At 44.1% G+C, this 56,978-nt stretch carries 54 protein-coding genes; 5 read left to right on the top strand and 49 right to left on the bottom strand.

Annotated features, from left to right (window positions below; genetic code table 11):
- Positions 1–183: 183 nt before the first annotated feature.
- Both GPK58_RS07005 and arfA read right to left on the bottom strand, forming a co-directional pair.
- Complete coding sequence (locus GPK58_RS07005) at positions 184–1,173, bottom strand: aldo/keto reductase (protein ID WP_059086650.1); 990 nt, start codon at positions 1,171–1,173, stop codon at positions 184–186.
- Positions 1,174–1,243: 70 nt separating this feature from the next.
- On the bottom strand, positions 1,244–2,749 hold the full coding sequence (arfA, locus tag GPK58_RS07010) for an arabinosylfuranosidase ArfA (RefSeq protein ID WP_173722208.1): 1,506 nt from the start codon (positions 2,747–2,749) through the stop codon (positions 1,244–1,246).
- 335 nt (positions 2,750–3,084) lie between these two features.
- Between arfA and GPK58_RS07015 the strand changes: the two genes are divergently transcribed.
- On the top strand, positions 3,085–3,861 hold the full coding sequence (locus tag GPK58_RS07015) for a helix-turn-helix domain-containing protein (protein ID WP_215638410.1): 777 nt from the start codon (positions 3,085–3,087) through the stop codon (positions 3,859–3,861).
- A 54-nt stretch (positions 3,862–3,915) separates the two neighbouring features.
- Here GPK58_RS07015 and GPK58_RS07020 read toward each other — a convergent pair whose 3' ends face one another.
- From GPK58_RS07020 to GPK58_RS13080, 18 genes are all read right to left on the bottom strand, one after another.
- Entirely contained in the window at positions 3,916–5,613 is a 1,698-nt protein-coding gene (locus tag GPK58_RS07020; RefSeq protein ID WP_021652226.1) for an acyl-CoA dehydratase activase, read from the bottom strand.
- Entirely contained in the window at positions 5,610–6,890 is a 1,281-nt protein-coding gene (locus GPK58_RS07025; protein WP_110103610.1) for a 2-hydroxyacyl-CoA dehydratase subunit D, read from the bottom strand. The genes GPK58_RS07020 and GPK58_RS07025 overlap by 4 nt, the downstream gene beginning before the upstream one ends.
- Before the next feature lie 316 nt (positions 6,891–7,206).
- Complete coding sequence (locus GPK58_RS07030; RefSeq protein ID WP_015526328.1) at positions 7,207–7,386, bottom strand: DUF6472 family protein; 180 nt, start codon at positions 7,384–7,386, stop codon at positions 7,207–7,209.
- A 51-nt stretch (positions 7,387–7,437) separates the two neighbouring features.
- Complete coding sequence (locus tag GPK58_RS13410) at positions 7,438–7,668, bottom strand: type II toxin-antitoxin system HicB family antitoxin (RefSeq protein ID WP_215638411.1); 231 nt, start codon at positions 7,666–7,668, stop codon at positions 7,438–7,440.
- Positions 7,669–7,882: 214 nt separating this feature from the next.
- A complete protein-coding gene (locus GPK58_RS07040) occupies positions 7,883–8,149 on the bottom strand; it encodes a DUF6092 family protein (protein ID WP_215638412.1) in 267 nt (88 codons plus the stop codon).
- Complete coding sequence (locus GPK58_RS07045) at positions 8,142–8,681, bottom strand: nitroreductase family protein (RefSeq protein WP_215638413.1); 540 nt, start codon at positions 8,679–8,681, stop codon at positions 8,142–8,144. Before GPK58_RS07045 ends, GPK58_RS07040 begins: the two co-directional genes overlap by 8 nt.
- A 52-nt stretch (positions 8,682–8,733) precedes the next feature.
- Entirely contained in the window at positions 8,734–9,387 is a 654-nt protein-coding gene (locus tag GPK58_RS07050; RefSeq protein WP_215638414.1) for an aspartate/glutamate racemase family protein, read from the bottom strand.
- A 33-nt stretch (positions 9,388–9,420) separates the two neighbouring features.
- A complete protein-coding gene (locus GPK58_RS07055; RefSeq protein WP_215638415.1) occupies positions 9,421–10,365 on the bottom strand; it encodes an aminopeptidase in 945 nt (314 codons plus the stop codon).
- A gap of 126 nt (positions 10,366–10,491) precedes the next feature.
- Positions 10,492–11,166, bottom strand: coding sequence for an AroM family protein (locus GPK58_RS07060; RefSeq protein WP_072520936.1), 675 nt, complete (start codon positions 11,164–11,166; stop codon positions 10,492–10,494).
- Between the two features lie 12 nt (positions 11,167–11,178).
- Positions 11,179–12,117 (bottom strand): DUF1177 domain-containing protein, encoded by a 939-nt coding sequence (locus tag GPK58_RS07065; RefSeq protein ID WP_072520935.1) that lies wholly within the window; start codon positions 12,115–12,117, stop codon positions 11,179–11,181.
- Positions 12,118–12,134: 17 nt separating this feature from the next.
- On the bottom strand, positions 12,135–13,217 hold the full coding sequence (locus GPK58_RS07070) for a DUF917 domain-containing protein (RefSeq protein ID WP_215638416.1): 1,083 nt from the start codon (positions 13,215–13,217) through the stop codon (positions 12,135–12,137).
- Between the two features lie 21 nt (positions 13,218–13,238).
- Positions 13,239–14,915, bottom strand: coding sequence for an OPT/YSL family transporter (locus GPK58_RS07075; RefSeq protein ID WP_215638417.1), 1,677 nt, complete (start codon positions 14,913–14,915; stop codon positions 13,239–13,241).
- 198 nt (positions 14,916–15,113) lie between these two features.
- Positions 15,114–16,325 carry a PucR family transcriptional regulator gene (locus GPK58_RS07080; RefSeq protein ID WP_215638418.1) on the bottom strand — a complete coding sequence of 404 codons (1,212 nt, stop codon included), beginning with the start codon at positions 16,323–16,325 and terminating at the stop codon, positions 15,114–15,116.
- 9 nt (positions 16,326–16,334) lie between these two features.
- On the bottom strand, positions 16,335–17,267 hold the full coding sequence (locus GPK58_RS07085; RefSeq protein WP_215638419.1) for an AEC family transporter: 933 nt from the start codon (positions 17,265–17,267) through the stop codon (positions 16,335–16,337).
- Between the two features lie 56 nt (positions 17,268–17,323).
- Positions 17,324–17,470, bottom strand: a complete 147-nt coding sequence (locus GPK58_RS07090) for a hypothetical protein (protein ID WP_215638420.1) — start codon at positions 17,468–17,470, stop codon at positions 17,324–17,326.
- A gap of 41 nt (positions 17,471–17,511) precedes the next feature.
- On the bottom strand, positions 17,512–17,970 hold the full coding sequence (locus tag GPK58_RS07095) for a ferritin-like domain-containing protein (protein WP_118168385.1): 459 nt from the start codon (positions 17,968–17,970) through the stop codon (positions 17,512–17,514).
- A gap of 64 nt (positions 17,971–18,034) precedes the next feature.
- Positions 18,035–20,410 (bottom strand): glycoside hydrolase family 31 protein, encoded by a 2,376-nt coding sequence (locus GPK58_RS07100; RefSeq protein WP_215638421.1) that lies wholly within the window; start codon positions 20,408–20,410, stop codon positions 18,035–18,037.
- A gap of 36 nt (positions 20,411–20,446) precedes the next feature.
- The gene (locus GPK58_RS13080; RefSeq protein WP_243004392.1) at positions 20,447–20,587 is read right to left on the bottom strand and encodes a hypothetical protein; all 141 of its coding nucleotides are present in this window, start codon (positions 20,585–20,587) and stop codon (positions 20,447–20,449) included.
- A 529-nt stretch (positions 20,588–21,116) separates the two neighbouring features.
- Here GPK58_RS13080 and GPK58_RS07110 point away from each other — a divergent pair.
- Positions 21,117–22,142, top strand: coding sequence for a LacI family DNA-binding transcriptional regulator (locus tag GPK58_RS07110; RefSeq protein WP_215638422.1), 1,026 nt, complete (start codon positions 21,117–21,119; stop codon positions 22,140–22,142).
- A gap of 198 nt (positions 22,143–22,340) precedes the next feature.
- Here the strand turns inward: GPK58_RS07110 and GPK58_RS07115 are convergent, their stop codons facing one another.
- Together GPK58_RS07115 and GPK58_RS07120 are read right to left on the bottom strand one after the other, a co-directional pair.
- Complete coding sequence (locus GPK58_RS07115; RefSeq protein ID WP_215638423.1) at positions 22,341–22,613, bottom strand: hypothetical protein; 273 nt, start codon at positions 22,611–22,613, stop codon at positions 22,341–22,343.
- 145 nt (positions 22,614–22,758) lie between these two features.
- Positions 22,759–23,247, bottom strand: coding sequence for a DUF1648 domain-containing protein (locus GPK58_RS07120; protein WP_173740140.1), 489 nt, complete (start codon positions 23,245–23,247; stop codon positions 22,759–22,761).
- 213 nt (positions 23,248–23,460) lie between these two features.
- On the opposite strand from GPK58_RS07120, the gene GPK58_RS07125 reads away from it, so the two are divergent.
- A complete protein-coding gene (locus GPK58_RS07125) occupies positions 23,461–24,843 on the top strand; it encodes an NCS2 family permease (protein WP_118752664.1) in 1,383 nt (460 codons plus the stop codon).
- A 63-nt stretch (positions 24,844–24,906) separates the two neighbouring features.
- Here the strand turns inward: GPK58_RS07125 and GPK58_RS07130 are convergent, their stop codons facing one another.
- From GPK58_RS07130 to GPK58_RS07185, 12 genes are all read right to left on the bottom strand, one after another.
- Complete coding sequence (locus GPK58_RS07130) at positions 24,907–25,761, bottom strand: YitT family protein (RefSeq protein WP_178809001.1); 855 nt, start codon at positions 25,759–25,761, stop codon at positions 24,907–24,909.
- Positions 25,758–26,111 (bottom strand): arsenate reductase family protein, encoded by a 354-nt coding sequence (locus tag GPK58_RS07135; protein WP_114002855.1) that lies wholly within the window; start codon positions 26,109–26,111, stop codon positions 25,758–25,760. Before GPK58_RS07135 ends, GPK58_RS07130 begins: the two co-directional genes overlap by 4 nt.
- A 108-nt stretch (positions 26,112–26,219) precedes the next feature.
- A complete protein-coding gene (locus GPK58_RS07140) occupies positions 26,220–26,990 on the bottom strand; it encodes a zf-HC2 domain-containing protein (protein WP_215638424.1) in 771 nt (256 codons plus the stop codon).
- On the bottom strand, positions 26,987–27,472 hold the full coding sequence (locus GPK58_RS07145; RefSeq protein ID WP_215638425.1) for an RNA polymerase sigma factor: 486 nt from the start codon (positions 27,470–27,472) through the stop codon (positions 26,987–26,989). Before GPK58_RS07145 ends, GPK58_RS07140 begins: the two co-directional genes overlap by 4 nt.
- A 197-nt stretch (positions 27,473–27,669) precedes the next feature.
- On the bottom strand, positions 27,670–29,340 hold the full coding sequence (locus tag GPK58_RS07150) for a sensor domain-containing diguanylate cyclase (RefSeq protein ID WP_215638426.1): 1,671 nt from the start codon (positions 29,338–29,340) through the stop codon (positions 27,670–27,672).
- 181 nt (positions 29,341–29,521) lie between these two features.
- On the bottom strand, positions 29,522–30,949 hold the full coding sequence (locus GPK58_RS07155; protein ID WP_059086639.1) for a glycoside hydrolase family 1 protein: 1,428 nt from the start codon (positions 30,947–30,949) through the stop codon (positions 29,522–29,524).
- 70 nt (positions 30,950–31,019) lie between these two features.
- Complete coding sequence (locus GPK58_RS07160) at positions 31,020–32,906, bottom strand: beta-glucoside-specific PTS transporter subunit IIABC (protein WP_215638427.1); 1,887 nt, start codon at positions 32,904–32,906, stop codon at positions 31,020–31,022.
- A gap of 123 nt (positions 32,907–33,029) precedes the next feature.
- Positions 33,030–33,881, bottom strand: coding sequence for a BglG family transcription antiterminator LicT (gene licT, locus GPK58_RS07165; RefSeq protein ID WP_015526343.1), 852 nt, complete (start codon positions 33,879–33,881; stop codon positions 33,030–33,032).
- 290 nt (positions 33,882–34,171) lie between these two features.
- Complete coding sequence (locus GPK58_RS07170) at positions 34,172–35,341, bottom strand: YkvI family membrane protein (RefSeq protein WP_092072300.1); 1,170 nt, start codon at positions 35,339–35,341, stop codon at positions 34,172–34,174.
- 18 nt (positions 35,342–35,359) lie between these two features.
- Positions 35,360–36,778 carry an FAD-binding oxidoreductase gene (locus GPK58_RS07175; RefSeq protein WP_015526345.1) on the bottom strand — a complete coding sequence of 473 codons (1,419 nt, stop codon included), beginning with the start codon at positions 36,776–36,778 and terminating at the stop codon, positions 35,360–35,362.
- A 3-nt stretch (positions 36,779–36,781) separates the two neighbouring features.
- Positions 36,782–37,972: an electron transfer flavoprotein subunit alpha gene (locus GPK58_RS07180; RefSeq protein ID WP_092072303.1), complete on the bottom strand. Its 1,191-nt coding sequence runs from the start codon at positions 37,970–37,972 to the stop codon at positions 36,782–36,784.
- Between the two features lie 13 nt (positions 37,973–37,985).
- Positions 37,986–38,774 (bottom strand): electron transfer flavoprotein subunit beta/FixA family protein, encoded by a 789-nt coding sequence (locus tag GPK58_RS07185; protein ID WP_021650628.1) that lies wholly within the window; start codon positions 38,772–38,774, stop codon positions 37,986–37,988.
- A gap of 225 nt (positions 38,775–38,999) precedes the next feature.
- On the opposite strand from GPK58_RS07185, the gene GPK58_RS07190 reads away from it, so the two are divergent.
- A complete protein-coding gene (locus GPK58_RS07190; protein WP_015526348.1) occupies positions 39,000–39,542 on the top strand; it encodes an SMI1/KNR4 family protein in 543 nt (180 codons plus the stop codon).
- An 828-nt stretch (positions 39,543–40,370) separates the two neighbouring features.
- Here GPK58_RS07190 and GPK58_RS07195 read toward each other — a convergent pair.
- The 15 genes from GPK58_RS07195 to GPK58_RS07265 form a co-directional block, all read right to left on the bottom strand.
- Entirely contained in the window at positions 40,371–40,976 is a 606-nt protein-coding gene (locus GPK58_RS07195) for a helix-turn-helix domain-containing protein (protein WP_227574254.1), read from the bottom strand.
- A gap of 142 nt (positions 40,977–41,118) precedes the next feature.
- Complete coding sequence (locus tag GPK58_RS07200; RefSeq protein WP_021650335.1) at positions 41,119–41,730, bottom strand: class I SAM-dependent methyltransferase; 612 nt, start codon at positions 41,728–41,730, stop codon at positions 41,119–41,121.
- Positions 41,731–41,786: 56 nt separating this feature from the next.
- On the bottom strand, positions 41,787–42,008 hold the full coding sequence (locus GPK58_RS07205) for a hypothetical protein (protein ID WP_044960621.1): 222 nt from the start codon (positions 42,006–42,008) through the stop codon (positions 41,787–41,789).
- A 52-nt stretch (positions 42,009–42,060) separates the two neighbouring features.
- Positions 42,061–42,738 carry a hypothetical protein gene (locus GPK58_RS07210; protein ID WP_015526358.1) on the bottom strand — a complete coding sequence of 226 codons (678 nt, stop codon included), beginning with the start codon at positions 42,736–42,738 and terminating at the stop codon, positions 42,061–42,063.
- Positions 42,739–43,060: 322 nt separating this feature from the next.
- On the bottom strand, positions 43,061–44,254 hold the full coding sequence (gene tuf, locus GPK58_RS07215; protein ID WP_215638428.1) for an elongation factor Tu: 1,194 nt from the start codon (positions 44,252–44,254) through the stop codon (positions 43,061–43,063).
- 125 nt (positions 44,255–44,379) lie between these two features.
- Entirely contained in the window at positions 44,380–46,503 is a 2,124-nt protein-coding gene (fusA, locus tag GPK58_RS07220) for an elongation factor G (RefSeq protein WP_255363785.1), read from the bottom strand.
- Positions 46,504–46,521: 18 nt separating this feature from the next.
- The gene (gene rpsG / locus GPK58_RS07225) at positions 46,522–46,992 is read right to left on the bottom strand and encodes a 30S ribosomal protein S7 (protein ID WP_059086633.1); all 471 of its coding nucleotides are present in this window, start codon (positions 46,990–46,992) and stop codon (positions 46,522–46,524) included.
- Positions 46,993–47,221: 229 nt separating this feature from the next.
- The gene (gene rpsL, locus GPK58_RS07230; RefSeq protein WP_015526360.1) at positions 47,222–47,641 is read right to left on the bottom strand and encodes a 30S ribosomal protein S12; all 420 of its coding nucleotides are present in this window, start codon (positions 47,639–47,641) and stop codon (positions 47,222–47,224) included.
- Between the two features lie 203 nt (positions 47,642–47,844).
- Positions 47,845–50,367 carry a YfhO family protein gene (locus GPK58_RS07235; RefSeq protein WP_215638429.1) on the bottom strand — a complete coding sequence of 841 codons (2,523 nt, stop codon included), beginning with the start codon at positions 50,365–50,367 and terminating at the stop codon, positions 47,845–47,847.
- A gap of 550 nt (positions 50,368–50,917) precedes the next feature.
- On the bottom strand, positions 50,918–51,322 hold the full coding sequence (locus tag GPK58_RS07240; protein ID WP_022426578.1) for an ACT domain-containing protein: 405 nt from the start codon (positions 51,320–51,322) through the stop codon (positions 50,918–50,920).
- A gap of 183 nt (positions 51,323–51,505) precedes the next feature.
- Positions 51,506–51,763, bottom strand: a complete 258-nt coding sequence (gene spoIIID / locus GPK58_RS07245; protein WP_021653046.1) for a sporulation transcriptional regulator SpoIIID — start codon at positions 51,761–51,763, stop codon at positions 51,506–51,508.
- A gap of 89 nt (positions 51,764–51,852) precedes the next feature.
- Positions 51,853–52,527: a TMEM165/GDT1 family protein gene (locus GPK58_RS07250; protein ID WP_118752649.1), complete on the bottom strand. Its 675-nt coding sequence runs from the start codon at positions 52,525–52,527 to the stop codon at positions 51,853–51,855.
- A 274-nt stretch (positions 52,528–52,801) separates the two neighbouring features.
- Positions 52,802–53,743 carry a TPM domain-containing protein gene (locus GPK58_RS07255; RefSeq protein WP_215638430.1) on the bottom strand — a complete coding sequence of 314 codons (942 nt, stop codon included), beginning with the start codon at positions 53,741–53,743 and terminating at the stop codon, positions 52,802–52,804.
- Between the two features lie 56 nt (positions 53,744–53,799).
- The gene (locus GPK58_RS07260) at positions 53,800–54,366 is read right to left on the bottom strand and encodes a LemA family protein (protein WP_215638431.1); all 567 of its coding nucleotides are present in this window, start codon (positions 54,364–54,366) and stop codon (positions 53,800–53,802) included.
- A gap of 115 nt (positions 54,367–54,481) precedes the next feature.
- Positions 54,482–55,426, bottom strand: coding sequence for a ketopantoate reductase family protein (locus tag GPK58_RS07265; RefSeq protein WP_059086618.1), 945 nt, complete (start codon positions 55,424–55,426; stop codon positions 54,482–54,484).
- A 286-nt stretch (positions 55,427–55,712) separates the two neighbouring features.
- Between GPK58_RS07265 and GPK58_RS07270 the strand changes: the two genes are divergently transcribed.
- Entirely contained in the window at positions 55,713–56,801 is a 1,089-nt protein-coding gene (locus GPK58_RS07270) for a pyridoxal phosphate-dependent aminotransferase (RefSeq protein ID WP_215638432.1), read from the top strand.
- The last annotated feature ends 177 nt before the right edge of the window (positions 56,802–56,978 follow it).

Here is a 56,978-nt window from a genome sequence, read left to right on the forward strand (position 1 = left end):
ATCGCATAAATTCGCGCGGTATGTCTCGGGTTTTCTGTGACCTTCGCTCACAAAAAACACCTCGCGGAATATTACCAGTGAACAGTAACCCGGAGACTTTCCTGATTCAGTTAAACAATTATTTCGACATAAAAAACTCCCTGCTTCACTACTTTTCATAGTAAAACAGGAAGTATATAAATCTTATTTTGAGATCTCGTCGATCAGACGCAACTCCTCAGCTGTAAACGGTGCACAGTGGATCGCTTTCACATTATCAAGGATCTGCTGCGGCTTGGAAGCTCCGATCAGAACACTGGTAACTTCCTTATGCTGAAGCAGCCAGCCAAGCGCCATATCAGCCAGCTTCTCTCCACGCTGGGCTGCCAGATCGTTCAGTCTCCGGATCTGATCCAGACGCTCCGGCGTCAGCACACTTTCCTTAAGGAATCTTCCATCTTTGCGGATACGGCTGTCCTCCGGGATCCCGTTCAGGTAACGGTCTGTCAGCTGTCCCTGAGCAAGAGGGCTAAAGGTGATCAGACCTTTTTTCAAAATGCCGGTGGTTCTCTTGAGGCCGTTTTCTTCCACAGTTCTGTCAAAAATGGAATACCGGTTCTGGTTGATCACAAAGGGACATTTCAGATCCTTCAGAATCGCTGCCGCCTGGCTTAAGGTTTTTCCATCATAATTGGAAAGTCCCACATAAAGGGCCTTGCCCTGCTGAACCGCTGTTGCCAGCGCCCCCATAGTCTCCTCAAGCGGAGTCTCCGGGTCCATTCTGTGATGGTAAAAAATATCCACATATTCCAGACCCATGCGCTTCAGGCTCTGGTCAAGGCTCGCCAGAAGATACTTGCGGCTGCCCCAGTTTCCATAAGGGCCTTCCCACATATCATAGCCTGCCTTTGTTGTGATGATCAGCTCATCACGGTATGGCATCAGTTCTTCTTTCAGGATCTTGCCGAAATTCCGTTCCGCACTTCCATAGGCAGGTCCGTAATTATTGGCAAGGTCAAACTGTGTGATACCATTGTCAAAAGCTGTAAAGCACAGCTGCTTCATGTTTTCATAATCAGAAGTATCTCCGAAATTATGCCATAATCCAAGAGACACCTTCGGAAGCATCAGGCCGCTTTCACCGCAGCGGTTGTACTCCATAGTTTCGTAGCGTTCCTTTGCAGGTGTGTACATAAAAAAGGCCTCACATAATGTAGCATGATTTACATTTTCTGTAACTGCTTTTACTATACTTCACCGACCCTTATTTCGCAAGACGGATCATATTCCAGCTGTGTTTTGCAAAAACTGCTTCCAGTTTTCCGCCGTCCAGCTTTGAGCACTCTGCACTGGCTTTTACAGGAACTACATTCTCCGGCTGAGCCTCTGTATTGGTTGCCTGAAGATCGTCATTATTGAGTACAATATGCTCTACGATCTTATATCCCTCAAACTGTCTTAAGTCACAGGAAACTTCCATATCCTCATCCAGACTCTTATTCACTGCAAAGATCGTCAGCGTATCCTTTTCCTCATCCCAGACACACACAGAATCCAGATATGGCGCTTCGCCATAAGTTTTGCTCTCGTATACCGGTGTGAGAACCTGTGTATTAAGGACGGTTCCTCTTCCAAACACACTTGTCAGCATATACGGATAAAAGATCGTCTGACGCCATGCGCCTGTATCGGATGTCATGATCGGCGCAATAACATTTACCAGCTGTGCCATGCAGGCGATCTTTACACGATCTGCATGACGGAGAAGTGTGATCAGCATACTTCCCACAAGAAGTGCATCCTCAAAGTTATAAACATCCTCCAGCTGATGGGGCGCCTGTACCCATTTTTCCAGCTTTCTATCCTGTTCAATGCTGTGGTACCATACGTTCCATTCGTCGAAGGAAAGATTGATCTGTTTTTTTCCATGCTTCTTTACTTTTACAGCATCGCAGATGGAAACCACTCCTGAGATAAAATCATCCATGCCCTTGGAGCTTGCCAGAAAATCGGCAGTGTCTCCCGATGCATTTCCAAAATACTGATGCAGGGAAAGATAATCCACCTCATCGTAAGCCTCGTCAAGAACCGTATACTCCCAGGAGCCAAAGGAAGGCATTTCCAGCTTGGAGCTTCCGCATGCAACAGTCTCAACCTCCGGATCCATAAATTTCATCAGGCGGGCAGTCTCTGCTGCAACTCTTCCGTACTCTGCCGCAGTTTTATGTCCCATCTGCCACGCACCGTCCATCTCGTTTCCGAGACACCATAATTTGATATCATGCGGCTGTTCATAGCCGTGAGCCTTACGGAGATCACTGTAATAGGTACCTCCCTTAAAGTTACAGTATTCCAGAAGATTTTTCGCATCCTCCGGGCCTCTTGTTCCCAGGTTTACTGCCATCATCACATCACTGCCGGCTTTTTTTGACCAGTCCATAAACTCATTGAGTCCAAACTGGTTTGTCTCGATGACACCCCAGGCCAGATCCGTTCTGGACGGACGCTGAGCTTTCGGCCCGACGCTGTCCTCCCAATGGAATCCGGATACAAAATTTCCGCCCGGATAACGAACGATCGGTACCTGAAGCTCTTTTACCAGCTCCAGAGTATCCTTCCGGAAGCCCTGCTCATCAGAAAGGGGACTGCCTTCCTGATAAATGCCCTCATAAACCGCACGTCCGAGATGTTCTATAAAGGAACCATAGATCCTTTTGTCTGTTTTTCCGGTGAGGAAATATTTGTCCACGATGATCTGCGCTTTTTTCATTGTAAAAATCCTCCTGTAAATTATTATTTTCTGATGCTACCGCATTTAGCTCTGTTTCCGATTCCGCCGTATACCGGCTCTTACGCCTCTGTTCGCTCACACACTCTCAGCGGAAATCAACTGTTTCTATGTTTCATTTTACCATCCTGTTCTATCCATACCAGTGATTATCTTCCGAAATAGTTGACTTTTTTTCCGGTAAGATTTATCATAAAGACAGTCTTACCAGACGGACGTCCCTCTGTCACTTTACTTTATACTTCCAGACAGAAAGTTCTTTACAATGCCACAGTCGGATTGTCTGATCTACGTAATGAAAGGAGCGCAGCATTTTCATGGATTTCACCTTAAATTTCTGCGAATACAACCGTTCCAACTCCGATTACGACAGGATTTTCCGACCGGAGGGAAGCGGGGATTTTCTTTTTCTTTTATTTAAAACACCAATGAAGGTTTATCTGGGCGGTCAGCTTACTGTCACCCGGGATAATGCCTGCATCTTTTATATTCCGGGAAATCCCCAGCATTATCAGGCTGTGCGAAAATTTCGGAACAGTTATGTTCATTTTTCCTGCGGAGAAAACCTGGCAAAACGGTTCGGACTTCCCTGCAACGAAATTTTTTACCCCAGTGACTGCCAGGAGATCGATCACTGTATCCAGAAGCTGCAGCATGAATATCTGAACAGAGAAGTTTTTTCCCGGGACTACGAGTATGCCCTGCTCTGCCAGCTGATGATCACAGCCTCGCGGGAACTCCGCAGTACAGATACAAGCAAGTCTTCAGACTCGGAGCTCTGCAGCCTGTTCCAAAAAATCCGTCTGGAAATGCTTACAAATTACGAAAAGCCATGGACAACAGAAAAGCTCTGCGCCATGGCTAATCTCGAAAAAAGTCAGTTTTATTCCTGTTACCGGAATTTTTTTAACAGCACCCCTCATGCTGACCTGAATCTGCTCCGTCTGGAAAAAGCCAAAAATCTGCTCACCAACGAAGCTCTGCCTGTTCAACAGGTGGCTCTGCTGTGCGGATTTTCAAATCTCTCCCACTTCAGCCGGTACTTCCGAAAGAACTGTGGCTGTTCGCCCAGTGAGTGGGCACGCCGCCCCTGACCAAAAGGATATTCACACTCTGCATTCACTGCGCAGGCACCTTGTCTGATCTGATCACCGTGCCGCATTACACTTCTCATAAGCAAACAGTGCCGCACCAAGCGCACCACAAAGCTGTGCCTCATCACAGATATAAAGCTTCGCTCCCAGCTTCTCCTCCAATGCCTGGATGATACCTTTATTTCTGGCAACACCACCGGTCATCATGTATTCCCCCGGATTCTTTTTGCCAAGGCGGGCTGCAAGAGCTCCTACCTTGGAAGCAACAGATACATTCAGGCCATGGATGATATCTGCCACGTCCTTATTCTGGGCAACCAGGGAAACTACCTCGGACTCTGCAAATACAGTACACATGCTTGAGATCACTACGTTCTCTTTCCACTCTAGGCCACGGGTACTCATCTCCTCCAGGGAAAGTCCAAGAGTACGGGCCATCATTTCCAGGAATCGTCCGGTTCCTGCTGCACATTTATCGTTCATCAGGAAATTTTTTACCGCACCGTTCTCGTCAATGCTGATCGCCTTGATATCCTGACCGCCGATGTCGATAACTGTACGCACATTCGGATTCAGATAATGGGCTCCCTTTGCGTGACAGGTAATCTCTGTGATACTGTCATCACCACTGTCAATATAGGCACGTCCATATCCGGTAGTAACGATACGCACGATATCTTCTTTCCTGATCCCTGCTTTTTCCACGGCCATCTCCAGGCTCTTCTCTGCACTCATCATAGCGCCGCCGCCTGTGGGAATGATCATGGTCGATTTAATTTTTCCGTCTTTATCCAGGATCACAACATCCGTACTTGTGGAACCGCTGTCGATCCCTGCCACATAATAAACTCCTGATTCCATTTTTTTCCTTATCTCCTCGCTGATTCCTTTTGATGGGTCCATATCCTCAGAGCCTTCCAGGGTCTCCGCAAAAGCCTGCACTCTGGTAAGGAGCTGTCCTGCACTCTGGCTTGTAAAATCTGTCTCGATCTTCAGAAGCGGAACCTTGATATCACGCTTGATGCTTGCATACTCAAATCCGTAATAGTCGCAGAATTTAATAGTATGATAAATGATCCCCTTCAGGTTCGGATCCAGATACAGCCGGTTTCTTCGGGTGCTATTGTTCATACGAAAGCAGGGCATCTGTGAAAGAAGTGCATCCGCATAAGCCAGGAACATGGCATCGTCTTCCATTTTTTCCAGCTCCTCACGGATCACTGCAAGACGTCTTCCACCTGTACAGGTCAGGTTTTCCACATCCATGCGGATATTATCCCGGATCATTTTTTCCAGGATGCCGCTGACACGGACACCCAGAACACCGATATACGGCTGGTTATCCACAGGCTCATGGGAAAAAGCATTCAGAAATCCACTTCTGTCGAAGGTTTTCCCCGAAAATTTCTCATAAGCTTTCTTCAGACGGTGGATGCCCTGGGCAAGCTTCACCTTTTCACAGTCGTTATCCTCATGAGGCATGTCCAGCATGTACAGAAATTTACATTTACCGGTACTTTCCACAATGTCGTACACACGGCGCATGGAATCACAGCAGTTAACAAGAACAAGCTGCTCTACCTTTCCCTCCAGCACTGCCTGGATCACAGATTTTCCAAAGCCACAGAGATTAGCATGAGCGATCTGGTCCGAAAGCTCAAAATTCTCCGGCATTTCCTCAAGAACCGCACATTCCTCGCCAAAGCCCTTAAACAGCTCCAGCGGTGTATATTTACAGACGTAATGTATCATGACCGTTTTTCCTCCTTACCTTCTGACAGCATTTCCAGATATGCCTGAAGTCGTGTGGATACCTGGCCGTCACTGGAATTGGCCGGGTTACAGCCGTCACCGTCCAGGACCATGGTTGGAAGTCCTGCATTTTCCAGAGAATTTTTGATCAGGCTGGAAGCTCCGATGGTTCCCTTGCAGCCCCAATGCGCAAAAAGGATCCCGCCGTCTGCCTCTGTAAGGTTCGCCAGCTCCTGGGCACGCCGGATCCTCTGCTTCACACTTCCGTTGTAAATGCAGTTGACCATTTTTTCCGCAAGGGCCTCATAAGGATCCGAGGCCTGCATCCGCTGAAAACCGTCTGCAACAAAATCACAGGCACGGATATGCACGTTCTGGCTGTAATTAAATACATCCTTTACCGGCTCCTGCAAAAACGGCATCATATGCATCCACAAAATATGAAGACCTTCCCCCTTTGGTGCCTTCTTCACATCCTCAAGAAGCATTTTTGTGTATTTCAGGGATTCCTCTGAACCTGCCAGAAGATGGCACATAAAGATCGCATACAGCTCGTTTGTCAGGGAAGTCACCGGATCGTGATCTTTTCTGAGGGCAAGCTGGCTACTGTAATAGGAGGCCGCTTCATTGCTGTTGGCAACTGCACGCTGTACCGACTGCTCGGAGATTTTTTTCCCGCCTACATCCTCCAGGAATTTCTTCAGCTCACGGAGCTGATCTGCAACATAGCTGATGGAATCCTGATTTTTTTCATAGGGTACGTCAATATAAAAGCCCGGGATCTGATATTTCTGTTTCAGATAAGGAAACGTCATCATGTTTCCATCGCAGGCAAGGTTTGTGTAGATGGTACATTTGGGCTTCGGTACCAATCCTGTCATGGACGCTCCCAGAAAAACTCTGTGATAGGAGCACATGGTTTCCGGAAAGCCCTCTGATTCCGTCTGTGCCAGAAATGCCTGCTCACATCTGGTTCCAGCGATGAAGCAGGACATTGCCTCCACGGAATACGGAGTGATCCCTGCTGCTGTCAGAAGCTCTCCCGGTACAAAAATACTCACAAGCGCGGTATCGTCCGGTTTTGCAAGGGCTTTGATAATATTCTGCATGACTACACGGGCTACATACTGTCCCGAAGCCGGAAGCTTCCTGTCAGGAAAAAGCTGCAGACGTTTTTCCTGAAGCCGGTATCCAGTGAGAAGAAGTTTTCGTGCTTTTTCCGGATCCCTGATGGATCTCTCTCCCACCATATCCCCGAATTTCTTTATAATATCCAATCTGTCACATCCTCCGTCAAATCAAAAAATCTATTATAAGTCTGTCAGACGCTTACCCGAAATTTTGTCTCAAACAAAATCCTGTAGCATTATCATCGTCTGGATGGTATAAAGGTTCCACCTGTCAGACCAATATTTTTATTATAAAGATATTTTTTTCAAATGTAAACACGCCAATTTTTACAAATTTGAAGCCTTTTGCACATATCAAAACATCAAAATGCAGATTTTCCACAAAACTCGCATTCCTTTTCGTGGAAAACCTGCATTTGTCTTATCACATTATCTTCTGCTCTGTTTTTTCCGTTACTCTGTATCACATCTGATGACGTACCACCTTATATTCATCTCCGGAACGATAATAGGGACATTCCTTGTAATCACTGCTCACAAAACGATAATATTCATCCTCATCCAGATTGACATCACAATAATATTCGTCACACTCTTCATCATATGTATAGTTTGCACAGTATTCGCAGCTGGTTCCCTTCATGCTTATTTCTCCTCTCTTATTAATATCTGTAGGTTCCGGCATCCGGATACCTTACTCAATTGCTGCAGTTATCCAGACACATTTCGCGTTCTCGATCATTGCCGGAATATCTTGCCATCGTTGGCAACGGGTGATACATCCGGGCAGATCTGGGACAGATACAGTATAACCCCTCTTACCCAGATCTTCTATAATCTGAACAGGATATTTTAACTTCCCTTTACTCTCTTTCGAGACCTTTTTAACGATACGGCAGAATTCACTTAATGTTACGGTCTGCATGATTGCTCGCACCTCTTATCAAGGTTACTTTATCCACTCGCTTAGCACCCTGTATTACTACAGCACACCGAGTTTAGCTACGCAGCTCACTGGCGATTACCGTGGCCGGACTTACACCGGCAAGTGTGGTCCAGCTTCGCTGGACACACGGCATAAAAAAGAGGCTATTACTCCATAGATTACTCAATTTTGCAACAGCCTCTTTTATGTTATTTTACAGACAGTCAACCAATATTTCAGATGCTTTTTCAAGCATGGCAGAAAAACGTTCCGGTTCTGTCAGGGCTTTTCCCTTATCAGCTTCAATACAGTTAAGAAGTTCACCATATGTTTTATTATCAGGGTCATTATTGCATATAATCTGACACAGTCTGGAAGCAGCTTCAGTAAGTCTGATTGAGCCGTAACTTGCCGGCTCTTCAGGAAGCGCTCTGGCGCTGGTGATCAGATATACCAGTAATTCGAATTCAGGATTATTCATCAATTCTCTCCTCTTCCTCAATATGATCAAAATAGCATATCTGTTCTACCGGAGGACGCTTTGGACAACGAGGTGTGCCCTCTGGATAACCTATGGAGATAAGCATCTCAATACGATATCTGTCTGGAAGCTCCAATATTTTACGAACCGCTGTATCATTGTATGATTTGATTGCACATGTTCCAAGCCCTAATTCAGTAGCTTTTAGCATGAGATTCTCAGCAGCCATTGATGCATCCATAAGGCATCCGTACACTTCAGAATTTTTACCACCTTTTCTTGATGCCTTCTCCATATCTGAGCAGACTACAAGAATAACTGGCGGTTTGCCAGAAAGCCCCGGACTAAAAAGATCTACTTTTTCTTTAAGCTGTGGATCTGTAATAAACAGAAATCTCCAAGCCTGCAGATTACTGGCCGAAGGTGCCTGTTGAGCCGCATCTGCCAAAGTAAACAGCAACGCTCTGTCTACAGGATCAGGACGGAAAGACCGTGTGCTGTGACGGCTCAGAATAGCTTCATTTAATAACATATCTTTGCTACCTTTCTGACAGCATATAGCTGATCGTTATGAACTTATATTATTATTTTTTTCTGAGATATTCGAAATAAGCGAACAATCCTTCTGCCATGACTGGGTCAATAACAGGAAGCCCTGTTTCTTTCTCCAGATCTTTGGCTATACCAATCGTTGCAAGACCAGTGCAGGCAAGTGCAATTACTTCTGCGCCTTGTTCTTTTAACTTCAAGCCAAGTTTCAGTACACTTTCTTTTCCTTCTGGTGTCATCAGATCCAGTGTGCTATGTACACCTTCAGGTCTGCCTAGTATCATCTGATCAGGAATCATTCTCCTATATGCCTGAGGTGCATAGTCTGTGATTCCAAGCACACCAATCTTGCTGCCATATTTAAGAGCCAGTGCTACAGTTGTCTCACCGCCGCCAGTAACAGGAATGTCCGGGAGAACCTTACGAATCTCCGCAACACCCGGATCATCCGCACAGCTTACGATAATCATATCAACATCCGTGAAGGATTGAGCTGTTTTGACAATTTTGGGGATAGCCAGTTCACCGAGTTCAGGACTGTGTATTCCTTCATACTGGTCCGGAATACATTTAGTTTCAACCTGAAGTTCAGGGAAATATGACATAATCTGTTTGCCATGTGCGGAAAGCACTTCTTCATCTTCTGTTGTAAGGACTCTAATCAGACCTACTTTAAATTTTTTATCCATTTTCAATTCCTCCTGCTTTTATATCGTAAAAAATCAGATAAGAAAAACACCATTTTCGATAACTTTAATATCATCCAGATATAATGTCGGACGCAGGATAATTCCGTCCATATGACATTCCGCTTTATTTACACCGCCAAATGACGTATTGGTTCCGAAAGCAATGTGTACGGTTCCATATACTTTTTCATCTTCAAGGATGATTCCATTCAGTATAGCTGCTTCATTAGTTCCGATTCCAAGTTCACAGAGTGTTCCGTTGGTCTCGTTTTTAAGAAGGATATCAAGATTTTCGCTCTTATCTCCTTTTACTGAACGAAGCTTTCCTCCTGAAATTGTCATATGTAAAGGACTTGCAAGTTTTCCAATACCGACCATAGATCCATCAATAATCATCTCACCATCGGAACCATCTTCTAGCGGAGCAATGTAAGCTTCACCAGAGGGAAGATTTCCACATTTTCCGGCCTCCTTGTATACTCCAGGACTTGGAACTCCATTTCTGCCATCAAGATTGATCGTAAGAACATTGCCTTCTTTTTCAATCCGTGCTTTTGAAGCCTTAGTGAGCATTTCTGTTACTTTTGCAGTTAATTCTTCTACTTTACTGTAGTCGGCAGTCATGGCACCCTGTGAAAACATCTCTTTGGTAATACCAGGCATTGTTGCTACTCTTGTACCTGCTTTCGCTGCTTCAATTCTAGCGTTCGTATGAGTGAGTGACTGGGCAGTCGGAGCAATTACAACATCAGCAGCTTTCATAGCTTCGGCAATTGCTTTAGGCGGTTCCTGTCCACTAACTTCCCTTTCTTTCATAACCATAAGGATTTTTTCGCATCCAAGATTTCCAGCTGCCTCATAGATTGCTTCGCCAATTTCTTTACGACTGTCATCTGTAATAACCAGAATTTCTTCGCCCGGTTTTACAGACAGACATGAAGTAAGAACTCCCTCTGCTATCTTAACTAAATTTTCCATTATCATTTCCCCTTTTCGTTATCTTTTTAATTTTTGTTATAAAGTAAAAAACGGACATTCCGCCGGACTTTGATGGACCTGCGAAATGTCCGGAAAATACTGAATATATATAATTTATATATCTATTCAGATGTCAGTTAATTCAGAGACAACTCTGGCCAGAAGTGTTCTTGGAAGAACAACTTTCTTACCGGTTTTTTCTGCAAACATTTTTTTCATTTCCTGTGTATAACCTATACAGTCAAGAACAATCAGATCCGCATCAAGATCTTTAATCTCTTCAGCTGCCTTTTCGAGTGCATCCCAGTCGCCATATGGTGAAGCCGCAATTGCTGTTACATGATCAACATAGTTTTTCCATTTTTCTTCACATTGTTCTGTCTGAAGTGGTGATGGAGTCATGCAGATTATGCTTGATTTCTTAGTCATCAGCGGAACAAGGCGATTGAGCAGCTCACATGGATAGATCATAGGAATATTCTTGGCTGAAAGTGTCTCCGGAAAACTTCCTGTACAGAACATCATGATAAGACTGCATCCCTCATCTTCCATGTGGTTAATAGCATCCTGAAGTCTTGGCAGGATATGACGCTCGGCAAATGTCACAGAACTCCCATCTGTCAATCTGGAGACAAGAACATAATCATCCTTGCCGGGAGCAAACTCAGCAATCTCTTCTTTTGTAAGTCCATCCAGACCACCTGCCTGGACAAGTTCCAGTGAATCATCAAAGATTCTTAGAATGTCTGCTGTTACATCTGTTCGCGGAGCCTGACCGATGGTAATTGCGCCTATTTTCATACCAAAACCTCCTTATTCGTTTCCGAGAGTCTGAAGATGTTTCATGCTTCCATATAATTTCTGGAGACGTGCATATTCATCAGCATCATAGAAACTACACTGTTTTCTTCCATATGCTTTGGCAACTTCTAACATAAATCTTGCAGCTTCCTCTACGTCTGTAGCATGAGTAGCGCCTGTAGCGCATCCAGGTACCATTGTCTCTGCTGTGATAGCTACACCAACAACAGGTGCATCTGTAGCTGTACATGGCTGAAGAATACTATTTAAGTGGTGCACATCATTTCCGTAAGGTGTGATATCCTGGGTAGCCAGTGGGAATACATATGGAAGACGTCCTGTAGTGATCTGCATCAGATCAAGAAGATCTTCAGAAGTTCTTAATACATATCCCTCTTTTACTGTTGGAGAAATTGCAAAACCTCTTGTATTGATAACGCGGTTTCCTTTTGTTGTATCAACAACAAGCAGAGCATCAAGGTCAGGAGATACTTCTTCTTTGTTTACCTGTGCCATTTCTACTGGTGAACCCATGAAAGGAACCGGATCATGCGGAGCTGTCGGAGCGTGTGGACAGATATGTGTGGAAATAAATACATCACCATCAAGATAGTCTCCTTTGTTTTGCATATCAAGCAGTTTTGCAGCGAGAGCAACAGCGCAGAGTGCGCCATCACCGTCGGATACAAAGCCAATACGTTCCGGACGTGCACCAATTCCGCCAAGTCTGCCAAGAAGTCCGATTGTAGGAGCATCTCCACCGTTTGTCTTGCCATTTTTACCAGGAATACGAACTTTAAGCATGTCTGTGCTTCCCTTAGGACCTACTAATTCATAGACTTCTACGTTGGCATCAGCTTTGATCCCGAGAAGATATTTTTTAACTTCTTCTCCTGTTACAAATGAACTGTCAAGTACATCATACGCAGCAATGATTTCTTTCATTAACATGTTATTATCCCTCCAAACTATTTATTCAGATAACTGATTAAGTCTTTTTTAATTACATCTTCGGTTGCTTTCAGTAATTCCGGCGCATACATGGTCGGTGAAAGTCTCAGATTCTTTTTATCTGTGGCAATTACATAAACCTCAAGTCCCTCTTCCATCATGGCAGTTGTAACAGGTTCTCCTGTTTTTGCATTGATGGTCATAATTAGATCTGGGAAAGTTGCAAGACGCTCGCCATCTTTTTCGGCAGTAGCATATTCATTCCAGAATGTCATTTCACAGCCGTCAACAGTAGCATAACCTACATCGAAGCCACCAGTTGTCTTGATAGAAAAATTCTGTACCGGTCCTCTTGCAAGAACACGGCCATTCAGGAAAGTACATACACTGTTGACTGCATCCTCAACGGAAGATTCCAGTCCTTTTAAGAACGCTTTTCCTGTATCGATTGCATAACTTACACCACCAAGGGCACAGTTTTCACGTGCATAAGACACTTTTACCGGATTTCGTGCTACTGCGACCAGTCCACCTGCTTCAATAGAGGCAAGACGCACCATCTTGGACGTATGATCGATCGTTCCTTCAAAGAAGCATTCGATATGGTTTCCAGTATCTGGATTACCGCCGACACAGGCCTGTACCGTTGTATAATCTGCAAGTCTGTGAAGATTCATGCTTCCCATTACACCTGTTGGATGAGCACGTCCGTTACAAGGGGCATCAACAACCGGAAGTCCTGTAACAGCAGCCTGAAGCCAGCCATTTACTGTTGCTTCTCCGCCCTGTTCGTTTGTAATAATTCCGCCAATATTAAAATCACAGTTTTTCTGAAGGATTTCAACAGTTTTTGCGATATCCTTCGGAGTCATGAACTGGGCTGGCGCATTTGGTGCACCTACCAGAGAAGCTGTCAATAGTACATCATTTTCATCCAGTTCATCGATTGTAATAAGTCTGAGATCGGTATAATCAACTGCAATCTCAGCGTATTTTCTGCCTTTTTTCGGATCGCCGCCGCCACCGCCGCCGAGGATGGTTCCTCCGGTGAGTGCAGCATCAAGGACATCTTTTGTAAGACGGATTCCTTTAGTTTTCATTTTATTAATCATCTCCCGTTATTATTTCTTTTTACCAAGTGATAATGTAGCCGTAAAGAAACTGTACAGAGCTGCTCCGGCAAGTGAACCGGCACCCATAATATTGAGGGTCTGCTCGTTTTCTTTGTCCTTTTTAACAAGAATGTAGCGAATAAGCAATGCGATCAGAATTGTCAGACCGTTAATAGTGGAACCAACAAGAAGACCAGTTGCAAAAAGAATACCAACCTGTCTGGATCCGCCAAGGAACTGGATGATTGCTCCCGGAATTGCCCAGATAAGCAGCCATTTAGCTACATCTCCGCCTGCGCCAGCTTCAATCGTTGCTGCAAAAGTAGCATCAACCGGTGCAAAGAGCCCCTGCGCAAAGTACTGTTTTGCCATAATTGCCACAAGTATAAAAGCTACCACAAAACCTATAATTTCACTGATATACTGCTGTTTTCTTCCTTCGAGCTCAAGTTCCTGATCTTTTCCGCATCCACGAAGGATGTAACCGCATTTAAGATCATATGCCATATCAGAGAAAGCAGGACCGGTTGCAGAAGTATAAGCAACAAGGATTCCAAGTGGAAGTGATGGGAATCCGATCAACATTCCAACAATCAGGAAAATAAGAGCTGTCGCAAATCCCGGAAACCATCCTGAGTACATTGCTGAAATGCCAACAATCAGTTCAGAAGCAATAGCTGCAAAAGCTGAGAAGATAATCCAAATAATCAGCTGAACAACACCCATTTCTGACCAGATGCCTGTAATTATTGCCAATAAAATTGCTACTACCAGATATGCAACATATCCACCACCAAGGGCTTTTTTCATATTTGCCATGCTGGAGGTAAACTTACCTGCTGCACTGTCTCCGTCACCTTTCTTGAAAAGCATACGGCCGCATTGGATAAGGGACACAAGACCTGCTCCGATCATAATACCATGAGGCATGTATTTGAACATGTTTGAAGCCATCAGATCAGCACCTTCACCGAAGATGTTTGTAATGATTGGAAAGCTACGGCCGAAGATATCAATAATAAATCCATTTGTCTTAATGATACCAATCACAATTGATCCTACGCCAAGAGCTGTCATCGCTACAAAATCGCCGAACCAGGAAACACCGAGAAGATCCGTAGGAATACCGATCATTTTACCACCAACACCGATGACCATACCTACAATGAGCAAAAAAGCTTTCTTTCCTTTTTCTACAACTGCAAGGATAGATTCTGCAGATGCAACTCCCGGAGGCCATGCTCCTTCTGCCGGAAACATTTCGCTGTCAAATGTCTTATAAAGAATTGTTGCATCAATGATGGTTGCAAGAAATACACCAACAAGCATAGGATACATAAGATCCATTCTGCCCATAATAACCGGAATACCAATCGGAAGCAGGAAGCAGTTTGCTGCTGAGAATGTTGCTCCCGAAATTGATGTCTGAATCATATTCTGGCAGTGAATACTCTGATATTTCTTTAAAAATGCGATAGGCAGACGTGAAATGATGATTGCAAATAACGCTCCTACGATAGATGTGTTTGGTGCGACACCCGTACGCACGATCAATTCAAGACCGATGATAGCACCAAGGACGCTCATCACAATATTCAGAATAAGAATATACGGTGAATACGCTTTTGGATGTTCTGATGCTTTGATATGCATCTGTGTGTAATCTTTCTTTGTGTTACTAGCCATGTTATCTCCTCCATTTCCTATAAAATATATGTGCTCGTATCCGGTTGACAGCAGGCCAGAGTACAAAATTAGCCGATGTAGGAACGCCTACATCGGCTTCACATATGTTGTTTTGTATTATATCACTTTAATTCGCTAAAAGCATTGGTGGTAACACACTTTTTTTAATTAAATATTGTGCATGGCGCACATTTGTTTTTAATGTATATACATTTTTAATTTTATAGCAAATTCTAATTTATCCATCATATCTGGATCCTCCAGACTGCAATGTAGTATTTCTTCTATCTTGCTGATTCTGTGTGCCATGGTATTTCGATGAAGAAACAGTGCCTCTGCTGCCAGTTTACGTGAACAATTATTATGAATAAATGCTTCAAGAGTATCAAGAAGTTTTGTGCCGTGTACACGGTCATAGGTTACCAGTGGACCTAGCTTCTTTTTGATAAATGCCAGTGCTTCCTTATCAGCAGACATGCGTAACATAATACGATCATATTGAAGATCAGATAAAAAAACCTGAGACCATTGCTGTTTTCTTATATTACGAACCAAAAATCCCTCTTTTATCTGCTGATAGGTATTGGGAAGCGCCAGATAATCTTCTACTATATCGCTGATGATCGCAGAGCACATACAGTTATTGATTTCGCATGTCTTTTGAATCATATCTTCTGTCATTTTCTTGATCATGGACTCATTCATTGAAGAAGTTGTGATCGCATAACATATTTCTTTACCGCATATAACTACATTTTTGATGTGATGATTATTAAGAACTCGGGATATACCCTTTATCTGGGATTCCTTCTTTATTTCCAAAAGAAAAGAATTCTCTGATGTTTCCAGAGAAAGGGCAATCACACGAAATGGTTCAGATGGCCACTGAAGAGAAGCGATTCTATATTCTACTTCCTCGGTCTGTGTAACTTTTCCATTAATAATATCAAAAAACAGTTTTCGATCCAGTTCAGATTTATTCTGACGTCCGATCTGATAACGGGTATCAAGTGCAACATTGCTTCTGGATTCCACGATTGCAGTCATTATTGGAAAGGTAAGTTCTGTAAAGCCCGCATTATTGTTGAGAAAGAACAGCGGAAGTTTTAATTCATCTGCCAGCTGAAGAGCTTCCTTGGGAAAATCATCAAAAAAACGTGTTTTTATTGCAAGAGCTGACGCATTCGCATCGTTCATATCTCTTATAATCTGAAGAAGAGCCTCTTTATCATTTCGTATCACATATCCAGTAGTTATCAAAATCAAATGTTCTCTGAGCCACGGTTTGATATTTGGCTGCTCCATCATATCAAATACTTCAACCTTACGTAAAATACCTTCTTTTCCTGCAACAAGCGAAGCGTCTCCATTATTCCAAATTTTAACTATATCTTTAACAAGTAAATCCATTTTTCTCTCCTATAATGATATCAGACAGAACAGCAACGGTATGATCAACATACAAAGCAGCGTTGTCGTTACCACAGCTGTAGAGGCATATTCTCCGTCCAGATTATATTGTTCTGCAATCATACTGGAAGTTGTCATTGCTGGTGCTGCACAGATCAGCATAAGGATCATACTTTCAATTTCTGAAAGAAAATGACGAGAAATGAAGTATATGATCAGTGGAAGTGCAAATGATTTTGTAAAAAACAGGACCAGTATGGACTTATATTCAAAAATATTGGTGAGTTTCATAAATCCAAGACTGCATCCAAGGTAAACCAGCCCCCAGCTGTAGCAGGTATTTCCAACAGAACCAATGGTACTCAAAATTATGTACGGAACAGAAATATGAAAACTAGTCAGACATAAACCCAGTAGGATTGAAAGGAAAATTGGATTCATAATGATCTTTTTCCAAGGCTTCTCTTTCAGTCCGATTCCATTTGTAAATAATATAAACCCCAGAGTCCAGACCAGGGTCGTATCAATAACGGAACATATAGGAATATATACATTGCCGCCTTGATCACCAAACAGTGTCATGATCAGAGGAATCACCAAAAAACCATAATTGCCACCTACAGAACATCCACAATGAACATTGGCTGTAGTTCCTTTAAGATGACAAATGTGGCTTCCAAGGATTCCTCCTGCAGCCATAACAAAATACATAAGAATCTGTGATAGAACCATTTTTCCATATTGAGTCATTGTCTGAAATGTGGTCTGATTTTCCAGGATCAGGCCAATCGTCAGTGCCGGTAGCGCAATCCTAAGTAAAAATCCGGAAATGGAGGACATTGCTTCTTTTTTTATTATACCTGTGCGTGAAGCACTAAAGCCTATGAGAACAAGTAAGAAGAAACCACCCATTTTAGGCAGAATCGCCATCATATAATTCATAAAATCCTCCTGTGACCCGTTAGTATCCTTTTAATAAGAATAACAAAATCAATTACTTATGTTATTATACGAGCCTGATTTTTCTTTTTCAACCCTATGTAGAGTAGGTTAGAGGGCTTTGCCCTCTTTCCCCTCATCAAACCGTGCATGAAGTTCTCCCTGCTGTTCACCTGATTATATAACAAAAAAAGGAAGAATTCCATCACTGAAATCCTCCCTCTTTTTTATATATCAGAGCAGTAACTCAGAACATTCCGTTCGCAGTCTTATATTTGTAAAGCATCTCCGCATGGTTCTGCTCTTCCACCTGGATATCAGCCAGAAGCTTCCGCACACCACTGTCTTCAAAAGCAAAAACCTCCGAGTTGTATTCTCCGGAAATCAGCTTTTCTGTTCCGATACAGTCTGTTGCAAGAAAAGCATCGTGTTCCTTATCCTCTGAGGACATCACCGATGTGTAAGCAGCCTTTGGCTGGTAATCACGGCCGTCACTGTCGTTGCAGTTTACCTGGGGAACTGTACCGGAAAGCACCTGGCTCAGGGAATCGTAATGCTCCTGCTCTTTTTTCTGAAGAGTCTGAAATAAGCTTTTAAGCTCCGGATCCCTGGCCTGCTGTGCGTATTTTCCGTATTTTTCAATGCAGCTTTTTTCCTGTGTCTGAAGATCCTGGATCACTGTGCGTTCTTTTTCCTTTAATATCATTATGATCATCCTTTCTTTTGATAATAATGATAGTATGGTTTGGAAACGCGATTTTATTCATATTTTACGCAGTCAGGATCTCCATCAGTGCTCCGTAAAGATCCTTGTCCAGTTCCATAGACTGAAGCTCCGACAGAAGAACCGGCAGCTTCTTTCCTGCTGTGATCAGCTGATATAATCTGTCCTTCAGCACAAAACCGATCTCTGCCTGGTTCAGGAAATCGAAGACACGCTCTTTTGTCCGATTATCTGCCACTTCGCCAGCGAGAATGATCTGCACCTCTGCCGCTGTGTCTGCTGCCACTTCCACACAGATCTTCTGAAGCTTCTCCTCATATTTTACAGCAGCCTCAGTCTCTGCTCCGTTAACCAGAACCTTCACAGTATCTGTTCCTGTTTTCGCAAAATTATAGAACTCCACGGTATAAGCTCTCTTTGCCGGGATCAGCTCTGTTTTTCCCTGTGCGGGATGAATGGTAAACACTCCCTGATCCTTTTCCTTATAATCCATTTCCGTAAATACACAGGCACCATTTTCGTAAGCACAGGTTTCGTTGTCGTCCTCATACAGTCTGAAGTTTCCGTCAGCACCCGGGAATACCCGGATATTCAGGCTTTCCGGATTCTTTTCCGCCTCTGTTCCACGGATCTCATCGGTCATCACCAGAATACCGCCTGCTTTTGCAAGAACCGGGATACTGTCCAGAGTACGGTACATATCCACCATTCGTCCACCCTCATAGCGCAGACCTGTATAAATATCATACCATACCCCATCCGGCAGCCATACTGCTGTCTTTGCTACATTAAGGCCTTTTACTCTCGGCGTTGTCACAGCCGCTACCATCAGCTGGTCTCCGAAAAAGTACTGATTTTTTACTGCATATGCCTCCGGTGCCTCCGGATATTCATAATACATGGGCTCCACCAGAGGAAGATCTTCCTGATAGCTTCTGTAGTTCATTGTATAAAGATACGGCATCATTCTGTGGCGCTCACGGAGAGCTTCTTCCATGACAACCTCTGTCTCCTTTTTGAAACGCCACGGCTCTTTTCCGTTGAAGTCACTGCATGAGCTGTGAAGACGCATGATCGGGGAAAAGATCCCGTACTGTGTCCAGCGGGCGGTCATCTCATCATCCTTATATCCAAGCATATGTCCGCCGATATCATGGCTCCACCATCCATAACCGATGTTGGAAGCTGTGGATGTAAAATACGGCTGGAAATCAAGGGAATCCCAGGTAATATGAGTATCTCCAGAAAAACCTATCGGATATCTATGGCTTCCGGGACCTGCATATCTGGAAAAGGTCATGGGACGTTTTCCGTTTCTGGCACTGTCCAGAAAATGGAAGTGATTGAAGATCCAAAGAGGATCAAGACCCTCGATCTTACAATTGCTTCCCTGCTGCCAGTCGATCCACCAGAAATCCACACCTTCTTCCTCTCTCGGATGATGAAGATATTTGAAATAGGCTTCTATAAATTTCGGACTTGCCGGATCGCATACTACCGGGTCCTCATTTTCATAATCCACACCCATGGCCTTTGCCATGTCCTCATACATTTCTTCCCAACCCTGTACGCCGTCTGCAGGATGTACATTTAATGTGGTACGCATTCCTCTTTTATGTAAACCATCCAGGAAACGCTTCGGATCCGGGAAGAGCTCTTTATTCCAGGTATATCCGGTCCAGCCGCTTCCGTATTTCGGATCAACATCGGTCACATGCCAGTCCATATCAATGACTGCAACCGTAAATGGGATATTTTTTTCCTGGAATTTATCCATCAGCTCATTGTAGCTTTCTTCAGAATATTTATAATATCTGCTCCACCAGTTTCCGAGAGCAAACCTTGGAAGCATCGGTGTTTTTCCGCAAAGTCTGTAAAAATCATGAAGCGCTTCTTTGTAGTCATGTCCGTATCCGAAGAAGTACAGATCCTTGATGCCCTTTCTTCTTGGCTCGATCCAGCCGTCCGGCAGAAGCACCTGCGATCTGCTGTCGTCCACCAGAGAATATCCGAACCTGGAAAGAATACCATGCTCCAGCTCTGTTGCTCCGTCCACCATATCCAGCGTTCTGACGGTTCCCTTCAGATCATGGATCTCTTCTCCGTAGTGGTACCAGATGCTGTAGTTTCCTTTTACCTGAATGCTTAAGCCCCAGCTGGTAAATTCCTTCTCATTATAAATAAGGTGGATTCTTTTCGTATGGACCTCGATCCCATCCTCTGTACGCACTACACGATAGTCCGCTTTTGGAAAATCCCTGAAAAACACCATCTGCGTGGGGCGGTCCTCAAATACGCCCTCCTCATCATACTCCAGACGGATAAGTCCCTCTGTGAGAAAAGTAATCCTGTATTTGTCCCCTGTGATCATATTTTCACTTAATGCCAGGGGATGTGTTTCTAATTTATATATGTCCTGCATTTATGTCCCTCCGTTTATTATATTATCTGTATGCCATCAGCCCTTTACAGCAGATGCTGCGATTCCGGCGATAAACTGTTTCTGGAAGAACAGATAGATCAGAAGTACCGGGATGATGGAAATGGCAGTTGCCGCAAACAGTGCACCATAATCTGTGGAATACTGTCCGTTAAACATCTTAAGACCAACGGCAAGAAGCTGTTTGTCTTTGTTTGTAATTACCAGGTATGGGCACAGGAAATCCTCCCATGTCCAAAGGAACTGGAAGATCGCAATACTGAAGATTCCGTTTTTTGACTACGTTTTCCGTTCCTTTTAGTTTAGCGATAAATCTATTGTTAATCTATCACGCACATAGAGATTCGTCAATATAATTTTATTATTTTGTCTATTTTTCTAGTATTTATATGGGATTTTTGTGCATTTTTCATATTTCAAGGCTGTGTTTTTTTATTTTCCCGCAATCATACATTGATTTTTTCACTATGTCGGACTATAATATATATAGTTTATAAACCGTTTTTTCGAACATTTATATTTCGTGTTTAAACCTTGTAGACCTGTAATAAGAGGATACATAAATTCTGGATTTTTCATTGTATTTTTATTTTTAACTGAGAAATGTGTCAGAATTTTTTATATAATATATATGTATGACAGCAGTTTCCCTCCCGGAAACTGCTATGGAAGAACAGAGGTGTGTAGTATGACATTAAAAGATATCGCAGATCTGGCCGGTGTCAGTATGATGACCGTCTCCAATGTGATCAACGGCAAAACCAGCCGCGTTTCCCAGAAAACCAGAGACAAGGTCAATGCGATCATAGAAGAATACGGATATGTTCCCAACCTGAATGCCCGGAGCTTATCCAATAAAAAATCCCATATCATCGGCATCATCATTTCCCTCGATGAAAAAGATGTGCTCCTGGGAACCAACTATTTTGAGAACCCTTATGTCAGCACCATGATCGGTGCTATCGAAAAAGAACTGCAGAAGAATGAATATTTCACCATGATCCGCTCTGTATCAAAAAATGCGGATATCATTTCCCTTCTGAAGAACTGGAATGTAGACGGAATCATCATTCTTTATCCTGCCGCCGGCGAATACATGGCAAAGCTGATGGATTCCGTCACCTGCCCTATCGCCACCTTTGACTGCGAGCTGAATCATCCCAATCTCATCAATATTACCTCCAATGATGAAAAAGGCATGTATCTTTCCACAAAATATATGATCAATCACGGTCATTCCGCCATTGCCTTTGTGGCCGATTACAAAAGCAGCCACGTTCTTGCCAACCGTTTCAATGGCTATAAACGGGCGCTGGAGGAGAACCATATTCCTTTTAACCCGAATTACGTTTATGAGTACTCTCCTTCCTATGAGGGCGGTATCCAGGCCGGCCGTGAGATCGCATCCAACAGCTCTCCAGTTACCGCTGCGGTAACTACGGCGGATATCTGTGCTATCGGAATTATGGAGGGTGCACGCCTGGGCGGTTACCGCATTCCTGTGGATCTCTCTGTGATCGGATATGATAACCTGGCACTGTGCCAGTACACCCTTCCCAAGCTGACCTCCGTCTCACAGAACATCCCCCAGAAGGCGAAGCTGGCCACCAGCCTTCTTCTGGAAAAGATCCGCACCGGTTCTGTCAGCTCCTCCTGCCAGACCGCCCTGGATGTTGAGATCGTGGACAGGCAGTCGGTGATCTCTTTGTATTAAGTACAGGGATTCTATCTCTTATTTTTTGATGTTGGATCCCTGTTACTGTTCACCGATAATGTTCTGCGAAATGTTTTTGTGAACTCAGCATCTGAACCCCCAAAGGTATCTGTTCATGAACCAGGATCAAATCAAAAAATCCCGGAACTGCTGCAGTGCTTCTGATCCGCCAGCACTGGCACAGCTCCGGGATTTCCGTTACAAACCCTCCTGATACACGCTGTTGATCGTAGCCTGGGCGTGCTCCAGCTCTTTTTTCCGGATGATGGCTTCCCTGTCACTTAAGATTGCCAGCATCTCATCGATCACATCCTCCACTCTGGGACTTGTCACCCTGTATAAATACCCTAGCATCCGTGTAGCTGTGTAATCGGTATTCATATATTTATAGGCGATTTCCCGGCACAGCTCATCGGGATATCCCTTATCCTGAAGCGCTCTGTAAAGCTCATCTGTTCTTGTATCTGCCATATGCTCCTGAGATTCCTTTCCTGTTTTTATTATAATTTCGCCAAGCGGATATTCGCGATCCGCTTTCGCTGGTTCCATCCATATTCAGTACAATAAATCGAACATTTCCCTTTCACTCTGCTATATGATCACAAACACGACCGCTTCACGATTTATCATCCTCATCCATGCCAGTTTCTTTACCAGCCTTATATATCCCCCGGATCCCCAGGATCAATGTCACGAAAATCCCTGTGATCAGTATCCACACCGGCCACATAGGTGCCGTTCCCAGATTCCCGCTGATCCCGGCATAAAGACATACTCCAATGGATAACAGCTTGATCACAGACATCATTTTTGACGCAATCTCAAAGATATGCTCTCTGTTTTCCTCTGTCACCTCAACTGGATAGTTCCACCACTGTGGAAATCTCTGACAGAACATCAGAAGTGCCAGGATCAGCAGCCCCAAAATCGGCTCCAGAAGAAGGCTGCCCTTCTTTCCATACCGGTCCGGGATCCCATGCGCATTAAAATGGATCGGCACCCTCTCCGGCAGATTTCCCCAGGTGGCCACAAGATACATCACGTACCCAAGGATCATCAAAAAGCAGAGCACATCTGTAATATTCCGCAGTTTTTTCTCAGACATTATCCATCCCCCTTTCATTGCAAAATAAACCCGTCTGTAAATCGAATACTCTCTTTTCTGTATTTTACACACAAATTACCTGCTTGTAAAAGTATTTTGCAAAAAATTACCTTACATAACAATATCTGTTAAGCACTAACGATTGCATACGAAATTTTTATATGATAAAATAGACATGTTGTCCAAAAACATATTTAAGAAAGGGAAAGAAATATGTTAGAAAAAATCTTCAAGCTGTCCGCAAATAAAACGGACGCCAAAACAGAGGTTCTGGCAGGTATCACCACCTTCATGACAATGGCCTATATCCTGGCAGTTAACCCGAACATCCTGTCCGCAACCGGCATGGATTCCGGAGCTGTATTCACAGCTACCGCACTGGCAGCCTTCCTGGGAACGCTGCTGATGGCAATCTTCGCCAACTACCCGTTTGCACTGGCACCAGGAATGGGTCTGAACGCATACTTTGCCTATACAGTTGTTATCGGTATGGGATACAGCTGGCAGTATGCACTGACTGCAGTTTTTGCAGAAGGTATCGTATTTATCGTTCTTTCACTTACCAATGTACGTGAAGCGATCTTCAATGCGATCCCTCTAAACCTGAAATCCGCAGTCAGTGTTGGTATCGGTCTTTTCATCGCATTTGTAGGATTACAGAATGCCAATATCGTGATCGGCGGCTCCACTCTGCTGCAGCTTTTCTCTGTAGATGGCTACAACGCAGCCAAGGGTGTAGAGGCTTCCTTCAACAACGTTGGGATCACCGTTATCCTGGCTCTGATCGGTATCATCGTAACCGGAATCCTGGTTGTTAAAAATGTAAAGGGAAACATCCTCTGGGGTATCCTGATCACATGGGGACTTGGAATCATCTGTCAGTTCGCCGGACTTTATGTTCCGAACCCGGAGATCGGCTTCTACAGCCTGCTCCCGGATTTCAGCAACGGACTCTCTATCCCGAGCCTTGCTCCGATCTTTGCGAAGCTGCAGTTTGACGGAGTTTTCTCACTGGATTTCCTTGTTATCCTGTTTGCATTTTTATTTGTAGATCTTTTTGATACTCTTGGAACTCTCGTTGGTGTCTCTTCTAAAGCAGGCATGCTGGATGAAAATGGCAAGCTTCCTAACATCAAGGGCGCACTTCTTGCAGATGCAGTTGCAACAACTGCCGGTGCAGTTCTTGGTACATCCACAACCACTACCTTCGTAGAAAGTGCTTCCGGTGTATCCGAAGGCGGAAGAACCGGACTTACCGCAGTGACAACCGCCATCTTATTTGGCCTGTCCCTGTTCCTGTCTCCGATCTTCCTGGCGATCCCGTCCTTTGCCACAGCTCCGGCTCTGGTGATCGTTGGATTGTACATGCTCAGCAATGTTATCAGCATTGATTTCAGCGATATGTCCGAGGCGATCCCATGTTATGTATGTATCATCGCAATGCCGTTCTTCTACAGCATTTCCGAAGGTATCTCCATGGGAATTATCACATACGTAGCCATCAACCTGATCACAGGTAAGGCAAAAGAAAAGAAGATCAGCGTTCTGATGTATGTACTGGCAGTGCTGTTTATCCTGAAATATATTTTCCTGTAAAATATGGCAAAAAAAATCCCGGGAGTTTTGTCCCGGGATTTTTTTTATTCCAGCAAAATATTCTTATTTCTTCGGCTGATACCGCATATTCGATACATTATAAACCGTGATAAACGCTTTCGGGTCCTCCTGGTTTATAAACTTCATCAGCTTCTGATATTCGCCTTTATCTACAATGGTTATGATCTCACGGCGTTTTTCCATGTTATAGGCTCCGATGGCCTCATAGATCGTTGCACCGCTGTGCAGGTCGTGAATGATGAACTGCCTCAGCTCCTCTTCCTTTTTCGTGATGATGCAGACACGCCGCTTGATATTATGATCAAAAATAAAATGGTCCAGAACGATTCCGTTAAAATACGTTCCCAGAATACTTAAGACTACCGTCTTTTTATCATACACAAGCGCCGCAGAAAGTGCCACGCACATACCGGAAAGGGACATGGCTTTTCCAAGTTCCATGTGGAGATACTTATTCATGATCTTCGCTACGATATCCAGTCCGCCTGAGGATGCATTCCTGTTAAAAAGAATGCTAAGTCCCACACTCACTACCAGAACATAACACAGAACATCCAGTTCCTGGCTATCTGTCATGGAACCGAAATTTGGAAAAATGATCTCAAACAATCCCAGAAACAACGGCAGCATCACACTGGTATAAACCGTCTTAACTCCAAACTCTCTTCCACAGGTAAAAAATCCAATGATCAGCAATACCACATTCAGGATCATGGTAATCGCCGACAGCTGCAGCGGCACAAAGTTGGAAAGCACGATTCCAAGACCGGAAATACTGCTGACCGACGTATGGCTTGGCACTAGGAAAAAATATACCGCCGCTGCAATGATCGCCACTGCCACGGTGAGGATCACGGTTTCCTTAACGATATCCGCATAATTCAGTTTCTTTTTCATGATTTCAGATACTCTTCCCATTCTTTTTCTTTAGCGCCCACCAGCACCTTGTCTTTCCCAACAAGGATTGGTCGTTTCACAAGCATCCCGTCTGTTGCAAGAAGCGCAAGCTGCTCTTCCTCGCTCATCTCCGGAAGTTTATCTTTCAGTTTCATCTCTTTATAAATATTTCCACTGGTATTGAAAAAACGCTTCAGCGGAAGACCGCTTTTTTCCCACCAGACTTTCAGTTCCTCTGCAGTTGGATTGTCCGTCTTAATATCACGCAACGTATATTCTGCGCCACTCTCATCCAGCCATTTCTGAGCCTTTTTGCAGGTACTGCATTTTGGATAGCATACAAATAACATCTTATGTCCCCCTGTTCTTCGGCAGTAAATACGTAAATTCACTGCTGTCTGTTTTTTTGCCTACAGCACAGAATTTTTATAGAACTTTTTCACTGTACTGTCCAGGTTTTATTTTAACATAGACGATGCGGTATTTCTATCCTCTTGTTCCGACCATATCAGCTTCGATTCCTGTTTCATCTCATCCACAATTTTCTCCGCTGCATCCAGATCTCCCTTTGCTTCCAGCTCTGTTAATTCCAGGCTCTTCTTTCTGGCCTCCTCACTCATATAATAAACCTCTGTTACCGTTTCCGGGGTGCTGTCGTCTTCCGGTGATACTTCCTCTGTCTTTTTGGAAAAATCCTGAAGCAGCATGTCATCGCCTTTCAGTTCCAGAGTTCCTGCATATGGCGCGTCAATGGCATAGACGAACTCTGTTTTTCCATCTTCTGTGTACTGTACTTTCATTCGGTTGATGAGATTATTGGAAGAATACAAACTGTTATTTTTCACGTACATTCCGCTGTTTTCCAGGGTCATGTATTTTTCGTTGAAATACCAGTGGTCATAGCCTGCTGCCGCAGCGATGAGTGTCAGGATAACTGCCACTGCTGCTGTCAGCACTCTGCGTATTATTAATTTTTTCCGGATTTTTTTCAGTGCGGCTGCGCTTCTGATATTTTCCGTTTCACCAACTCTGTGTCGTGCTCCGGAGGCTGCAGATAATATCATTTGAGCCTGCTCTTTTCCCTGCTCCTCTTTCATAATCTCCAACATTTTTCTGCATTCCTTACAAGCTTCCATATGCTCTTTTACCAACGCCTGACTGTCTTCACTTAAAATGCCGTCCACATAAGATGGCATCAGATCCTGTATTACATCACATGTGATCCTCATTGCTCCAGCTCCTCTCCGATCTTTACTCTTGCACGGTAATAAGTCACCCTCGCCCAGTTTTCACTTTTTCCAAAAAGCATTCCAATCTCACGGAAGGTCAGCTCTCCGAAGATCCGCAGGGAAAAAACTTCTTTGTACGGTTCCGAAAGTCTATGCAGAACCTTGTGGATTTCCATAGCCTGGCTCCGCTGCGCCAGCTTTTCCTCCAGAAGCTCTCCGCCAGCGCTTTCTGTTTTTTCCAGCTTCTCATCCCCGAGAAGTTGCTTCTTCTGTTTTTTCAGATGATCGTACAACGTATTCTTTGCGATCTGGCAGAGCCACACACGCACATCACAGTCACCCCGGAACTGATCTATCTTTTCCAGAGCTTTAAAAAATGTCTCCTGTGTCACTTCCTCAGCCAGCGATCCATCCTGTGAGATAGAACGGATATACCGATATACAATGTCAAAATATGTCCGGTAAAGTTCCTCTATGTTCATCGGTTTTTCTCTTTCCTCCCTTCTCACTTATAAGACGCACTGATTTCAAAAATGTTACAGAAAATTTTTCAAAATTTCGTCTGATATTTTTATTCCGGCATTTCTTTTAGCACAAACGAAATGCCCGGTATAAAAATACCGGGCACAGCATTGTCAGAATTTTCTTCTGACCTCCTCTTACACTCTGCTGCATACCTTCACATCGTTCCATGCTTTTCATAATATTTCTTTTTTTCCGCATACATAAGATCATCTGCTCTTCTCAGCATTGTCTCAAGCTCCGAAGAGCTTTCCTCCCAGACAACACCAACAGAAACACTGATCCTTTTGGCAGCAATGCTGTCACAGATATCCCGGACCTTACTTCGAAAAATCTTCTCATCCATGTCAAAACAGATGAGTACAAATTCATCGCCACCTACCCGGTAAGCATTTTCCGGCAGAATCGCAAGCATGGAACTCGCTATATTTATGATCAGCCTGTCTCCGGCCTCATGTCCGTAAAGATCATTCACCCGTTTCAGACCATTGATATCAATATATGCTACGCCTGTTTTTATCACTGTTTTTGCCTTCATACCTTCCAGAACCTGAATATACCTGTTCCTGTTATACAAGGTCGTCAGCATATCACGGTAGCTCATGTACTGCAGATGCGCCTTACGCTCCTTGGCTTTCAGGCTGTCCGTTAAAAAGTACTGTATGGATGACAGCAGCGTATGATCCTCATAATGCAGTCTCGGATTATCTACCCCGAGAAATCCTATGATCTTTCCGTCACTGTTTAAAGGAACGGCCAGCAGCCTGGTAATGTCCTGCATCTTCAGAGTCTCATAATACGGCTGCCCCTGCTCCTCCTCAATATCCGGAATATAATACAGGCCATTTTTCCGAAAGCTGTCCATCCAGATATCCAGCATTTCCATGGGAACCTTCTGAAGATTATCCTTCTCAGCAGTCACTCCGTTCATGGCATACTCATAGGTATTTGTACAGACATTCCTCTTTTCATCGATCTGAACAATATAACTGCGATCTCCGTCAAAATACCCACTGATAATACGCAGCAGATTGGAGATCGCCGCATCTTCATCTTCTCCTGATATCAACTCAGCAATGCATTTATTCAGTATCGTTGCGATCTCAAGTCTTTCCTTTATCTTGCCCTCTCTGCTTATCAGCTGATACATTTCCTGATTCAGCTCCGTCATCGTCACGATAAACATAATGATCATGGAAATACCAACAGAAAACTCGATCAGCGACATTCCATACCAGAATGCCTGCACAGCTGCCGCCACTGCCGGAAGTACAACGCATGACAGCATAGAGAACAGGAGCTTCCGACTGACTCTCTTTTTGTACTGGAGCAGAAGCGTAAGATCAATGAGCAAGCCTGCTGCCGGAAGAAGAATTGACATAATATATAACGGTGCCCGATGGTAATAATTATCCCCATCTATGTAATAATACCAGTGAGTAAACTGCGAGATCACCACAAAAGCAACCCCTGCAGCAGCAATAACATATCCGGCTTTTACTCTTTTTAATGTTCTCCGCTCCCTCTTCGAAAACAGATAAACACTCACATAAATGTGAAAACACAGCAGGACTACGTCACTTAAAAGGAATACGAGAAAACTCGAAATACGGACCATCACACTGCCCAGAACTCCGGGATATCCGCTGAAAATATGCGCCATGGCATCCATCAGCAATAACATGGAAGCAAAACTCTCCATCAGGATAAGATACCGACGCTTTTCCCTGTCATAATTACTGCTCAGAAATATACATAATGCAGCTATAGCACAAAATACACATCCCCATATAAGTATCGCTACCTGCAGTACTTTTTCATCCGGCATAAAAAACACTCCTCACATTCGTCACTTACAATAAGTATTACACTTTACCGTGTAAAAGTCAACCTTCCAAAAAAATCCCGGAGTACATTGTCATACTCCAGGATTTTGTCGTCAACCGGATAAAAGCAACCGCATTCGCTACATAATTCTACACCAGATAACTGCTTCGCAGTTGATTCAGTTAAAGCTCTTCCCCGCAGGATTCAATCACTTTTTTGTACCAGTAAAAAGAATCTTTGCGGATTCTAGAAAAGTCTCCGGTCCCGTCATCATTTTTATTTACATAGATAAGACCATAACGCTTCTTGAATTCTCCAGTGGAGGCACTGACAAGATCTGTACAGCCCCAGCAGGTGTAGCCGATCAGATCTACTCCGTCATGGATTGCTTCCTTCATCTGCTCTATATGGCGGCGCATATATTCAATACGGTAATCATCGTGAATCTTTCCATCCTCTGTCAGCTGATCCACCGCCCCAAGACCATTTTCCACGATCATGATCGGAATCTGATAGCGGTCATAGATCTGGTTCAGAACATAGCGAAGACCAGTTGCATCGATCTGCCAGCCCCAGTCGGAAGCTTTCAGATATGGATTTTTCAGATTGTCACTTCCATTTCCGGCCGTTTTCTCTCCGTCCTTTGTCACGCTGACACAGCTACTGGAATAATAGCTGATAGTGAAAAAGTCCACCGTACCCTTCTTGAGGATCTCTTTATCCTCCTGAAGAACCTCCAGCTGGATTCCGTGCTCCTCAAAGTATCTCGCTGCAAATCCCGGATAATATCCTCTTACATGAACATCACCGGCAATGGAATTGTGGATCTGCCCAAACTGCTGTGCATATAAGATATCATCCGGATGGCAGGTATATGGATAACCATTGTGATAAGCAAGCATACAGCCAAGCATAAACTCCGGATCGATCTCATGAGCCATGGAAACTGCAAGTGCACTTGCTACCAGCTGGTGATGCATTGCCTGATAACGGCTCTGCTCACATACATCCTTCGGGTCCAGCATTCCTGCACAGAATACCGCACCAAAGTCCTGCGTCAGCATATTGATCTCATTAAAAGTCAGCCAGTATTTTACCTTACCTTTATATCTCTCAAATAAAACCTTTGCAAATCGAAGATAGAAATCGATCATCTTACGATTTTTCCATCCGCCATACTCCAGAGAAAGATGAAGGGGATTCTCATAATGAGAGATCGTTATCAGCGGCTCAATGTTATATTTTCTCAGTTCGTCGATCACATTGTCGTAGAACTTAAGGCCTTCCTCATTTGGAGTTTCCTCATCCCCATTTGGGAACACTCTGGACCAAGAAATAGAAAAACGATATACCTTAAATCCCATCTCTGCAAAAAGAGCAATATCCTCTTTCCAGTGATGATAAAAATCAGTCGCCTGGTGATTGGGATAAAATTCTTCCGGTAACGGTGCCGGCGGTGTAAGACGACGTTCCTTATCCACACTTCCTCCTGTCAGGATATCTGCAATGGATGGGCCTCTGCCATCCTCATCCCAACCGCCTTCATACTGGTTTGCAGCGGTTGCTCCGCCCCAGAGAAAGTTTTCCGGCATACGGTTATAATTTTTCATATTTTAATTTTCTCCTTTTTACAAACATCAGGCGGATCTGTTATCTCCGCCTGATGTTTCGTTGTTATTCTTATACAATAGTCAGGAATTTATCTCCTGCATTTACAGCTGCATCTTCTTTTTCCATGCATACTGCTTTGATATAATCAGAAATATTGGTCACAACAACCGGTGTGATCAGATCATATCCTTCTTTCTTAATGGCATCCATATCGAATTCCACAAGAAGCTTTCCTTTTTTTACCTTATCTCCATCAGAAACATGGGATTTAAAATATTTACCATTTAAATTTACAGTATCAAGTCCGATGTGGATCAGAATTTCTGCTCCACTTTCTGTCACAAACATGATTCCATGTTTGCTGTCCATGATATTTGCCACCGTACCATCTGCCGGTGCATAAACCTTACCTTCTGATGGAACGATTGCTGCTCCATCACCTAAAACCTTATCAGCAAAAGTTTTATCCGGAACATCGGAAAGTGCTTTTACAGTTCCTGCTACCGGTGCACAAAGCTCGATCTTATCTACAAGCGGAGCACTCTGCTGTGCCGGCTGTTTTTCTGTATCTGTGTTCTGTACTTCATCCTCTGTCTCAGCCTTTACATCCTCAAATCCGAAGATAAGCGTAAGAACAAAAGCAGCTACAAAAGATACCACGATCATAATGATTCCATAAAGCAGATTGCTTAATCCCTTCTCACCGATAAACGCCGGGATCGCCATGATACAATTCTGTGCAATGTAAAGAGAAACCTGAAGAAGTCCTCCTACGATACCACCGATTCCGGCTGCTATGGAAGCTGCTACAACCGGTCTTTTCAGTTTCAGTGTAACACCATACAGAGCAGGCTCTGTGATACCCATAAGAGCGGAGACACCGGCTGCACTTGCCAGCTGTTTCATGTTGCTGTCCTTGGATCTTACAGCTACTGCAAGAGAAGCTCCGGACTGTGCAAGGTTAGAGCATACCTGAGATACAAAGATCAGTGTATCGGTACCACCGGTTGCAATGGCATTCAGTCCGATTGGTGTCAGCGCATGGTGCATACCAGTCATAACGATGAACGGGAAGGTTGCTGCAAGGATACCTACAATAATGAAACCAAGTTTTACGGACAGGAAGTTGATGGCTACCGCAAGTCCGTTACCAATAATTGTTCCGAGCGGTCCAACTACGATCAGGGCGATCGGTGCACTGATCAGAATTACCAGTGTCGGGTTCAGGATCAGTTTTACCATTTTCGGTGTGATCTTATCAACCAGAATCTCAATATAATGTGTGATCCATACCATCAGGATAACCGGAATAACGGAATAAGAATAAGTTGCTTTTGTGATCGGCAGACCAAACAGTGTGATGGCCGCATCACCGGCTACCATAGTTACAAAGGTAGGGCTTAAGTAAACACCGGCAATAAACAGCGCCAGTGACTGGTTCACGCGGAAAACCTTGGCAGCATTTGCTGCGATCAGGAACGGCATGAAGTAGAAAGTAACATCTCCGATAAAACTGATCACCTGGTAGGTACTGCTTGTTTCTGATACCAGATGAAAAGTTGTCAGCAGAGTAAGTACAACTTTGATCATACCGGCTGCAGTCAGGGCAGGGATCATCGGGGTCATACATCCGGTGATGGCATCGATAACTTTTGAAACAACACTCTTTGAGCTGTCAGAGTTCGCTGCCGGTGCATCATCGGTAGGAACACCTTTGTCCTCCAATGCCTTGTAAACAGCGTTCACTTCATTTCCTGCGATAACCTGGAACTGATCTTCATGCCAGTTAACGCCGGAGATCTCAGAAAGCTTTAAGATCTCTTTCTCGTTGATCTTCGATCTGTCTTTCACATAGAAACGAAGCCTTGTCATGCAGTGGAACAGACGGGTGATATTATCTTTTCCGCCCAGCGCTGCAATCAGTGTGTCTGCAGTTTTTGCATAGTCCTTTTTCATTTGGGGACCTCCTTTAATAATAAATATTGAAATTTATATTAAAGGTCTTGCCTGAAAAGATACGCACATGGCACGTATTTCAGTAACAATCCATTAACACCTAATTTATAAAACAATCTCTTTTCACAGATTTTTCAGACGTTTATGGTCTTCTGTGATCTTCTGGATATGAATCGTCAGATACAGCATTTCATCCTCAGTCATAGCGTATTTATATTCCTCTTCCATCATAAGATAGATCATTTTTACACAGCCGTAAGCTTCTCTGTACTGCTCCTTGATGATCTTGAAAAGCTCCTGATTCTCATCATAGTGAAGCTCTTTATGAAGGAATCTCTGGGCAAAATATTTCAGATGCGTGAGAAACCGCTGATAATACAGATTATCCTCCTGAAATTCCATATTGTCATAATACTTCTCCACGATGTCCAGGATCTGATGTACGATAATGGAAATCTGATAGCTGTCCGTCTTGCCGCCATCTTCCGCATTCACAAAATGCAATGCAAAAAATCCTGCTTCATCTGCAGAAAGATCTACCTCGAACATCTCATTTACCTTTTTCAGTAATTCCAAGCCGATCTCATATTCCTTATGATAAAGCTGCTTGATATCCAGAAGCAGCATATTCTGAAGGCGGATCCCGTTTTCAAGTCTGGAGATCGCACCCATGATATGGTCGCTAAGGGAAAAATAAATACTGTCATTTAATTTCATCCCCTCTTTTTCCTTCACATCATTTACAAAGGCTTCCACAAAATCCAGATATTTTTCCGGAATAGCAGTCAGATAACCCTGTATCTCCTTGCTGATCTGGGCATTTTCCGCAGTAAAGATCTTCTCGATCCTGGACTCCTCCACTTGCTGTCCTTTCTTTTTCTGAAAGGCAATTCCGCAGCCCTTTACAATAACTTCATGTCCCTGTCCATCCCTGGACAGTATCAGATTATTATTCAAAATCTTATGGATAACCATAGTCCTGTTCCCCCGCTGCCAAACAAATAAAAAAAGACCATTACAGTATATAGAAAACCTATTCCTATACTACTATAAGGTCTTGCCTGACGATAAATCAATATTTCAGTAACAATCCTTCTGATTCGTAACTATTTAATAACTGTACGTAATAATATCAGAAAAAATATATGTTGTCTATCTGGAATATTTAATAAAATATTTATAATATTTTTGTGAACTTTGACAAAATCCCCTGATGATCCTGCCATACGGATCAACGGGGGATTTTCTGTTCAGCTTTTTATTCTTCAGATCTCTTTTCCCTTTGTCGCAACGGCATGTACAACAAACGGTACAAACAATGTAATAAACGCCGCATATCCAAGGTATGCATATCCCTTTTTAACAACTGTCATCAGACCGAACTGTGCAATGGCAAATGCCAGGAATGTAAAGATCGCTGTAAAAACTGCATTTCTTCCAAGGTGTCCCTGCGCTTTTTTCGCCGGGCTGTCCATACGACGCTCCACTGCATTTACGCAGCGGGTCACAATACCGGAGATCATATTTACTGCTGTGGAGATAGCTCCAAGGATGATCAGCAGAGAAATGATCGGTGTCAGGATACCGGCGCCTACACCGTTCTGGACCAGTACCAGCATCGGTACCGATGCAGATGCCAGTTCACTTACATATGCAATGGCAAGAAGTCCGAGGATGGAAAGCTCCATTGCACAGAAATTGCATACAAACATCCAGATCGCTGCTTTGTTGATCTGTTTTTCGTCCGTTACATCCTCCATGTGCTGGTACATAACAGAAACAGATGCCAGCTGGAAGAAGAAATAAAGGACTGCTGAATAGAGAGCCGGTCCAAAGGCTCCGCTCTCGGAGGAAAGTACAGTCATTTCTCCGGAGGACATAGTATGGATGGAAGCTGTGATATCTCCCCACTGTGCAATGATATTCGGAACAAGTACCAGTACAAGACCGATGATGATCAGCACACTTAATGTAGAAGCACATTTTCTTACGACATTGGTTCCGAAAAGCGCGATCACAAAGATAAATGCTGCAATGATCAGTGTACAGAGCCAGTATGGGATCCCGAACAGTGTCTGCAGTGTGGAACCGCCGGTTGCAAAGGCTGCTGCTGATGCAGTTCCGATCATGATCAGGTAACAAATCTCATAGAGATTGGACATAACCGGTTTCGTTTTTCCGTAAAGACTGTCGGAAAAGCTTCTGTAATCGTAGGTTTTGTGTTTATAAGCATAGCGCATTCCATACCAGAAAAACAATGCATACAATCCCTGTGTCACTGCCGGCAGGATCAGACACCAGATACCGTAGTTGATAAAGTACTGATAGATCTGCGCTCCTGATGCGAATCCGCCTCCGAACTGTGTGGTAAATGCGACGAACGCAAGTCCCATAGCCAGAGGCATTTTACTTTGTAATGATTTATTCTGACTCATCTCTCTTTCCCCCATTTTTTATTTATTATATTCGATGACTTTTCCCGGATTCAGGATCAGTTTATCATCGAAAGCCAGCTTGATGGCTTTATAAAGAGCGATCATTCTCGGTCCCGCAAATTCTTCCAAGAATTCCAGACGTCCGTTTCCGATGCCATGCTCACCGGAAAGCTGTCCGCCCAGTTCCTTGGACAGTGCATACAGCTCTACCAGACTTGCGTGAGTGGCTTCCTTCCACTCCTGGTCACTCATTTCCGGTCCACGGAGCATCTCTGTATGGATATTTCCGTCTCCGCAATGTCCGCAGGGCTCTACACGGATACCATGTGCACTTGCGATCTTTTTGGCTGCTTTTACATACTCTGCGATCCTTGCACGCGGAACAACTACGTCACACTCCTCCTGTGCGACAGAATCTGCTTTCATTCCTTCCAAAATCCCGCCCCGGACACTCCATACAGCTCCGGCACGCTCCGGTGTGCCTGCGATACAGCAGTCCAGGGCTCCGTTTGCCAGGGCTGCTTCCGCTGCTGCCTCTACTGCGCTGTCAAGTTCCTGTTTACTGGAAGCATCATACATAACGATCAGCACTGCTTCTCCCTGTTTTACTGGGAACATTTTATTCAGATTGCGTTTTACGATATCGATCAGTTCTCTTTCCAGAAACTCGATGGCTGTTGGCACAAACGGCAGCTCCAGAACCTTCGGGACCATGTCTGCACATTCCTCAAGACTCCTGAACGGCATTACAAGGGTACAGGTGCAGGTCGGTGCGGGAAGAAGCTTCAGCGTTACCTGAGTCAGGATACATAAGGTTCCCTCTGAGCCGATCACCAGATCTTTTACATCATATCCCGTTGTGTTCTTCACAACGTTGGATGAAAAATTCATGATGGAACCATCCGGCATAACTGCCTCGATACAGCGGACAAAATCCCTGGTCAGTCCATATCGTACCGCTTTCATGCCACCGGCATTTGTGATAACATTGCCGCCGATGGAAGCTGTTTTTTCGCCCGGGTCCGGCGGATAAAAAAGTCCGCCTGCCGCTGCTGCCGCCTGGATATCGATGAGAAGTGCTCCCGGCTCCGCTGTGATGGTCTGGTTCTTTCTGTCGATCGGAAAGATCTTGTTCATGCGCATCACGGACAGCATGATCCCACCATATTTACAGGTTGCTCCACCTGCAAGTCCGGTTCCTGCGCCACGGCATACCACCGGGATATTTTCTTTATATGCGTAAGCCATGATGGCTGAGATCTCTTCTTTATTTAAAACCTCCACATAAAGCTCCGGAGGAAAAACTCCGTACTCCGGCATCTCATCACGATAATATTCTTTTGCGATCTCGTCGCCGACCCATACACGATCTGAAGCAGTCACAGAACGGATGTAGTCAAAATCTTCTGAAGTCATTTTTTTATAGGGATATGCCATGACTTAATCCTCCTTCCGATTCTTTATCAGTTCTGTCAGCTCCGGTACAACCTGATACAGATCATCCACGATGCAGTAATCTGCAACATTAAAGATCTGTGCCTCCGGATCATTGTTGATCGCTACGATACAGTCAGATCCTGTCATGCAGGAGGTAAACTGGATAGCACCGGATACGCCGCAGGTGATGATCAGCTTCGGACGGACAGTTCTTCCGGAAAGTCCGATCTGATGTGCAACATCTCCGAATCCGTTTTCTACCATAGGACGGGTGAAGGCAAGCTGTCCGCCAAGGGCATCTGCCAGTTCCCGGCACATTTCCACATCCTTTTCATTCCGGACACCACGGCCTGCTACTACCAGAACATCCTCTTCCTCAAGGCTCTTTACCTTATCAATGACCCTGGATGACAGAATCTTGATCCTGGAATCTGCCATTTTTTCATTTACCGGACATACAACCACCTGACCATGCGGATTTTTTACTTTTTCTGCCTTGTCCATAACCTTATAACGGACCGTGGCAAACTGTGGCCTTGATTTGGTGATGCCGATCTGAGCCATGATATTTCCGCCGAAAGCCGGTCTGATCTGGATCATATCGGTGTTGGAACGGATATCCAGAGTTGTGCAGTCTGCAGTCAGTCCCGTATGGAATCTGGTGGAAAGCCTCGGTGCAAGGGAACGCCCCAGCGCAGTAGCTCCGATCAGCACAGAGCTTGGTTTGTTTGCTGCGATACAGTCTGCAACTGCGTCTGTATAACAGTCTGCGCGGAAGCCTTCGAAGCCTTCATGCTCATATACGTACACATTGTCTACGCCATACGGCAGAAGCTTTTCCGCATTTTCCTTTGTTCCTTTTCCTCCGACGATCACACAGTTAACCTGATAACCGACTTTGACAGCCATCTTTCTTGCTTCTCCGATCAGCTCAAAGGTAACCGGATGGATCTCTCCTCTCTCCTGCTCCACATAGATAAGAAAGTTTTTCCATTTATCCTTGTCAAAGGATTTCGCCTTCTGCTCAAACCGGATAGCTTTCTCCGGGCAGTTACGAACGCAAAGCCCACACATACGACAGGCATCGCCTACAACAATTCCATTTCCCTCTATGGTAAGGGCCCCAAAAGGACATTTCTCCACGCATACTCCGCAGAGTACGCATTTGTTTATATCAAATTTTAAAAATTCCATGTTCCGCTTCCCCCTATATGATCTTCTTTCCGGTCAGGAGAGCAACAAGCTTGTCTGCCTTTTCCTTTGCAGTTCCTTCCAGATAAACCTGTTTTTCACTTTCCTCCGGCGCAAACATTTTTTCCACAGAGGTGGGGGAACCGATCAGTCCGTAACGGCTCAGATCCTGATCCGGCATATCTTCAAAGCTTAAGATCCGTACCGGACGGTCTGAAGTTGCCTTCTTTAATAAATAGGATGGCAGACGTGGCACGCAGGTATCCTTGTCAATGGTTAAAAGACATGGATACGGAATCTCGGAAACCTGGGAAACACTGACAAGATCCTGACGGACCTGAATGCTTTTTTCATTGACGTCCATGATCTCAGCTACCCATGCAGCATGTGGGATGGTCAGATGCTCTGCAATGGCCGGTCCAACCTGGGCTGTGTCACCATCTGTGGTCTGTCTTCCGCAGATGATCAGATCTGCACCGCCGATCACCTGGATTCCCTGTGCTAACGCATAAGAGGTTGCCAGAACATCCGCTCCCGCAAATTTTCGGTCTGAAAGGATCACGCCCTCATCAGCACCCATGGTATAAGCATCCCGGATCATCTCTTCCGCCTGAGGCGGTCCCATAGTAAGAACGGTTACAGTTCCGCCTGTTTTTTCCCGGATCGCAAGGGCTGTTTCCAATGCAAACAGATCATATGGATTAGTCCTTGTCTCACCGGACATTCGTTTCATGGCACCGGTTTCCGGATCGATATCAACCTTGGAAGTTGCCGGTACCTGCTTCATACATACAACGATCTTCATTTTCTATCTTCTTTCCTGTATTTTCACTTTTATTTTTTGCTTTAAAACGTTAAACAGCTGTATAAGTATAGCATTAACGTGGTATAAAGTCGAGAGGGTTTTGGTAAATTCTGCACAAAAAAGCATTGAAAAAACTTTTAAGCATGCTATAATTACTCTCCGTTATCAAATAAAGCAGACATATGAATCTTTACAATATCACATCGATCAAGGAGCATATATGTAATGGAAGACATCCGTGCAATCTACAGAATTTTCAACAATCTAAAATATGAAATGGAAAATAATGGATGGGTCTATCAGTGGCATTTAGGCGATGAACCTATAAAAGTAACTCATAAATTTAACCCTCCTGTAACACCTGAAGAATTTCAGCTGTTTGAAAAATATTTTCCCAATATGAAACTTCCTGCCTCATACAAAGCTTTTTTATCCTGCTCAAATGGCATGGAACTTTTTTGCGGAGAGGAAGGCAGTTCTTTAGTCAGCTGTACCATTTATTCTTTAAAAAGAGCGCTCAAAGAAAAGGAATCTTGGAATAGTACGCCTATTTTATCTGATCCGGAGTTTACATATCATCTTCCTGTTCTTTGCTTACAGGACATCGGCGATATAACCATGGATCTTCAGGCTGTATCAGAAGGCAGAGACGATTACCTATGCTATCCAGCTCCAGATACTGATCGTTTTAATATCCCTTTTAATGAATGGCTGGAAAGATATATCGTATGCCAGGGGCATGAATTCTGGTATTTCTTGAATCCATAAAACAGAAATTTTATGAATATTTTTCGTAAAAATACCCCGGAAGCCTTACGGTTCCGGGGTATCTTACGTTTGGACACAATGTACCTTGCGGTACTCAATATATATTAAATTAGGATGTTATACTAATTAACGGTTACTCGATAACTGTAGCAACACGTCCTGATCCTACAGTACGTCCACCCTCGCGATACTTTAATCCCGTTTTACCTCATATTTTTTATGGTTTTCTATCCAAAATACAGTGAAAAACGGCTGATTTGCACCATCTATTTTTATTTGCCTGATTTCTTGGCACCGTTTTGGCACCGGAATCCCTGGTCGAAAAGATTCTTTTCTACAGTTGCCCTACTCTCATCTGTCAACTTCATATTGCGCCGACAGTTTCAGGCGGTTATAATCAGAATATGGGTGCTACCATAACGGTAGGCGGTTAGTCCTTCAACAGAGGGTTGCAGAGTGCCACTGGCACTCGTTTTGCAACGACCGAAGTGAAACGGAGACCTGTGACCCTCTGATTACATAGAAACCCAAAAGGGAATCCACTGGAAAGAAGAACTAAGCCAATGAGTATTGTTGACTTCATAGCAGTAGTGAGCTTCGGCCTAACCTGCTTTTGTATCGGATATACATTAGGCAAGGATAATCATAAACCACAAAAATAACCGCCCAGTCTGCAAACTAAGCGGTTATTTTTGATAGATATTCTAAATAGTAAAACGGACTAACCGTCTATCGGTAGCACTCTTTTTTCTATAAGCATATTATCACGCATCTGTAAGAATGTCAAAAAGTTCTTTTTCATAGTATGTAATACGAATTTGAAAATACTTATAAGCCGAAAAAATACACCAGTACCAGCTTGATCACAGCAGCTCCACCAAAGGCAACAACTGCAGTTACAACTAATTGCATAGGTTTTGGGAAATTTTCGAACACAAAAACTTTCCTACTCTTGCTCCGCACCTTGCTTAAAGATCCTGTCGTAAATGCTGCTATCATTATGACTGACACAGATACCAAGGTCTCACAATAGCCGGCAAGCTTTCCTAACACATCATTATACATATATGCACCTGTTTCATGCAGAATCCAGTATAGAACCAATGCACAAACTCCCATGACACTTTGGAGCTTCATTTCCTTAAAAATCTTCTCTTTCTCTGTAGTTGCATAATCTGACATTGTTTTAGCAATTTTTCTTTCTTCTTCGTTCATCATCTCGCTTTTCCTTTCTCCACTGATAATCTCAGGAATGCTGATATCATAATAATCTGCAATATCCACAAGAATACTGATATCCGGCATATTGTTTCCGGTTTCCCATCTGGATACGGTCCTTCCAGAGACATTTAATATTTCTGCCAACTGCTCCTGTGTAATGCCTTTTTCTTTGCGAAGTTTTTTTAAAAAATTCCCGATTTTTACTTGGTCCACCTCAACTCCTCCTTTCATCATCAAATATAGAATCTGTTATCTGCAAATAACACGACACAAAGCGAGAAATGTCGTATTTTCACTAATAGACACAGTTGTCTATGCGTTTTTCATTTTTTCAATTATACAAACTGGAATTTGGCTATTTCGTTGCAACAATACTTATCCAATGATTTTTTGCATTTGAATACGTTTTGATCTCTGTAAAACCCGCTTCTTTCAAAGCGGCAACAAGTTGTTTAGATGTGTAAATCTTCATACCATTGATCATCTTTGTCCATTTTTCATCTGCGGCATTCGTTCCGTCACTCTCGTTACAAATCAGGAATATGCCTTCGCTTTTCAGCACACGGTTGACCTCGGAAAAGCATTTTACTAATCCTGGCCAAAAGTAAACTGTTTCGAAGGCAGAAACATAATCAAAAGTCGCGTCAGAAAAGGGTATAGCAGATACATCTCCTTGAACTACATTACATTTCCCTTGTTTAATGGCGAGGGCGTTCAATTTTTGAGATTTTGCCACACTAACCTCAGAATAATCCATTCCTGTCACGTGGCCATTTCTACATCTATCAAGCCAGACCGCAATATTTGCTCCGCCGCCACAGCCGACGTCAAGAACTTCAGCATCAGACTTCGTGGAGATATTTGAGAATCCCCATTGCGATAATTTGGCGTGACCGCTGTTCATCATCTTCGTCATCAATTTTCCGCCGAAGCCTTGTGGCTTACGGGTATTTTCAAAAAATCTCATTACAGAATTCCTCCTCCACAAATACCGGTTTTCTTAATTCGACAAACCGGTATTGCTCAATCGTTTTTCTCCGTTAGGAGAATATACAATCCATAAATAAAAAGAACAAGGAATAAAACCGTAGGAATCAATAATCCATTTTCTAAAATACTTATAATCATTCTTCCAGGTGGCGTTACCCATGCAGTTGCTGGATTTTGCATTGCCGCTATTATCATTCCTACAATACCAACAACACTACTTAATGTTAAAAAACCACCTTTTATATTTCTACTCATAATCATTACCTCCTCGTTAAATACCGATTTATCTCTTACATTTTATCATATTCTATCCCAAAACTCTATTCTTAGATTGCCAAAGAGCAGCCTTCCGACTGCTCTTTCTGGCTCCCCAGGCAAGTCTTTCGTGAATACTTCCTGTTGGCATTTGCTCCATTTGTCGCTTTTCTTCTAATGCCTTCTGCTCCTGTATATCCTGTTGTACCGCATCATCTACAGCATTTTCTCCAAGAACACGCACTACCCGGTCATATCTATCAGAAACATCCTGCAATTGTTGTTTTTCATCAAATAACTGCTCTTTTTCTTCACGCACTGCATCTAACTCTCTTTGTATTTGGTTATATGCTTGCTTTGTTTTCTGATATTTGTGTTTCCATTTTTCTACTTCTTCGGCAAGTTCTTTAACCTGTGCAGCCATCGCAGCAATTTTATTTTTCACCTGAGTAAACAGTGGTTTTATTTTCTTATCCCGGTAGGTTGTTGCACGTTCCAATGCACCAGCTTCTGGAAGTAGAGTTTTCACTGTTCCATATTCCTTTATTTCTTTGCTGACATTATCCATTACCGGCTGTAACCGTTCTCTGCGTTCTTCCAGGCTATGCAGATCTTTCTCGGCTTTTTCCGCACACTTCTCAGCTTCCTCTTTATCTTTAACTGCCTGCTCCTTGTCATCTTTTAAAAGCTGGATATTGTGGTAACAATCCGTCTGAAACTGCAATATCATCGTGATCCGGAACGTGCTGAACAGATCAAACAGATCAAAGGCTGGTAAAAAAATTACTCCTGTGAATAGCAAACATTCGCAGGAGTTTTTTTGGCACCGTTTTGGCACCGCTGGTCTTATTTTTCAATTTTAAATTTATCTTTACTTAGTCTTATTGATAAATTTCCTTTAATCTCCGCATTGAAAATTCATAGATGATTTTACTTTCCACCCAACAGAAAAACCCCGGAAACCTTACGGTTCCGGGGTATCTTACGTTTGGACACAATGTACCTTGCGGTACTCAATATATATTAAATTAGGATGTTATACTAATTAACGATTACTCGATGATTGTAGCAACACGTCCTGATCCTACAGTACGTCCACCTTCACGGATAGCGAATGTAAGACCCTGGCTCATAGCGATCGGATGAATCAGCTCGATTGTCATCTCGATGTTATCTCCAGGCATGCACATCTCTGTTCCCTCTGGAAGGTTGCAAACACCTGTTACGTCTGTTGTTCTGAAGTAGAACTGCGGACGATAGTTGTTGAAGAATGGTGTATGACGGCCACCCTCGTCTTTAGTCAGAACGTAAACCTGAGCTGTGAATTTTGTATGGCATGTAAGTGTTCCTGGTTTAGCAAGAACCTGTCCACGCTCGATCTCGTTTCTCTGAACACCACGAAGAAGTGCTCCGATGTTATCACCAGCCTGAGCCTCATCAAGAAGTTTACGGAACATCTCGATACCAGTTACAACAACTTTACGAGTCTCCTCTTTGATACCAACGATCTCAACCTCATCAGATACGTGAAGAACACCAGCCTCAACTCTACCAGTTGCAACTGTACCACGTCCTGTGATGGAGAATACATCCTCTACAGGCATTACGAACGGTTTATCTGTGTCACGCTGTGGGTCCGGAATGTAGCTGTCAACAGCATCCATAAGCTCCATGATCTTATCTCCCCATGGGCCAGCCGGATCCTCAAGAGCTTTAAGAGCAGAACCCTGGATAACCGGGATGTCATCTCCTGGGAAGTCATACTCGGAAAGAAGCTCACGAATCTCCATCTCTACGAGCTCAAGAAGCTCCTCATCGTCTACCATATCACATTTGTTCATGAATACAACGATGTAAGGAACACCTACCTGACGAGCAAGAAGAACGTGCTCTTTTGTCTGAGCCATAACACCATCTGTAGCTGCTACAACAAGGATAGCACCATCCATCTGAGCTGCACCTGTGATCATGTTCTTAACGTAGTCAGCATGTCCTGGGCAGTCAACATGTGCATAATGTCTCTTCTCTGTCTGATACTCAACGTGAGCTGTAGAAATTGTGATACCACGCTCTCTTTCTTCTGGAGCTTTATCGATATCTTCAAAGTTTTCTACTACGTTTCCAGCAACTCTCTCAGCCAGAACTTTTGTGATTGCAGCTGTTAAAGTTGTTTTACCATGGTCAACGTGTCCAATGGTACCAATGTTACAATGCGGTTTTGTTCTCTCAAACTTAGCCTTTGCCATTTTAAAATGTCCTCCTTAAAAAACTTGACTCTGTGATCAGAGCATTTTTTCAGATTTAAACTTGCTAACCTTGATTATATTGCAAACCAAGGTTATTTGCAAGCATTTTATTTATTTATAGTGGATCAGTCCTTCTTAGAAAGGATCTTCTCCTGTACAGACTTCGGAACCTGCTCATATTTCTCGAAGAACATAGAGTAGTTACCACGTCCCTGTGTTCTGGAACGAAGGTCTGTAGCATATCCGAACATCTCGGAAAGCGGAACATATCCACGGATCATCTTACCGCCACCGATATCTTCCATACCCTCGATACGTCCACGACGGGAGTTGATATCACCGATAACGTCACCCATGTAATCCTCTGGTGTAGTAACTTCGACCTTCATGATTGGCTCAAGAAGAATCGGAGCTGCTTTCTGCATAGCATCCTTGAATGCAAGAGAACCTGCAATGTGGAATGCCATCTCAGAAGAATCGACTTCATGGTAAGAACCATCGTATACATTTGCATGTACACCAACTACCGGGAATCCTCCGAGGATACCAGCTTTCATAGCTTCCTCGATACCTTCGCCAATTGCCGGGATGTATTCCTTCGGAATAGCACCACCAACAACTGTGGACTCGAACTTGTACAGCTCTTCTCCGTTGGCATCCATAGGCTCGAATTTAACTTTACAGTGACCATACTGTCCACGACCACCAGACTGTTTAGCATACTTGCTGTCTACATCAACAGGCTTGGTGATTGTCTCTTTGTAAGCAACCTGAGGTGCACCAACGTTAGCCTCAACCTTGAACTCACGAAGAAGACGGTCAACGATGATATCCAGGTGAAGCTCACCCATACCAGCGATAATGGTCTGTCCAGTTTCCTGATCTGTATGAGCACGGAATGTCGGGTCCTCCTCAGCAAGCTTAGCAAGTGCCTCACCAAGTTTGCCCTGTCCAGCTTTTGTCTTAGGCTCGATCGCGAGCTCGATAACTGGCTCCGGGAACTCCATGGACTCAAGGATTACCGGATGCTGCTCGTCACAGATTGTATCACCTGTTGTAGTGAATTTGAATCCGATCGCTGCAGCGATATCACCGGAGTAAACCTTATCCAGCTCCATACGTTTGTTAGCGTGCATCTGAAGAATACGTCCAACACGCTCTTTTTTATCTTTTGTGGCATTCAGTACATAAGAACCGGAGTTCATTGTTCCTGAATAAACACGGAAATAAGCAAGTTTTCCTACGAATGGGTCAGTCATGATCTTGAATGCAAGAGCGGAGAACGGCTCATCATCAGATGAATGTCTCTCAACTTCGTTGCCGTCAAGGTCAACACCCTTGATAGCCGGGATATCTGTAGGAGCCGGCATATACTCAAGGATTGCATCCAGAAGTTTCTGAACACCTTTGTTTCTGTAAGCGGAACCGCAGCAAACCGGTACTGCTGTACACTCACATGTAGCTTTTCTGAGGACAGCTTTCAGCTTGTCTACAGAAGGCTCATCTCCCTCAAGATACTCCATCATGAGGTCATCATCCAGCTCGCAGATCTTCTCGATCAGCTCTGTATGATAAAGTTCTGCATCTTCCTGCATATCCTCCGGGATATCAGTAATGGAGATGTCATCACCCTTCTCATCATTGTAGATGTATGCTTTCATCTCGAAAAGATCGATGATTCCTTTGAAGTCATCCTCTTTTCCGATCGGAAGCTGAAGGCAGATAGCGTTTTTACCAAGACGAGTCTTGATCTGCTCTACTGCACCGTAGAAGTTTGCACCAAGGATATCCATCTTGTTGATGAATGCCATACGAGGTACATTGTAGGTATCAGCCTGACGCCATACGTTCTCTGACTGCGGCTCAACACCACCCTTAGCACAGAAAACGCCGACAGCACCATCAAGTACACGAAGGGAACGCTCAACCTCAACAGTGAAGTCTACGTGTCCTGGTGTATCAATGATGTTGATACGATGCTCAAGAGCACCTGGCTTTGGCTTGCAGTTCTCCTCAAGAGTCCAGTGACATGTTGTAGCAGCGGATGTGATTGTGATACCACGCTCCTGCTCCTGCTCCATCCAGTCCATTGTCGCTGTACCTTCATGAGTATCACCGATCTTGTAGTTAACACCTGTGTAATAAAGAATACGCTCTGTAAGAGTTGTTTTACCAGCATCGATATGCGCCATGATACCGATATTTCTGGTTCTCTCTAATGGATATTCTCTTCCTTCTTTTCCAGCCAATGAATTTTCCTCCTCGAATTAGAAGCGATAGTGAGCAAATGCTTTATTTGCCTCAGCCATCTTGTGCATGTCTTCTTTTCTCTTAACGGATGCACCTGTGTTGTTCATTGCGTCCAGAAGCTCATTAGCCAGTCTTTCTTCCATTGTCTTCTCGCCTCTCTTACGTGAGAACATTGTAAGCCAACGAAGAGCAAGTGCCTGACGTCTGTCTGCTCTTACCTCGATCGGAACCTGATAAGTAGCACCACCGATACGTCTTGCTTTTACCTCGAGAACTGGCATGATATTGTTCATAGCCTCTTCAAATACTTCAATTGCTGGTTTACCAGCTTTTTCCTCTACTCTGGTGAATGCACCGTATACAATTTTCTGAGCAACACCTTTCTTACCGTCTAACATGATGTTATTGATAAGCTTGGTAACCACTTTGTTATTGTACATCGGGTCAGCCAGAACGTCTCTTTTCTGAGTATGTCCTTTACGTGGCACGTTACTTCCCTCCTTAATCATATTGATTATATCATCGGTACTCACGCAGTAAAACTATTGCATGTTCGCACTGGTAAGGTCCTATATTTAACCCGCAACCGACAGGGTATATGGAATACCGTACAAATCTTTATAGTCTTCCGCTGTAATACATTAGATGAATAATATCTTTGTAATCCTCCTGATTATCTGCAATCAGGAAGCGGCGTAGATTTCTGATCTACAAAAATTATTTTTTAACTTTAGGTCTCTTAGCTCCGTATTTGGAACGAGCCTGTTTTCTGTTAGCGACACCTGCGGTATCAAGAGTACCTCTGATGATGTGGTATCTTGTACCAGGTAAGTCCTTAACTCTTCCTCCACGGATAAGAACAACGCTATGCTCCTGAAGGTTGTGACCCTCTCCTGGAATATAACTTGTTACCTCGATACCGTTGGAAAGACGAACTCTGGCGATCTTTCTAAGAGCTGAGTTAGGCTTTTTAGGAGTAGCTGTTTTAACAGCAGTACAAACACCACGTTTCTGTGGAGCAGCCTGATCAACTGCTTTCTTTCTTAAAGAGTTGTATGTTTTCTGCAGAGCCGGTGCTGTAGATTTTTTAACAGCTGTCTGACGGCCCTTTCTTACTAACTGGTTGAATGTTGGCATTCCATTTCACCTCCCGATTTATTTCTCCATGGGCTTTCCCATGGGGCCTTGCGGTTGCTATTTACAAATTACGGCATGCGAAAATATAACGTTTCATTCGCACGCTTGCTCATTATAGACCGTAAATACAGGGCTTGTCAAGGTGTTTTATAAAGAATTTTTGCTGATTTTACAGGGGTTTTACACGGTTTTCTCCATAGATGTCACAACCTGCCGGAAATACCCATTTTTCTTCTGCTGATATACCAGAGTATTCCCAGTATTCCTGCTATTAATATAGAAAGAACTGCTCCCGCCTGCAGCCCCGGAGTCCGATATTTCATAGTAACCGTATGTGTCCCGGCCGAAAGCTTTACACCGGTAAGCCCCTGGATGCTTTTCCCATCGACCTTTTTCCCATCTACATAAATCTGCATATCAGGATCATAAAATATGCTGAGAAGGAGCATTCCATCCTTTGCTGCAGCTATGGTACCCTTTCCATTCTTCAGATCCATCTGCCGGGAAGAAAGCATTTCATAGATCTCATCCAGGTCCGATTCCCGGTAAGTTCCCAGAACCGCTTCCTGCGTTCCGGTTTCCGCAGTTACATGCACAACCGTATCCGTATCATAAGTGCCAAGATCCAGGAAATTATTATTCCAGTAATCGGATTTCTGCTCCTGGCCGTTGATCGTTACAGTTTCCGGCTCTGTCCCCGGAATATAGAGATACCCATGCTCCCCTTTTTTCAGCGAAATATCAAAATCCACAGTCCCGGCCCATACTGCTTCTGAAGACACCGTCTGCATTTTGTACAGTCTTTTTCCCGCAATACCGCTGAGCAGCCGGTTCTGAACCTCAAGTGGATCTGTTCCTTCCATTGCATAGTCCAGTACGGAATCACTGACCATATATCCTGCTTTCAGTGCTCTCGGATTCTCATAGAGATCAAAGGACTGGCTTTCTCCGATTTTTTTATAAACAGTATGAAGCTTTCTTGTATTCCTGCAAAACAGATATCGTATTCCCAGAAGCATATCCGCCACTTCCGTGGATCCCGCATACTGAAAACGATTTTCCAGATTTTCAAAGCCCATGTTTTTTACAAAATCCCACATTACCTCTGTATTAGTAGAGGAATACATAGATATCCCGTTCAGCTGATACAGCATCTCTTCATTTCTCACAAGAGGATTTACGATGGCGGCACGGTAATCCACCTGATCCACACCGGCAGATTCCAGTAATCCACAAACCTCCTGCTCACTTTCCACATAAATATCACGGTTTACGGTTCCATTATCTGTAATACTGACGATTCCATGAATTCCTGTCTCTGCAAGGATCAGCACTGCCAGCACCAGACATCCCAGCTTTCGGATCTCCACACAGCAGAAGGCATGACCGGACAGTTTTCCACAGATACACCGTTCCGTCCACATAACCAGAAAGAATACTGCAAGAACCCCTGCTGTAAGCAGAAGTCCCCAGATATTTCCGCTTTTGATCCCCACAACGATACAGAAGCCCTCTGCAGCGATCAGTCCGGCAAAAATTCTTCCTGTGCTTTCATTTTCCACATTTCCCCATGCATCACAGGACATTTTCAACAGCAGAAATATCAGGATGAACACAAAACGATTGGGGATTCCCACAGGTTTATGCAATCCGTGAAAAAGCAGATTCAGCGCTGTGATATGGATCCCCGCAAAATACAAAACGATCAATATACCTGTTACGATTTTTTCTGCTGTGCGGATTTCTTTATTCAGAAAATAAATCCCGGCAAAAAGCAGCACTGCACAGCCACAGTAAAGGTTCACATCTCCCTGGTCGCCGGATTTTACAAAGGACAGGGAATCCTCGAATAATGCGCCCAGCTGTTTCCAGATATCTCCGTACACTCCCGAAAGTCCGGTGCCTGCCTCTTCCGCCGCTGCAGTTCTGGATACCGCAGCAATTCCGGGGATCAGTGTGATTCCTGCAAGTCCGGCTCCGGCAACAGACGCCCCGGCAAATTTCAATAATGAAAAACGGATTTTCTCCGGCCGTCGACCGGATTCTGCCGCAGCCAGCTCTGCCAGATAATAAAAAGCAGCAAATGTGCATAACATAAATCCCATATAATAGCTGGTTAAAATACAGTACCCCAGCACCAGACAATACCCTCGCCATTTTCCGGTATGCACCAGCTGTTCAGTAAGATATGCAAGCACCGGAAGAAGCATGATACAGTCCAGCCACATCACATTGCTGTAATAGCCTATAAAAAAATCAGACAGTGCGTACATACAGCCAAGAGAAACTGCCATACTTCCTCTGCCCGGATATTTTTTCCCGGAATACCATGCCATGGATACGCTGCAAAGCCCTGCCTTGATCAGGATCACCGCAGTGACAGCCTCGTTTACATACATGAATTTCATAAACAGCAGTATTAGGAAGCTGAACGGACTGCAGAGATAATAGCAAAACAATCCGTAAAAATTATATCCCATGGCATGTGCAGACCAGGTCCAGCCCGTTCCCTTTCCAAGCTGCTCTGAAAGTTCCCTGTAAAAGGCTGTATACTGATGGACTCCATCTACCACCAGCGCCGAATTTTCTCCAAAAGGATAAACACCCTTCAATGCAAAGCCCAGCGTAAAGATCAGCACCGGAAACAGAAACGCCAGGAGATAGATCCACCCTCTGTTTCCCTGTTTTTTGTTTTTTTCCGCTTTCTGTATTCTTATTGGTCTCATTTCATTTCCTCGTCTGTCTGTAGTAATTCCAGTCCGTTCTGTTCTGGACAGCTGAATTATCTATCGGCTGTTATTTTTTTCTGATCCTCTGTATTCTGTAAATCAAACATCTGCGTTTTACTTTATCGCATGCTCATAAACTTGAACATTTTTGCAAAACAGATCATAGCATGTTTCCTACTGTATCATGTTTTTGTGAAATTACTGCGAATTTTTTCAGAGCAAAAGAAAAAAGCTGTCACATCATTGGAGACACAGAAAACTCCGCCGACGTAACAGCTTCTTTCTGAAGGAATCTGTGTACGCTGATCCACAGATCTATTCATGGGTGTAATTATTAACTTTATGTGATGAGTTTTTTAGTTCCCGGCCTGTATGATACGGACATTCACATATCCTGAGGTGGCTGTTTACAGGTTAAGAACTATTATGGATATATGATAGCATGGCCATATACATTTGTAAAATTGATATTTCGTGTTTATAATATAGAATATTTTAATATTTATCAAACGGATAAAAGCCTCTACCACACGGTAAAATCCTGTTTTTATAAAACGGTATAGCCTCTGGATTTCAGGCAGGATCTCACTTCCATGATATCCTCGGTATGGAATACCATGATCGGCTTGCCGGAATCACGGTTAAAGGAGAGGTACAGATAATCCACGCTCACATTACTGTCCTTCAGTGTAAGAAGCAGATCATTCAGATTTCCAGTCTTATCCTCAACCTCCACTCCGATCACCTCGATCACGTGGCAGAGATATCCGGCAGCGATCAGAGCCTCCATTGCCTTATCCGGCTCCGAAACTACCATTCGTACGATTCCGTACTCTGCGCTGTCATTGGTTACAGAGCCCAGAATGTTGATATCCTCATCCTTCAGGATACCGGTAATGTTCTGCATAACACCCTTTTTATTTTCTGCATAGATGGATAACTGTTTCAGCATGATAAAATCCTCTCTTTCCTATGTGCTTTATTTTGCTGTTCTATCGTATGATAAATCTTCGCACATCTTATCAGGTATGTCAACCAGAGCAAGCCGGATAATAACACAGACATTCATATTTTAGTTTACCCGGCTCCATAAACACTGATATTTTATGATCAGCATTTAACCCGGACCGCCTGTTCACCGCATGTGAGCATGGAGATATTTTTCCCGGGTAGCGATACCTCCCCGGATATGTCGCTCCTGCTTGTTTACATCCAGTACCTTGCGAACTTCTATGGCCAGAGCCGGATTGATCACTTTCAGGCGTTCTACGCAATCCTTATGTACCGTACTCTTACTGATCCCGAATTTCTTAGCTGCCTGCCGCACCGTAGCCTTTGTTTCAACAATATATCCTGCGATCTCAACTGCACGTTCTTCAATATAATCCTTCACTGCCAAGCCCCCGAAGACGCTTTTTTACAGTGTATGCAGAGGCTTTTTCAGGTATGAGCCCTATTCTGTGCAAAGCTCCTTATAATAATTTAATTCTTTTTCGCCTGCTTATAAAGCACAAGACAGACGATCACAAACACAACCGTAACCGCTACGGTAAGTGGAAGGATCATAGAAGAGCCCGCCCCGAGCAGAAGGCCAAATCCCTGTCTCAGCGTCAGGATTCCAAAAATGGAAAAAATAACAAATGCAACTGTATTGAGGATTCCCTCCGGTGCCTTGCTTTTCAGAAGATATCCGATCAGAAGTCCGATCACATCCGCTGCAAAAAGTCCCAGTGAACAGGCAAGCCATACCACAACCGCCGAACTCAGTCCCTCATTGGCACCAAATGTAATTGCGGTAAGCTGTGTCTTATCCCCCAGCTCCGCAACAAAAAATGTACAAAATACAGACAGCGGTGCAAATTTGATCTTGCGATCCTTAACATTCTCCTCCTCATCATCGTCACCCTTCAGCGTTGTCACCGCAAAAAACAGGAACGCTGCACCTGCGATCAGACGGATCAGCCAGGTAGGGACCACGGTACTGATAATACCTCCTGCAAGCACTGCCAGTCCGTTGAGCACCAGGACAGCAACACCGGTTCCAAGCAAAATATCCTTCAGCTTGAACCTGGAAGTCATTGCCACCAGCATCAGCTGTGTTTTGTCACCCATTTCCGCAATAAACTGGGTAAAAAGCACTTTCATAAATAACAGCATCTTTCTTCTCCTTTGCATATTCATCCGCTTCGGAGCCATAAAAAAAGACCCACGTATACTCTATCTCTGTAACAGAAATAAAATATACATGAGTCTCATTCTTTAAGATTTGCCAGGTGCATGCACCAGTATGTTGACAAACCACGTCTACACGCGAATTACTCCCTCACGGAATTGATTTTCGTCATTGTAGCAAAGTTGAGAAATTTTGTCAAGAGCATTAAAAAGCTCCGCCTGTGCTGTACAAGAGAACCGGCGATTCATGCCGACACCACTAGAAATCCCTGCCTGCACCGCCACCGCCGAAGCTTCCTCCGTCTCCGGAGCTTCCGCTGTCGTAGCTGTCATAATCATCATCTCTGTCATCGTCATTACCGGAACTTCCGCCGCTGCTTTTTCCCCCTCTTCCCAGGATCCAGCTCAGCGGAAACAGGGAATTAAAGAGCCGATGCAGTACACTCATACGGCTGAAATTCTTTTTCCAGTAGTCTGCGGTATCCTTTCCCGACAATTTCATTATCAGGCCCTTCAGAACCAGAACCATAGTTACGATAAGAAATACAGGCAGCATCACGCACAGCAGATATGCGCCCACCATGAGCAAAACGATCATTACAAGCCCCAGCGCGATCTCCCAGACAGTTCCCTCATCCTCATCGTCGTCCACATCCTGCTGCACCTTCTCATACCTGGGAGCTGTTATCTTCTCCAGGCCGTATTCCTCACGGATCTCATTTAGCAGTGCATAATAAAGCTCCACGGTACCTTTTTCAAACTGATTGTCTTTATAGGAAGGAACTGCATATTCATCCAGAAGTCGTCCGGTCTTTGAATCAGGCAGCTTTCCCTCAAGACCGTAGCCGACAGATACCCAGACTTTACGGTCCGAAATCGAAAGGACGATCAGGACACCATTATTTTTCTTCTTTGAACCAATTCCCCATTTGCGGCCGGTTTCCACTGCATAATCACTGATGTCTTCCCCATCGGTGGTATCCACGGTAAGGACAACCAGCTGCGCTGTGGTATCCTCATACAGCTGCTCACCAGCCTTGCAAAGCTCTTCCTTCCAGGTATCGCTGAAAACCCCTGCATAATCATTAACATAGAATTCTTTTGTGGCAGACGGGATCTTCCCGAAAGCTGCCAGCGTACTTCCGGACAGCGTCAATACAAAAGCCAGCAGCACAGCCATCCGTCCGATCCATTTTTTCATAGGATATTCTCCCTCTATCCGTTCTTTCATTTCATCAGAACAATGGTCTGATCTTATCACTCTGCCAGCATATCCCCTACATCCGGCGTATCTGCTGCTGAATCATCGGCCTCAAAATATGACGCCTTCTCAAAGCCAAACATGGAACCAAATACATTCCCGGGGAATTTCACAAGCCTTGTGTTATAAGCTTTCACAGCCTCATTATAATCTTTTCTCGCTACAGAGATCCGGTTTTCACTTCCGGACAGTTCATCCATCAGGCCCACATAAGTAGTATCACTTTTCAGTTCCGGATAATTTTCCACCACAACCTTCAGACCGGAAAGTGCACTGTCCATCTGCTGATCTGCCTCAGATTTCTCTTCCACGGTATCTGCATTCATCAGCTGGTCCCGCGCCTCCAGAACCCTGTCAACAACCCCCGTCTCATGCTTCGTGTAACTTTTTACCGTGCTGACAAGATTCGGGATCAGATCTGCACGTCTCTGCAGCATGGTATCCACATCAGCCTCTGCAGTTTCCACAGCTTCTTTACTTCCAGCAAGCCCGTTGTAACTGAGCATAAGTCCTCCGGCAAGGACCACGATCACTGCAATAACAGCCAAAAATACTTTCTTCATCTCTTTTCCTCCCTTCCGATATCACAGATAACCTTTCAGCCTGCGATACAGGATTTTTTATATCCCCATTGTACCAGAGCATACAGGATTCCACCAGAAAAACTCACCTTTTCGGTCAGAATTTTTCTGCTATTTCCATAAGTCCCTGATATATTTTTTCGGAAAGCGGAATGGAAACACCAAGTCTCTTCGCTTCTTTCACAATATAGCCGCTGAAGGTTTCCAGCTCCGTCTGTTTTCTCCGGATGCGAAAATCTCTCTGCAGGGAGCTGGTTGCATTATCTGCATGTACATGGCGGAATTTATGGATTACCTCATTGATGTGCTCATCCGTCAACGCAACCCCCTTGGCCTGACCTACACTGGCAGCTTCCCATACAAGCTTCTCATACTGCTGCGCTTTCACCGGATCTCTGCGGAGCTCCCCGATGGTATTATCATAAAAAGCAGTCATCACATTAAAGGCACAGTTGAGGATATACTTTCTCCAGATTTCCACCTCGATATCCCCCTGATCCTTATAGTCAATATCCGCACCTTTCAGGATCCCTGCCACTTCTGCAACTTTCTTCTGCTGCCGTTCATCCGCATCTTTTATTCCAATACAAAGCCACGTAAACGTATCCTGCTGGGAAATGGAAAAATCCTCATTGGCAAAAGCCACCGTATAGATCAGCGAATCCACAACCGTTCCCTTACCAACCAGACGGCGGATGTTTTCTCCCGGGTCCACACCATTCATCACCGGAATGATCACTGTATCATCCGTGACCATGTCCCGGATACTTTCGCACACCTCCGCCAGTGAATAATTTTTTACACAGATAAAAATATAATCCTGCTGTCCCATATCCTGAATTGGAACTACCCGCTCTGGCTTTGCCACAATCTCACCCTTATAATCACTGTGAAGCACCAGGCCTTTTTTCCGGATGCTCTCTGCCCTGGCGCCACGTGCAACCATCGTCACATGAGGATACGCCTTCGCCAGCAGCCCGGCTATGTAACCACCAACACCACCAATTCCGATCACTGCGATCTTTTTCTCTTCTGTATTCATATTTTCTGTTTCCTTTCCTGCTGTTTCTCCCTGAAAACTTACCCGCCCCGGAAAAAATGTGGATATTCACGGTCCGCATTAACAAACAGCATGGATATTCACAATCTACATTCGCTACCTGCTCATTGTATCAAATATTCCCATACATTTCCAGAAAGCAATTTTCAGTAATATCCTATTCGAAAAAAATACAGAAACTTTTTATCCCGTCTTTTTTTGTCCTGGATTCTGGTGTATACTGGATATAAATTTTTTACGAAAAAAATAAAAATGTGAGGTGACAAAAATGGATACCAAACCCGTTTTTCACGGAAGTGATATAGAAAAGATCTGCAGCTACTACAATCTGAAAAAAGAAAACATCGTCAAATTCGGTGCAAATGTCAATCCTCTGGGACTTTCCCCAAAAGCCGGCAGAGCCATTGCAGAACACGTGGATATCCTTTCCTCCTACCCGGACAGAGAATACACATCCCTTCGAAATACGATTTCCAGCTACTGCAATATTCCCGCTGATTTCATTCTTCCGGGAAACGGCTCCAGCGAATTGATCTCCCTTCTGATCCAGGAGCGTGCCCCGAAGCATACTCTGATCCTTGGACCTACCTATTCTGAATACTCCAGAGAGCTCTCTTTCTCCGGAAGTACCCAGGAATACTACCACCTTCAGGAAAGCAATGATTTCGAGCCGGACATTCCGGATCTCTGTCGGAAGCTGGAGCAGGGCTATGATTTTCTCATCCTCTGCAATCCCAACAATCCGACCTCCTCTGCCATCATCCAGGAAGAGCTTCGCAGACTTATCGGTTTCTGTGCAGAAAAAAATATCTTCGTGATGATCGACGAAACCTATGTGGAATTTGCCCCGGATATCAACGCCATCACCGCAGTTCCGCTGACACGGGAATTCACCAATCTCATGGTACTCCGCGGCGTATCCAAATTCTTCGCTGCTCCCGGAATGCGCCTGGGCTACGGCATCACCGGAAATATGGACTTTCTTGCAAAAATGCGCGAAAAACAGACACCATGGTCACTTAACAGCCTTGGTGCCTTTGCAGGAGAGATCATGCTGCAGGATGAAGATTATATTAAAGAAACCAGAAATCTGATCCTTTCCGAACGCGACCGGATGATCCGGGAACTAAGGGATACAGACACCTACAAAATCTATCCCGCCTATGCAAACTTTATCCTGCTCCGGATCCTGAAAAACGGACTGACCTCCTATGACGTATTTGAAGCCTGCATCAGACAAGGCATGATGATCCGTGACTGTTCTTCCTTCCAGTGCCTGGACGGGGAATTTGTACGATTCTGTATTATGATGCCGGAGGATAATTCACGGCTTGTTAAAGTGCTGAAATCGCTGTAAAAGCTGTACAATACGATCCTGGATTTCCGGATCCCCTGTTTTATGTCTCCTATGCCTGACAGACATTTCTGTCAGGCATTTTTTTACCTGCATATTTTTCTGCAAGGATCACATTCTCACAACATACAGGGCCTCTTTTTTGTTTGAATACTATACGTTTTTACATCATTCTCAAAC

This window comes from Blautia sp. MCC270 (genome assembly GCF_018785605.1).
GTDB classification, from domain to species: domain Bacteria; phylum Bacillota; class Clostridia; order Lachnospirales; family Lachnospiraceae; genus Blautia_A; species Blautia_A fusiformis.

What these genes read in the sequence shown, in the direction of transcription:
- GPK58_RS07005 (WP_059086650.1), bottom strand. Translation starts at nt 1,173, where the DNA reads ATGTACACACCTGCAAAGGAACGCTACGAAACTATGGAGTACAACCGC.
- arfA (WP_173722208.1), bottom strand. Translation starts at nt 2,749, where the DNA reads ATGAAAAAAGCGCAGATCATCGTGGACAAATATTTCCTCACCGGAAAA.
- GPK58_RS07015 (WP_215638410.1), top strand. Translation starts at nt 3,085, where the DNA reads ATGGATTTCACCTTAAATTTCTGCGAATACAACCGTTCCAACTCCGAT.
- GPK58_RS07020 (WP_021652226.1), bottom strand. Translation starts at nt 5,613, where the DNA reads ATGATACATTACGTCTGTAAATATACACCGCTGGAGCTGTTTAAGGGC.
- GPK58_RS07030 (WP_015526328.1), bottom strand. Translation starts at nt 7,386, where the DNA reads ATGAAGGGAACCAGCTGCGAATACTGTGCAAACTATACATATGATGAA.
- GPK58_RS13410 (WP_215638411.1), bottom strand. Translation starts at nt 7,668, where the DNA reads ATGCAGACCGTAACATTAAGTGAATTCTGCCGTATCGTTAAAAAGGTC.
- GPK58_RS07040 (WP_215638412.1), bottom strand. Translation starts at nt 8,149, where the DNA reads ATGAATAATCCTGAATTCGAATTACTGGTATATCTGATCACCAGCGCC.
- GPK58_RS07045 (WP_215638413.1), bottom strand. Translation starts at nt 8,681, where the DNA reads ATGTTATTAAATGAAGCTATTCTGAGCCGTCACAGCACACGGTCTTTC.
- GPK58_RS07050 (WP_215638414.1), bottom strand. Translation starts at nt 9,387, where the DNA reads ATGGATAAAAAATTTAAAGTAGGTCTGATTAGAGTCCTTACAACAGAA.
- GPK58_RS07055 (WP_215638415.1), bottom strand. Translation starts at nt 10,365, where the DNA reads ATGGAAAATTTAGTTAAGATAGCAGAGGGAGTTCTTACTTCATGTCTG.
- GPK58_RS07060 (WP_072520936.1), bottom strand. Translation starts at nt 11,166, where the DNA reads ATGAAAATAGGCGCAATTACCATCGGTCAGGCTCCGCGAACAGATGTA.
- GPK58_RS07065 (WP_072520935.1), bottom strand. Translation starts at nt 12,117, where the DNA reads ATGTTAATGAAAGAAATCATTGCTGCGTATGATGTACTTGACAGTTCA.
- GPK58_RS07070 (WP_215638416.1), bottom strand. Translation starts at nt 13,217, where the DNA reads ATGAAAACTAAAGGAATCCGTCTTACAAAAGATGTCCTTGATGCTGCA.
- GPK58_RS07075 (WP_215638417.1), bottom strand. Translation starts at nt 14,915, where the DNA reads ATGGCTAGTAACACAAAGAAAGATTACACACAGATGCATATCAAAGCA.
- GPK58_RS07080 (WP_215638418.1), bottom strand. Translation starts at nt 16,325, where the DNA reads ATGGATTTACTTGTTAAAGATATAGTTAAAATTTGGAATAATGGAGAC.
- GPK58_RS07085 (WP_215638419.1), bottom strand. Translation starts at nt 17,267, where the DNA reads ATGAATTATATGATGGCGATTCTGCCTAAAATGGGTGGTTTCTTCTTA.
- GPK58_RS07090 (WP_215638420.1), bottom strand. Translation starts at nt 17,470, where the DNA reads ATGGAATTCTTCCTTTTTTTGTTATATAATCAGGTGAACAGCAGGGAG.
- GPK58_RS07095 (WP_118168385.1), bottom strand. Translation starts at nt 17,970, where the DNA reads ATGATATTAAAGGAAAAAGAACGCACAGTGATCCAGGATCTTCAGACA.
- GPK58_RS07100 (WP_215638421.1), bottom strand. Translation starts at nt 20,410, where the DNA reads ATGCAGGACATATATAAATTAGAAACACATCCCCTGGCATTAAGTGAA.
- GPK58_RS13080 (WP_243004392.1), bottom strand. Translation starts at nt 20,587, where the DNA reads ATGTTTAACGGACAGTATTCCACAGATTATGGTGCACTGTTTGCGGCA.
- GPK58_RS07110 (WP_215638422.1), top strand. Translation starts at nt 21,117, where the DNA reads ATGACATTAAAAGATATCGCAGATCTGGCCGGTGTCAGTATGATGACC.
- GPK58_RS07115 (WP_215638423.1), bottom strand. Translation starts at nt 22,613, where the DNA reads ATGGCAGATACAAGAACAGATGAGCTTTACAGAGCGCTTCAGGATAAG.
- GPK58_RS07120 (WP_173740140.1), bottom strand. Translation starts at nt 23,247, where the DNA reads ATGTCTGAGAAAAAACTGCGGAATATTACAGATGTGCTCTGCTTTTTG.
- GPK58_RS07125 (WP_118752664.1), top strand. Translation starts at nt 23,461, where the DNA reads ATGTTAGAAAAAATCTTCAAGCTGTCCGCAAATAAAACGGACGCCAAA.
- GPK58_RS07130 (WP_178809001.1), bottom strand. Translation starts at nt 25,761, where the DNA reads ATGAAAAAGAAACTGAATTATGCGGATATCGTTAAGGAAACCGTGATC.
- GPK58_RS07135 (WP_114002855.1), bottom strand. Translation starts at nt 26,111, where the DNA reads ATGTTATTTGTATGCTATCCAAAATGCAGTACCTGCAAAAAGGCTCAG.
- GPK58_RS07140 (WP_215638424.1), bottom strand. Translation starts at nt 26,990, where the DNA reads ATGAGGATCACATGTGATGTAATACAGGATCTGATGCCATCTTATGTG.
- GPK58_RS07145 (WP_215638425.1), bottom strand. Translation starts at nt 27,472, where the DNA reads ATGAACATAGAGGAACTTTACCGGACATATTTTGACATTGTATATCGG.
- GPK58_RS07150 (WP_215638426.1), bottom strand. Translation starts at nt 29,340, where the DNA reads ATGCCGGATGAAAAAGTACTGCAGGTAGCGATACTTATATGGGGATGT.
- GPK58_RS07155 (WP_059086639.1), bottom strand. Translation starts at nt 30,949, where the DNA reads ATGAAAAATTATAACCGTATGCCGGAAAACTTTCTCTGGGGCGGAGCA.
- GPK58_RS07160 (WP_215638427.1), bottom strand. Translation starts at nt 32,906, where the DNA reads ATGAAAAAGGACTATGCAAAAACTGCAGACACACTGATTGCAGCGCTG.
- licT (WP_015526343.1), bottom strand. Translation starts at nt 33,881, where the DNA reads ATGGTTATCCATAAGATTTTGAATAATAATCTGATACTGTCCAGGGAT.
- GPK58_RS07170 (WP_092072300.1), bottom strand. Translation starts at nt 35,341, where the DNA reads ATGAGTCAGAATAAATCATTACAAAGTAAAATGCCTCTGGCTATGGGA.
- GPK58_RS07175 (WP_015526345.1), bottom strand. Translation starts at nt 36,778, where the DNA reads ATGGCATATCCCTATAAAAAAATGACTTCAGAAGATTTTGACTACATC.
- GPK58_RS07180 (WP_092072303.1), bottom strand. Translation starts at nt 37,972, where the DNA reads ATGGAATTTTTAAAATTTGATATAAACAAATGCGTACTCTGCGGAGTA.
- GPK58_RS07185 (WP_021650628.1), bottom strand. Translation starts at nt 38,774, where the DNA reads ATGAAGATCGTTGTATGTATGAAGCAGGTACCGGCAACTTCCAAGGTT.
- GPK58_RS07190 (WP_015526348.1), top strand. Translation starts at nt 39,000, where the DNA reads ATGGAAGACATCCGTGCAATCTACAGAATTTTCAACAATCTAAAATAT.
- GPK58_RS07200 (WP_021650335.1), bottom strand. Translation starts at nt 41,730, where the DNA reads ATGAGATTTTTTGAAAATACCCGTAAGCCACAAGGCTTCGGCGGAAAA.
- GPK58_RS07205 (WP_044960621.1), bottom strand. Translation starts at nt 42,008, where the DNA reads ATGAGTAGAAATATAAAAGGTGGTTTTTTAACATTAAGTAGTGTTGTT.
- GPK58_RS07210 (WP_015526358.1), bottom strand. Translation starts at nt 42,738, where the DNA reads ATGATATTGCAGTTTCAGACGGATTGTTACCACAATATCCAGCTTTTA.
- tuf (WP_215638428.1), bottom strand. Translation starts at nt 44,254, where the DNA reads ATGGCAAAGGCTAAGTTTGAGAGAACAAAACCGCATTGTAACATTGGT.
- rpsL (WP_015526360.1), bottom strand. Translation starts at nt 47,641, where the DNA reads ATGCCAACATTCAACCAGTTAGTAAGAAAGGGCCGTCAGACAGCTGTT.
- GPK58_RS07235 (WP_215638429.1), bottom strand. Translation starts at nt 50,367, where the DNA reads ATGAGACCAATAAGAATACAGAAAGCGGAAAAAAACAAAAAACAGGGA.
- GPK58_RS07240 (WP_022426578.1), bottom strand. Translation starts at nt 51,322, where the DNA reads ATGCTGAAACAGTTATCCATCTATGCAGAAAATAAAAAGGGTGTTATG.
- GPK58_RS07250 (WP_118752649.1), bottom strand. Translation starts at nt 52,527, where the DNA reads ATGCTGTTATTTATGAAAGTGCTTTTTACCCAGTTTATTGCGGAAATG.
- GPK58_RS07255 (WP_215638430.1), bottom strand. Translation starts at nt 53,743, where the DNA reads ATGAAAAAATGGATCGGACGGATGGCTGTGCTGCTGGCTTTTGTATTG.
- GPK58_RS07260 (WP_215638431.1), bottom strand. Translation starts at nt 54,366, where the DNA reads ATGAAGAAAGTATTTTTGGCTGTTATTGCAGTGATCGTGGTCCTTGCC.
- GPK58_RS07265 (WP_059086618.1), bottom strand. Translation starts at nt 55,426, where the DNA reads ATGAATACAGAAGAGAAAAAGATCGCAGTGATCGGAATTGGTGGTGTT.
- GPK58_RS07270 (WP_215638432.1), top strand. Translation starts at nt 55,713, where the DNA reads ATGGATACCAAACCCGTTTTTCACGGAAGTGATATAGAAAAGATCTGC.